Annotated in this window: 53 protein-coding genes, 1 tRNA gene and 4 pseudogenes (2 of these 58 cut by a window edge); 31 read left to right on the top strand and 27 right to left on the bottom strand. The window is 70.9% G+C overall.

Features of this window, described 5'->3' with window-relative positions:
- The 4 genes from ABZZ79_RS02860 to ABZZ79_RS02845 form a co-directional block, all read right to left on the bottom strand.
- Positions 1-737, bottom strand: partial view of a BN159_2729 family protein gene (locus ABZZ79_RS02860; protein WP_356685713.1) — the 5' portion only. 40 nt of this gene lie to the left of the window's left edge; the window shows 737 of its 777 coding nt (coding positions 1-737); it begins with the start codon at positions 735-737; its stop codon lies beyond the left edge, outside the window.
- The gene (locus ABZZ79_RS02855; RefSeq protein ID WP_356685711.1) at positions 734-1,342 is read right to left on the bottom strand and encodes an RNA polymerase sigma factor; all 609 of its coding nucleotides are present in this window, start codon (positions 1,340-1,342) and stop codon (positions 734-736) included. The genes ABZZ79_RS02860 and ABZZ79_RS02855 overlap by 4 nt, the downstream gene beginning before the upstream one ends.
- An 81-nt stretch (positions 1,343-1,423) precedes the next feature.
- The gene (locus ABZZ79_RS02850) at positions 1,424-1,720 is read right to left on the bottom strand and encodes a hypothetical protein (protein WP_356685709.1); all 297 of its coding nucleotides are present in this window, start codon (positions 1,718-1,720) and stop codon (positions 1,424-1,426) included.
- A complete protein-coding gene (locus ABZZ79_RS02845) occupies positions 1,717-1,926 on the bottom strand; it encodes a helix-turn-helix transcriptional regulator (protein WP_356685707.1) in 210 nt (69 codons plus the stop codon). The genes ABZZ79_RS02850 and ABZZ79_RS02845 overlap by 4 nt, the downstream gene beginning before the upstream one ends.
- Before the next feature lie 203 nt (positions 1,927-2,129).
- Here ABZZ79_RS02845 and ABZZ79_RS02840 point away from each other — a divergent pair, with 203 nt between their 5' ends.
- From ABZZ79_RS02840 to ABZZ79_RS02830, 3 genes are all read left to right on the top strand, one after another.
- Positions 2,130-2,639, top strand: a complete 510-nt coding sequence (locus tag ABZZ79_RS02840; protein WP_356685705.1) for a helix-turn-helix transcriptional regulator — start codon at positions 2,130-2,132, stop codon at positions 2,637-2,639.
- A 99-nt stretch (positions 2,640-2,738) separates the two neighbouring features.
- Positions 2,739-3,149, top strand: a complete 411-nt coding sequence (locus tag ABZZ79_RS02835; RefSeq protein WP_356685703.1) for a hypothetical protein — start codon at positions 2,739-2,741, stop codon at positions 3,147-3,149.
- Positions 3,150-3,181: 32 nt separating this feature from the next.
- Positions 3,182-4,537 carry a hypothetical protein gene (locus ABZZ79_RS02830; protein ID WP_356685701.1) on the top strand — a complete coding sequence of 452 codons (1,356 nt, stop codon included), beginning with the start codon at positions 3,182-3,184 and terminating at the stop codon, positions 4,535-4,537.
- An 86-nt stretch (positions 4,538-4,623) separates the two neighbouring features.
- Here the strand turns inward: ABZZ79_RS02830 and ABZZ79_RS02825 are convergent.
- A tRNA-Val gene (locus ABZZ79_RS02825) sits at positions 4,624-4,695 on the bottom strand.
- A 217-nt stretch (positions 4,696-4,912) separates the two neighbouring features.
- Between ABZZ79_RS02825 and ABZZ79_RS02820 the strand changes: the two genes are divergently transcribed.
- From ABZZ79_RS02820 to ABZZ79_RS02805, 4 genes are all read left to right on the top strand, one after another.
- Positions 4,913-5,683 (top strand): DUF4097 family beta strand repeat-containing protein, encoded by a 771-nt coding sequence (locus ABZZ79_RS02820; protein ID WP_356685699.1) that lies wholly within the window; start codon positions 4,913-4,915, stop codon positions 5,681-5,683.
- A 225-nt stretch (positions 5,684-5,908) separates the two neighbouring features.
- Positions 5,909-7,318: a hypothetical protein gene (locus ABZZ79_RS02815; RefSeq protein WP_356685697.1), complete on the top strand. Its 1,410-nt coding sequence runs from the start codon at positions 5,909-5,911 to the stop codon at positions 7,316-7,318.
- A gap of 87 nt (positions 7,319-7,405) precedes the next feature.
- Positions 7,406-7,969 (top strand): DUF4383 domain-containing protein, encoded by a 564-nt coding sequence (locus ABZZ79_RS02810; RefSeq protein WP_356685695.1) that lies wholly within the window; start codon positions 7,406-7,408, stop codon positions 7,967-7,969.
- A gap of 9 nt (positions 7,970-7,978) precedes the next feature.
- Positions 7,979-8,200, top strand: a complete 222-nt coding sequence (locus tag ABZZ79_RS02805; RefSeq protein WP_356685693.1) for a zinc ribbon domain-containing protein — start codon at positions 7,979-7,981, stop codon at positions 8,198-8,200.
- A 139-nt stretch (positions 8,201-8,339) separates the two neighbouring features.
- On the opposite strand, the gene ABZZ79_RS02800 is transcribed toward ABZZ79_RS02805, so the two are convergent.
- The 3 genes from ABZZ79_RS02800 to ABZZ79_RS02790 are packed head-to-tail and all read right to left on the bottom strand — an operon-like array spanning position 8,340 to position 12,810.
- On the bottom strand, positions 8,340-9,152 hold the full coding sequence (locus ABZZ79_RS02800) for an HAD family hydrolase (RefSeq protein ID WP_356685691.1): 813 nt from the start codon (positions 9,150-9,152) through the stop codon (positions 8,340-8,342).
- Complete coding sequence (locus tag ABZZ79_RS02795; RefSeq protein WP_356685689.1) at positions 9,152-11,623, bottom strand: phosphoribosyltransferase; 2,472 nt, start codon at positions 11,621-11,623, stop codon at positions 9,152-9,154. The genes ABZZ79_RS02800 and ABZZ79_RS02795 overlap by 1 nt, the downstream gene beginning before the upstream one ends.
- Before the next feature lie 14 nt (positions 11,624-11,637).
- The gene (locus ABZZ79_RS02790; RefSeq protein ID WP_356685687.1) at positions 11,638-12,810 is read right to left on the bottom strand and encodes an HpcH/HpaI aldolase/citrate lyase family protein; all 1,173 of its coding nucleotides are present in this window, start codon (positions 12,808-12,810) and stop codon (positions 11,638-11,640) included.
- Between the two features lie 186 nt (positions 12,811-12,996).
- On the opposite strand from ABZZ79_RS02790, the gene ABZZ79_RS02785 reads away from it, so the two are divergent.
- Positions 12,997-13,788, top strand: a complete 792-nt coding sequence (locus ABZZ79_RS02785; RefSeq protein WP_356685685.1) for a TerD family protein — start codon at positions 12,997-12,999, stop codon at positions 13,786-13,788.
- Between the two features lie 283 nt (positions 13,789-14,071).
- Here the strand turns inward: ABZZ79_RS02785 and ABZZ79_RS02780 are convergent, their stop codons facing one another.
- From ABZZ79_RS02780 to ABZZ79_RS02750, 7 genes are all read right to left on the bottom strand, one after another.
- Positions 14,072-14,809, bottom strand: a complete 738-nt coding sequence (locus ABZZ79_RS02780) for a Tellurium resistance (RefSeq protein WP_356685683.1) — start codon at positions 14,807-14,809, stop codon at positions 14,072-14,074.
- Positions 14,810-14,912: 103 nt separating this feature from the next.
- Positions 14,913-16,055: a DUF475 domain-containing protein gene (locus tag ABZZ79_RS02775; protein WP_356685681.1), complete on the bottom strand. Its 1,143-nt coding sequence runs from the start codon at positions 16,053-16,055 to the stop codon at positions 14,913-14,915.
- A 162-nt stretch (positions 16,056-16,217) separates the two neighbouring features.
- Positions 16,218-16,463: a hypothetical protein gene (locus ABZZ79_RS02770; protein WP_356685679.1), complete on the bottom strand. Its 246-nt coding sequence runs from the start codon at positions 16,461-16,463 to the stop codon at positions 16,218-16,220.
- A gap of 76 nt (positions 16,464-16,539) precedes the next feature.
- Positions 16,540-17,115 (bottom strand): TerD family protein, encoded by a 576-nt coding sequence (locus ABZZ79_RS02765; RefSeq protein ID WP_356685677.1) that lies wholly within the window; start codon positions 17,113-17,115, stop codon positions 16,540-16,542.
- Between the two features lie 98 nt (positions 17,116-17,213).
- Positions 17,214-17,789, bottom strand: coding sequence for a calcium homeostasis/redox stress adaptation protein (locus tag ABZZ79_RS02760; protein WP_356685675.1), 576 nt, complete (start codon positions 17,787-17,789; stop codon positions 17,214-17,216).
- 114 nt (positions 17,790-17,903) lie between these two features.
- On the bottom strand, positions 17,904-18,362 hold the full coding sequence (locus ABZZ79_RS02755; protein ID WP_356685673.1) for a peroxiredoxin: 459 nt from the start codon (positions 18,360-18,362) through the stop codon (positions 17,904-17,906).
- Between the two features lie 119 nt (positions 18,363-18,481).
- Positions 18,482-18,913, bottom strand: coding sequence for a DUF3052 domain-containing protein (locus tag ABZZ79_RS02750; RefSeq protein ID WP_356685671.1), 432 nt, complete (start codon positions 18,911-18,913; stop codon positions 18,482-18,484).
- A gap of 370 nt (positions 18,914-19,283) precedes the next feature.
- Between ABZZ79_RS02750 and aceE the strand changes: the two genes are divergently transcribed.
- Together aceE and ABZZ79_RS02740 are read left to right on the top strand one after the other, a co-directional pair.
- The gene (aceE, locus tag ABZZ79_RS02745) at positions 19,284-22,031 is read left to right on the top strand and encodes a pyruvate dehydrogenase (acetyl-transferring), homodimeric type (protein WP_356685669.1); all 2,748 of its coding nucleotides are present in this window, start codon (positions 19,284-19,286) and stop codon (positions 22,029-22,031) included.
- A gap of 88 nt (positions 22,032-22,119) precedes the next feature.
- On the top strand, positions 22,120-22,881 hold the full coding sequence (locus tag ABZZ79_RS02740; protein ID WP_356685668.1) for a potassium channel family protein: 762 nt from the start codon (positions 22,120-22,122) through the stop codon (positions 22,879-22,881).
- 251 nt (positions 22,882-23,132) lie between these two features.
- On the opposite strand, the pseudogene ABZZ79_RS02735 reads toward ABZZ79_RS02740, so the two are convergent.
- Positions 23,133-23,288: pseudogene (locus ABZZ79_RS02735) on the bottom strand (MFS transporter); the annotation flags it as partial.
- 60 nt (positions 23,289-23,348) lie between these two features.
- Here ABZZ79_RS02735 and ABZZ79_RS02730 point away from each other — a divergent pair.
- From ABZZ79_RS02730 to ABZZ79_RS02720, 3 genes are all read left to right on the top strand, one after another.
- A complete protein-coding gene (locus tag ABZZ79_RS02730) occupies positions 23,349-24,002 on the top strand; it encodes a TetR family transcriptional regulator (protein ID WP_356685666.1) in 654 nt (217 codons plus the stop codon).
- A 99-nt stretch (positions 24,003-24,101) separates the two neighbouring features.
- Positions 24,102-25,319 carry an alpha/beta hydrolase gene (locus ABZZ79_RS02725; protein ID WP_356685664.1) on the top strand — a complete coding sequence of 406 codons (1,218 nt, stop codon included), beginning with the start codon at positions 24,102-24,104 and terminating at the stop codon, positions 25,317-25,319.
- A 57-nt stretch (positions 25,320-25,376) separates the two neighbouring features.
- A complete protein-coding gene (locus ABZZ79_RS02720; protein WP_356685871.1) occupies positions 25,377-26,231 on the top strand; it encodes a DUF4429 domain-containing protein in 855 nt (284 codons plus the stop codon).
- 18 nt (positions 26,232-26,249) lie between these two features.
- Here ABZZ79_RS02720 and ABZZ79_RS02715 read toward each other — a convergent pair whose 3' ends face one another.
- Positions 26,250-27,263, bottom strand: a complete 1,014-nt coding sequence (locus ABZZ79_RS02715; protein WP_356685662.1) for an aldo/keto reductase — start codon at positions 27,261-27,263, stop codon at positions 26,250-26,252.
- On the bottom strand, positions 27,260-27,748 hold the full coding sequence (locus ABZZ79_RS02710) for a MerR family transcriptional regulator (protein WP_356685660.1): 489 nt from the start codon (positions 27,746-27,748) through the stop codon (positions 27,260-27,262). Before ABZZ79_RS02710 ends, ABZZ79_RS02715 begins: the two co-directional genes overlap by 4 nt.
- A gap of 658 nt (positions 27,749-28,406) precedes the next feature.
- Between ABZZ79_RS02710 and ABZZ79_RS02705 the strand changes: the two genes are divergently transcribed.
- Positions 28,407-29,246: a serine hydrolase domain-containing protein gene (locus tag ABZZ79_RS02705; RefSeq protein WP_356685658.1), complete on the top strand. Its 840-nt coding sequence runs from the start codon at positions 28,407-28,409 to the stop codon at positions 29,244-29,246.
- A gap of 19 nt (positions 29,247-29,265) precedes the next feature.
- Here the strand turns inward: ABZZ79_RS02705 and ABZZ79_RS02700 are convergent, their stop codons facing one another.
- A complete protein-coding gene (locus tag ABZZ79_RS02700; protein ID WP_356685656.1) occupies positions 29,266-31,521 on the bottom strand; it encodes an MMPL family transporter in 2,256 nt (751 codons plus the stop codon).
- Between the two features lie 117 nt (positions 31,522-31,638).
- Positions 31,639-32,292 (bottom strand): pirin family protein, encoded by a 654-nt coding sequence (locus tag ABZZ79_RS02695; RefSeq protein WP_356685869.1) that lies wholly within the window; start codon positions 32,290-32,292, stop codon positions 31,639-31,641.
- 62 nt (positions 32,293-32,354) lie between these two features.
- Between ABZZ79_RS02695 and fasR the strand changes: the two genes are divergently transcribed.
- The 5 genes from fasR to fabF all read left to right on the top strand — a co-directional run bounded on the left by fasR (position 32,355) and on the right by fabF (position 37,245).
- Entirely contained in the window at positions 32,355-33,560 is a 1,206-nt protein-coding gene (gene fasR, locus ABZZ79_RS02690; protein ID WP_356685654.1) for a fatty acid biosynthesis transcriptional regulator FasR, read from the top strand.
- Between the two features lie 89 nt (positions 33,561-33,649).
- Entirely contained in the window at positions 33,650-34,561 is a 912-nt protein-coding gene (locus tag ABZZ79_RS02685; RefSeq protein WP_356685652.1) for an ACP S-malonyltransferase, read from the top strand.
- Between the two features lie 30 nt (positions 34,562-34,591).
- Positions 34,592-35,593, top strand: a complete 1,002-nt coding sequence (locus tag ABZZ79_RS02680) for a ketoacyl-ACP synthase III (RefSeq protein WP_356685650.1) — start codon at positions 34,592-34,594, stop codon at positions 35,591-35,593.
- Positions 35,594-35,641: 48 nt separating this feature from the next.
- On the top strand, positions 35,642-35,890 hold the full coding sequence (locus ABZZ79_RS02675; RefSeq protein WP_004931691.1) for an acyl carrier protein: 249 nt from the start codon (positions 35,642-35,644) through the stop codon (positions 35,888-35,890).
- 83 nt (positions 35,891-35,973) lie between these two features.
- Positions 35,974-37,245 carry a beta-ketoacyl-ACP synthase II gene (fabF, locus tag ABZZ79_RS02670; protein ID WP_356685648.1) on the top strand — a complete coding sequence of 424 codons (1,272 nt, stop codon included), beginning with the start codon at positions 35,974-35,976 and terminating at the stop codon, positions 37,243-37,245.
- Positions 37,246-37,572: 327 nt separating this feature from the next.
- Here fabF and ABZZ79_RS02665 read toward each other — a convergent pair whose 3' ends face one another.
- Positions 37,573-38,067, bottom strand: a complete 495-nt coding sequence (locus tag ABZZ79_RS02665; protein ID WP_356685646.1) for a DUF3145 domain-containing protein — start codon at positions 38,065-38,067, stop codon at positions 37,573-37,575.
- Positions 38,068-38,325: 258 nt separating this feature from the next.
- On the opposite strand from ABZZ79_RS02665, the gene ABZZ79_RS02660 reads away from it, so the two are divergent.
- The 3 genes and pseudogenes from ABZZ79_RS02660 to ABZZ79_RS02650 all read left to right on the top strand — a co-directional run.
- Entirely contained in the window at positions 38,326-39,210 is an 885-nt protein-coding gene (locus ABZZ79_RS02660) for an SGNH/GDSL hydrolase family protein (protein ID WP_356685644.1), read from the top strand.
- Positions 39,211-39,224: 14 nt separating this feature from the next.
- Positions 39,225-40,196 carry an aldose epimerase family protein gene (locus ABZZ79_RS02655; protein ID WP_356685642.1) on the top strand — a complete coding sequence of 324 codons (972 nt, stop codon included), beginning with the start codon at positions 39,225-39,227 and terminating at the stop codon, positions 40,194-40,196.
- Between the two features lie 174 nt (positions 40,197-40,370).
- Positions 40,371-40,532, top strand: a pseudogene (locus ABZZ79_RS02650) (pyroglutamyl peptidase); the annotation flags it as partial.
- On the opposite strand, the gene ABZZ79_RS02645 reads toward ABZZ79_RS02650, so the two are convergent.
- Positions 40,504-41,118 carry a LysE family transporter gene (locus ABZZ79_RS02645; RefSeq protein ID WP_356685640.1) on the bottom strand — a complete coding sequence of 205 codons (615 nt, stop codon included), beginning with the start codon at positions 41,116-41,118 and terminating at the stop codon, positions 40,504-40,506. The pseudogene ABZZ79_RS02650 and the gene ABZZ79_RS02645 sit on opposite strands and share 29 nt — an antisense overlap.
- Positions 41,115-41,915 (bottom strand): EI24 domain-containing protein, encoded by an 801-nt coding sequence (locus tag ABZZ79_RS02640; protein ID WP_356685638.1) that lies wholly within the window; start codon positions 41,913-41,915, stop codon positions 41,115-41,117. Before ABZZ79_RS02640 ends, ABZZ79_RS02645 begins: the two co-directional genes overlap by 4 nt.
- 128 nt (positions 41,916-42,043) lie before the next feature.
- Between ABZZ79_RS02640 and ABZZ79_RS02635 the strand changes: the two genes are divergently transcribed.
- Both ABZZ79_RS02635 and ABZZ79_RS02630 read left to right on the top strand, forming a co-directional pair.
- A complete protein-coding gene (locus ABZZ79_RS02635; protein WP_356685636.1) occupies positions 42,044-42,604 on the top strand; it encodes a hypothetical protein in 561 nt (186 codons plus the stop codon).
- 21 nt (positions 42,605-42,625) lie between these two features.
- Positions 42,626-43,777 carry a serine hydrolase domain-containing protein gene (locus tag ABZZ79_RS02630; RefSeq protein ID WP_356685634.1) on the top strand — a complete coding sequence of 384 codons (1,152 nt, stop codon included), beginning with the start codon at positions 42,626-42,628 and terminating at the stop codon, positions 43,775-43,777.
- A gap of 90 nt (positions 43,778-43,867) precedes the next feature.
- Here ABZZ79_RS02630 and ABZZ79_RS02625 read toward each other — a convergent pair whose 3' ends face one another.
- Complete coding sequence (locus tag ABZZ79_RS02625; protein ID WP_356685632.1) at positions 43,868-44,287, bottom strand: organic hydroperoxide resistance protein; 420 nt, start codon at positions 44,285-44,287, stop codon at positions 43,868-43,870.
- 178 nt (positions 44,288-44,465) lie between these two features.
- The gene (locus ABZZ79_RS02620) at positions 44,466-45,464 is read right to left on the bottom strand and encodes an NADP-dependent oxidoreductase (RefSeq protein ID WP_356685631.1); all 999 of its coding nucleotides are present in this window, start codon (positions 45,462-45,464) and stop codon (positions 44,466-44,468) included.
- A gap of 105 nt (positions 45,465-45,569) precedes the next feature.
- Between ABZZ79_RS02620 and ABZZ79_RS02615 the strand changes: the two genes are divergently transcribed.
- Positions 45,570-46,010: a MarR family transcriptional regulator gene (locus ABZZ79_RS02615; RefSeq protein ID WP_356685629.1), complete on the top strand. Its 441-nt coding sequence runs from the start codon at positions 45,570-45,572 to the stop codon at positions 46,008-46,010.
- A gap of 530 nt (positions 46,011-46,540) precedes the next feature.
- Here ABZZ79_RS02615 and ABZZ79_RS02610 read toward each other — a convergent pair.
- Positions 46,541-47,290: a hypothetical protein gene (locus ABZZ79_RS02610; protein WP_356685627.1), complete on the bottom strand. Its 750-nt coding sequence runs from the start codon at positions 47,288-47,290 to the stop codon at positions 46,541-46,543.
- Positions 47,291-47,551: 261 nt separating this feature from the next.
- Here ABZZ79_RS02610 and ABZZ79_RS02605 point away from each other — a divergent pair.
- From ABZZ79_RS02605 to ABZZ79_RS02595, 3 genes and pseudogenes are all read left to right on the top strand, one after another.
- Positions 47,552-47,677: pseudogene (locus ABZZ79_RS02605) on the top strand (dehydrogenase); the annotation flags it as partial.
- Between the two features lies 1 nt (position 47,678).
- Positions 47,679-47,852, top strand: a pseudogene (locus ABZZ79_RS02600) (sugar ABC transporter permease); the annotation flags it as partial.
- Between the two features lie 329 nt (positions 47,853-48,181).
- Positions 48,182-49,678, top strand: coding sequence for a histidinol-phosphate transaminase (locus ABZZ79_RS02595; RefSeq protein ID WP_356685867.1), 1,497 nt, complete (start codon positions 48,182-48,184; stop codon positions 49,676-49,678).
- 34 nt (positions 49,679-49,712) lie between these two features.
- On the opposite strand, the gene ABZZ79_RS02590 is transcribed toward ABZZ79_RS02595, so the two are convergent.
- Positions 49,713-50,138: an ankyrin repeat domain-containing protein gene (locus ABZZ79_RS02590; RefSeq protein WP_356685625.1), complete on the bottom strand. Its 426-nt coding sequence runs from the start codon at positions 50,136-50,138 to the stop codon at positions 49,713-49,715.
- 177 nt (positions 50,139-50,315) lie between these two features.
- Between ABZZ79_RS02590 and ABZZ79_RS02585 the strand changes: the two genes are divergently transcribed.
- The 3 genes from ABZZ79_RS02585 to ABZZ79_RS02575 form a co-directional block, all read left to right on the top strand.
- A complete protein-coding gene (locus ABZZ79_RS02585) occupies positions 50,316-53,255 on the top strand; it encodes a beta-galactosidase (protein ID WP_356685623.1) in 2,940 nt (979 codons plus the stop codon).
- Between the two features lie 330 nt (positions 53,256-53,585).
- Positions 53,586-54,185: a toxin-antitoxin system, toxin component family protein gene (locus ABZZ79_RS02580; protein WP_356685621.1), complete on the top strand. Its 600-nt coding sequence runs from the start codon at positions 53,586-53,588 to the stop codon at positions 54,183-54,185.
- 41 nt (positions 54,186-54,226) lie between these two features.
- Positions 54,227-55,122 carry the 5' portion of an MAB_1171c family putative transporter gene (locus ABZZ79_RS02575; RefSeq protein ID WP_356685865.1) on the top strand. Its footprint extends 292 nt past the window's final position, so 896 of the gene's 1,188 nt are visible here — the first part of the coding sequence; it begins with the start codon at positions 54,227-54,229; its stop codon lies beyond the right edge, outside the window.

Raw genomic sequence — 55,122 nt, 5'->3', positions numbered from 1 at the left:
AAGGTGCGCGTCAGCCTGTCGCTGCCGACCGGGACTGGAAGGGCACCGAGCTCGCGCACGGCGGCCCGCAGGTCCGTGATCGACGTACCGCCCGTCATGACGGGCGTGGTCTGGGGTGACGGGGTGCCAGTGACGGGCGTCAGCGGACCCGACAGACGCGCGATGTTCGCCAGCGTGCAGCGCTCCGGCCGCCCGTCCAGCGACAGCAGCGGCATCCCGTCCGCCGTCCGCTCACCCTGGTAGAACCAGACATCCCCCTTCGCGTCCTGCTGCGGGCGGGCGAGGTCGTACACGATTCCCTCGAACTCGAACGGCTCGCGCGCCACCTCCTGCGCGAGCGCGCGGGCCTGCGGCAGGTGGTAGGCCAGAACCGACACGCGGACGCCGTCTCGGAAGCCCTGCCCGCCCACCATGTAGGGCAGCGGACGTTCCTGGTCGTGCCGGATCCCGAAGTACCGGCGCCACTCGGCCCAGCGCGACTGATCCGTGATGTGCAGCGACACGAGGATCCGGTCACCGTCGATCTGGATGTTCTGGAGATCAGCGTGCTCACCGATGGCTCGCTCGATGCTGGCTGCGGCCTGGCGCGCGCGCTCGCACGACGCATCCCAGGCGAGCGCCTGCTGCTCCAGCTCGGTCAGCTCGGTCTGCGGGTGCTCGCGGCTCCATCCGCCGTCAGGCGTCCGGCGCAGCAGTGTGGCGGAAAGCCGCTCTGGGGGAGTGCTGTTGTTGTTCACGCTGCGACCCCCTGCGCGACGAGGGACTGGCGCATGCCGGCCAGTGCACGGAACGCCAGGGTCTTGACGGCTCCGGGGTGCCGCCCCATGCGGGATGCGACCTCCGGGTACGTCAGGTGCTCCAGGTAGCGCAGCTGGAGGCACTCCCGCTGGTGGGGCGTGAGGGTGCTGAGCGCAGCGCTGATCTGGGCGGCCGCGTCCGCACTGGCCAACGCTCGCAACGCCTCGGCCTCGGCGCTCTCGATGGACGGTGGGGTGAGCTCGAAGAAGTCTCCGACCGGCATCTCCCTGGTGGTGGAGGAACGTCGGCCGTTGTCGATGCTCAAGTTCCGCGCGATGGTCATCAGCCAGGCCGGGAAGCCTCCGCCGATGCCCTCGCTGAAGGTGCCGATCCGGCGCAGGGCCCGGACGAAGGTGTCCTGGGTGAGGTCCTCAGCGGTCTCGGCGGTGCAGCCTCGGCGGCGCAGGTAGAGGTACACAGCGGGTCGGTGCTCGTTGTACAGAGCGGCGAAGGCGTCGCGGTCGCCCGCGCTCGCCTTGGCCACCAGGGAGGCGGTGGTGGGGCCTCCCAAGGGACTGATCTTGGCGTTAGCCTGGGAAGACACAGCCAGATCTCCTTTGCAGTAGGGGTTTTCGGTTTGTGCTGAGGGCCGCTCCGGGTCGCATCCGGGGTGGCCCTCGTCGCGTCAGGCCGGCTTCGCGAACGGCTCGACGGCCGTGCGCTCGGCCTCACGGCGGAGGTCGTCGAAGGTGAAGGTGATCCGGCCGCCGTCGTTGTGGTGGTGGATCTTGCGCTCATAGCAGCGCTGCTTGAGCACTCGCGCGCTGCGGTAAGGCAGCAGCTGCTTGGCGACAACCTCCTCCGGCGACCACCGGCGGAACTCAGCGCCTTCGCTGGCCGCGGCCTGGCGCTGTGCAGCGCTGGCGGCCAGTAGGCGCTTCAACTTCGTGTGGTGCCTGCGCGTGGCCTTTCTCCCGGTCACGGCGTCTCCTCGAAAATCAGCAGGTCAAGGGGGGTGTCGAGCACCGTGGCGACCTTCTGGACCCGGGCCTCCGCCGTCGTCCGGATCTGGCCACGCTCCAGCCGGGAGAGCCAGCCTCTATTGAGGCCGGTCAGCTCCTCCACCTGGCGAATGCTCAGATTCCGAGCGATGCGGAAGGCGCGAATTGCTTGTCCATGGGGTCTCACGCATTCGATCTAAGCGCACTCTGACTACCGATGCAAGCACTCTCACGCTCTAGATGCTTGGATTCCAAGCATCTAGAGCGTGAGGAAGGCGCACTCAGGGGGCGCGTGATGCAACCGCGATGGGACAACGCGCCTAAAGTGCGCAGGTCAATACGCTGAATCTGCTCTGTCTGCATGCAACCCTGTGGGGCATCATGGGAGGCATGGATCAGGACTTCGCACGGCTAGGTGAGCAACTGAAGGTGGCTCGCCTGCGGAGACGACCCCGTCTCTCGCAGGAGGACGCAGCAGAAACACTGGGCGTGGGGCGCAGTACCGTCCAGAAGATGGAGAGCGCGAAGGTCTCCCAAGTGACGCCCACGACCGTGCGGGCCTACGCGCGCCTGCTCGGCTGGACCGACGACTCCGTGGGCCGGGTGACCGCCGGCGGGGACCCGATCTCGGCGACTGACGAGCCCCAGCCGCACCTGCATGCCGTACCTGAGCTCAACCTTCCGCCCGCCGTCGAGTACGAGCTGAGGTCAGGCAAGGTGCTCGATTCCCAGGTGTTCAACCTCGGGCCGGACGAAGCGGATGGACAGATCATCGTCGTCCTCCAGGGCAAGAAGGACGCCACGCCGGAGGAAGTGGAACGCATCGCCGCGAAGTACCGCCGAGCGCGACGACACCTCCAAGGGATCGCCAGTGAGCCCAACGAGGTTGCAGAGTCATAGGTATGTTTTTGCAGGCCATTGATATTGAGGCACTGCGTGTGGTTGCATGCACAGACCGTCACCGAGAGGGGGGCACCGCTCGGCGGAACGGAGCCTTCCATGCAGGACCTGCGCATCGAAGTGGAGCGCGTACCGGCTGATCAGTGGTTCGCGCCCTACATCGAAGATCACGAGTGGGGGTGCACCTTCTACTTCTACTCGGACGACATCACGGCCGAGGGCGCTGAGGCATTCGCCAGCGTCTTCACACAGCAAGCACTGCGGTGGAAGCCGCGTACACCAGACGCACCGCGAGGGCCCCGCATCCCCATCTGGATGGAGACGGACCCGGACATGGAGCGCGGGTGCGCGATCGTCGTCGACGACCAGCCGACCCACATCAGGTACATCGTCCGCGAGGGCCTGATCAAGCAGCGGTCCGCCGACGCGATCACCCGCCACCAATCCGAGCGTTCACCGGACTGGGAGCGCAGGCCTGCGCGGTACATAGCGCGCCTCCGGGCCGTCTGACCCCAGCCGGAACTCCAGGCAGGGGATCACACGTGGCGTATGCCGAGAAGGTCTACAAAGTCAGGAACGGGAAGAAGACGGCCCAGTTCACCTGGCGATGCAAGTACAAGGCACCCCCAGGACACCAGCCGCCGTGGCTGACCGAGTCCGGGTTCCCCACAAAGAAGACGGCCGAAGAGTGGGGTGCCGAGCAGGAGGCCGCGATCCGGGCGGGGACCTGGATCGACCCGACGAAGCTCCGCATGCCGTTCGGCAAGTGGGTGGACATCTGGAAGACGTCGGTCCGCAAGCGGCCTCGGACGCACAGCAGCCGGGCCTACCTCCTGGACAAGCTGCTGCTGCCCGAGTGGGAGCACAAGCCGCTCATGGAGGTGAACAACGTCTTCAACGTGCAGGCGTGGGCGACGCGGGTGTCGAAGCCTCTCGGGCCTCACGACCCCAACACCGTGGCGCAGGCCCGCAGCCTGCTGAGCACGATCCTCTCTGGGGCCGAGGACGCCGGATGCATCCCGACGAACAAGCTCTTCGGCCGGCGCATCCTCGTCGGCGCAGACCACGTCGACGAGGAGGACCAGGAAGAGGTGTGGGCGCAGCCTGATGAGGCGCATCGCCTGCACCAGCGCTTCGGCGGCGTACAGGGACTCATGGTGCTTACGGACTGCTACCTCGGCCTCCGCTGGGGCGAGCTCACCGGTCTCCACAAGGACAACTGCCTGCTGAAGCGGATCGACAAGATCGACGGGAAGGCGGTCGTGCGGCATGTGATCCGGGTCGATCCCCGGGTGGGTGCCTTGCACGAGGACCCGATCGAGTTGGACGAGGAAGGGCTCGCGGCCTGGCACAAGGCTGAGGACGCCCGGCTTGAGATGTGCCGCGCGAAGGGATGGAAAGCCAACCGGCGGAAGGCCCCCAAGAGCCAGCTCAAGGTGTACCTGGGGCCGCCGAAGAACAAGTACAGCAGCCGAGAGGTCGACGTGCCCGAGTTCCTGGCGCGGATGATCGGCGACCACATCGAGACATGGCCGCATGACCACCCGTTCACGACACCGTCCGGGACCTGGTGGCTGCGGGGCAACTTCTCCCGCGACCTGCGGCCAGTGGCTGATGGGCGGGAGGCGATTCCGCGGAAGCGCGGGTATGCCGGCCGGGAGGGCTGGGAGCCGATCCTGCCCGGGTTCACGATGCGTGGGGCGCGGCACACCGCGGACACGTGGATGAAGGAGGACAGGGTCGACCGGGCCCTTCGGTTCGCCTCGCTGGGGTGGGTTCCGAAGGACATCGAGGGGACGTACGAGCACATCACGCCCGAGATGCGCAGGCACCGGCTGGAGGCTCTGACGGCTCGCTGGCGGCGTGGACGCCGTGTGACGCTGCGAAGCGTGGCGTGACGACTCTCGGGAGTTGATCTCCCGAATATCCCCTAAACGATCTACAGAGGCCCCCCGCGGATCATGCGGGGGGCCTCTGGCCTGTGTGGGCGCGGACGGTTTCGAACCGCCGACATCCTGCTTGTAAGGCAGGCGCTCTACCCCTGAGCTACGCACCCGAGGACGAGTCGACAGCCTACATGGCCGGGGGGAGTGCCCCGCAAACCCTTATCGCGCGCCCCTGAGCGCCCCCGAGAGGGTGCGGGGGAAAACCCCACCACGGATCCGGGAGCAGCCCGGATCCTCCGGCCTCCGCCCGGCCCGTACGGTCGGGGGTGTCGCACGGGCCGCCGGGTCCGGCGCAGTCGTCTTCCGGGAAGACCAGGGGGAATCGTCATGGGCAGCTCCGTCCTCACGCCTCGCACGGCCGTCATGGCCGGTGTCGTCGCACTCGCCGTCGCCGGACTCGCGGGGTGCGCATCCCCCGAGGACGACAAGAAGCCCGAGCACCGCTCCTTCGCGCTTCAGGGACGCACCCTGACCGTCGATGCCGAGGATTCGGCACTGGATGTCGTCGCCGTGGACGGCGGGCCGGACGACCGTGTCGAGGTCACCCAGTGGTTCACGGGCAAGGTGGTGATCGGCGACGGCCCGGACGTCAGCTGGTCCATGACCGGCGACCGGCTGAAGCTCCGCGTGAACTGCTCCGGCTTCATGGCCGATTGCGCGGCCAGGCACCGCATCGAGGTGCCGCGTGGCATCGCGGTGAGGATCCAGAACGAGGACGGCAGCGTCGAGGCCAGCGGCTTCCGCGCGGCTCTCAGCGTCCACACCGGCGACGGCTCCGTGCGCGTCAGCGACAGCACCGGGCCGCTGGACCTGAGCACCGGGGACGGCTCCATCCGCGCCGACGTGGACGCCCGGCGGATCAAGGCAGAGACCGGCGACGGCTCCATCCACCTCGAACTGGGTGCCGTGCCGGACCTGGTGGACACCCGTACCGGCGACGGCTCCGTGCACGTCGAAGTGCCCCGGGCGACGTACCGGGTGACGACGAGGACCGGCGACGGATCGATAGACGTGGATGTCCCCCGGGACGAGTCCAGCAAGCACGTCCTGTCCGCGCGCACGGGCGACGGAAGGATCCGCGTCAGCACCTTGAACTGACGACCCGGTCCGCGTCACGCCCGCCGCCCGGTCCCGGTCCGCGTCACGCCCCCCGCCGCCCGCGTCGCGGTGGCGTCCCGGCCCGCCGCCCGCGTCGCGGTGGCGTCCCGGCCCACTGCCCGTAACCGAATTCATGGTCCGCACCGCGAACTGACGGGCCCGTGTGTTCGTCCTTAACCGGTGGGAGAATGACAACGGCAGGGCGCGACAGCACGGGAGAGGGATGTGACGGCGAAACCACCGCAGCCGTATTCGCCGTCGACGCGGCGCGCCCACCGCCCCGCGCCCCGGCGCACCTCGGGCTCACCGGTCCGGCGGGCGCTGCGCGACACGCTCACTCTGGCCGTACTGCCGCTGGCGGTCGCCCTCGCGCTGCCCGCGGCGTTCGCCGGGGGCGGCACCCGGCGCTGGTTCGGCGGCCGGGCCGACAGCCAGCGCGCGGAGGCGCAGGCCGCCAAGGACGACGCGGCGGCCGCGTTCTACGAACTCGACACCGCCCAGCGGGATCTGCGCATCTCGATCGAGACGATCGCGGCCGTCGACGACTCCCCCGCCGCCCGGCGCGCCGCCGCCGACTTCGCGGACCTGGGCCGCCGGATCGACGAGGCCAGCCACCGCTACATCCAGGCCGTCGACGCGCACGACCTGGACCGTGACGACCTGGAGGCCTCCGCCGCGGCCCGCGCCCGCACCGAGCTGACCACCGCCAAGGACGAGCTGGGCCGGGTCAAGCAGGACCTCGACCGGTTCGGGCAGAGCCTCGGCTCACTGCTCGGCAAGGCCGAGACCCAGCTCGCCCGGCTCGCACCCGCCGTGGAGCGGGCCCGGCAGGCACTCCTGGCCGCGTCCAACGCGCTCGACGCCGTGCGCGGCTCGGGCCTGCGCGCCGACGACCTCGCCGCCGGCCTCGCCGCGCTCGCCCCGGAACTGACCCGGCTCAACCAGGGCGCCGGGCAGCACGGAGTGCCCCAGACCCTGGAGCGGGCCGAGCGGGTGTCCCGGGAGGCCGAGGCGATCCGCGCCGAGGCCGAACGGCTGCCGGAGCGGGCCGCCGAGATCGACCACCGGCTGGTGTCCCTGCGCACCCGCGCCCAGGCCCTCACCACCCGGGCCGGGCAGGTCGAACCCATGCTCAGCGAGCTGCGGCGGCGGTTCACCGCCGCGTGCTGGCAGGACCTCCAGCACGTTCCCGACCAGGCCGAGGAACACGTACGGCAGGCCGAGCGGAAGCTGGCCGAGGCGCGCTCCGCTCGCGAGGAGCAGCGGTGGGCGGACGCGACGGCCCTGCTGACGACCGTGCGGGCCCTGCTGAACGGCACCGACGAGGCCGTCTCGGCGGCCGGCGACCGGCTCACCCGGCTGAACGCCGTGCAGAAGGACCCCCAGCAGGAGATCGAGCGGACCCGGTTCGCGATCCGGGACGCGCAGCGGCTGGCCATGGCCGGCCGCAACACCCCCGACCCCCGGCACGCGCGCCCGCTGGACGAGTCGGTGGCGCGACTGGAGCGGGCCATCGGCACACTGGAGGGGCGCCACCCCGACTACTGGCACTTCCTGACCGAGACCGAGGCGGTCCGGCACGGCGTGGCGCAGGTCGTGTCGCAGATCCGCGAGGAGCGCGGCGGCGGTCACTGAGGGTCCGCCGTTTGCACCACGGGGTGGGGCGGGCGATATTGGGAACACGTACGGCCTCCGCTAGCACCGCACCCAAGGGAGGCGGACATGGCCACACACGCGCTCCGCTCCGGATCGCGCCGCCGGATCAGGTTGGACGAACACCTCCCCGTCGATCACCGGCTGAGCAAGGTCTACCGGTTCGGGGCCGGGCTGATGGGGCTGGCGCTCCTCGCCTTCGGCATCCTCGGACTCACGAACAACATCGGCTTCTTCGACACCGGCGGCGACTCGGTCGTCGGTCTCAACACCAACGGCGCGCTGAGCGTGCTCTCCATCTGCGTCGGCGCGCTGCTGTTCGTCGGCATGGTGATCGGCGGGAACTTCGCGTCCACGCTGAACATGGTGCTGGGCGTGCTGTTCATCTTCAGCGGCTTCCTGAACATGGCCCTGCTGGAGACGGACTACAACTTCCTCGCCTTCGAGATCCAGAACGTGATGTTCAGCTTCGTCGTCGGCGTGGTGCTGATGTTCTTCGGCATGTACGGAAGGGTCGGCTCGGCCCTGCCGCACGACAATCCGTACTGGAAGGCGCGTCATCCGGGTCAGACCGACTCTCCGCAGCCCGCACAACCCACGCAGACCGCCCTGCCGCCGAAGGACGCCGGTTAACCTGTCCGCATGCCTCGCTACGAGTACCGGTGCCGCACCTGCGGCGACACGTTCGAACTGAGTCGTCCCATGGCGGAGTCCTCCGCACCGGCCGCGTGCCCCTCGGGCCACGACGACACGGTCAAGCTCCTGTCGGCGGTCGCGGTCGGCGGCTCCGCGAGCGCGCCCGCCGCGGCACCGCGAGGCGGTGGTGGCGGGGGCGGCTGCTGCGGCGGAGGCTGCTGCGGCTGAGGCGGCTGAGACGGAGTCAACGGACGTGGGCATACGAGCGTGGGCCAACAGCGGTTGGCCCACGCTCACGGCTGCCCGACCGGGTCAACGCGCGTGGGCCAACACCCGTTGACCCACGCCGCTCCCCACCCGGCCCGGCTCAGTCCGCGCCTCGTACCACCTTCAGGAACTCGCGCAGGATCCGCTCCCCCGCCAGCACCCCCCGCTCCGGCAGGGCGGTGATCATCGGGGCCGTCCAGTCCACGTCGGCGAGTTCGCCGTGGCCGGGACGCCAGCCCTGGTCGGCCACGAGGAGCAGGTCCGCGTCGAGGAGGGAGTCGCCGGCCGTCAGCGTGAGGTCGGCACCCGCCCGGCGGGCCACCTCGCGCACCGCCGCGCTCTTGGTCAGCGGCTTCGGGACGGCGTAGATCTTGCGGCCCTGCAGCGACACCGTCCAGCCGCGGTTCTCGGCCCAGACGGCGAGTTCCTTCACCCACTCCTCGGGGAGCAGCTCGCGTTCGACGACGAGGTAGGCGAACAGGTCCTCGGCGATGCGATGCTTGCGGACCCAGGCCGGGTCGGCGGAGACCTCCAGGTGGGCGCGGATCTCCTCAAGGGGCGCGCACTCGTCGGCGAGGCGGGCCGTGACGGACGCCTGCCAGTCGGGGTCGGAGACGCCGTCGACGAGGATGTGCCCGCCGTTCGCGCAGATCGCGTACTTCGGCACGGGGCCGGGCAGGTTGATGCGCTGGTACTGCTTGCGGGTCCGGGTCGTCGTCGGCACGAACACCGCCGCGTCGCCCAGTTCCGTCAGCAGGCCCGCCGCGGTCTCGGTCAGGTACGACAGCGGCCTGCTCTCGTGCACCTCGACGCAGAGCAGGCGTGGTGCCCGCGCGTCCGGCATGGTCAGGGCAAGGGCCGCCGAGGAGTAGATCAGCGTCCGGTCCAGGTCGCTCGCCACGAGCACCGGCATCAGAGTGCCACCGCCTTTCCGTCGGCGCCCGTCGCGCCTCGCGTGTACTTGGGATGAATCAGCCCGACGCAGGTGTAGGGCAGTTCGGCGACCTCCTCGACGGGCACGCCGCGCTGCTCGGCGAGCAGCCGTACGTGGTCGAGGTCGGCGCCGGCCCCCACCCGGGCCAGGATCTTCCAGGGCACCCGGCGCAGCAGCACTCGGGTGGTCTCGCCCACGCCGGGCTTGACGAGGTTGACGTCGTGGATGCCGTACTCCTCGCTGATGCGCTCGACCGCGGCCCAGCCCTCCCAGGTCGGCTCGCGGTCGCCGGACTGCAGTTCCTTCACGGTGGCGTCCACCGCGTCCTCGACCTCGTCGAAGCATGCGGACACCGCTTTCAGGAAGGGCACCGAGACATCCGCGCCGGCGAGTTCGCGGTAGAACTTCGCGCCGTGGTAGTCGTCCGGGCCGACCAGGTCGGACCTGAGTACCGTACGCGATATGAGGCCGGAGACCGTGGAGTTGAGGCAGGCGGAGGGGATGAGGAAGTCCTCGCGGGTGCCGTAGGTGCGCACGCAGGAGCCGGGGTCGGCGAGGACGGCGATCTCCGGGTCGAAGCCGGCCGGGCCGCCGGTGGCCTCGAACTCCTCGATGGCGGCGGCCAGTTCGCGGCTGATGGCGCCCTTGCCGGTCCAGCCGTCGACGAACACGACGTCGGCGGGGTCGTGTTGGGCCGCGAGGTAGCGCAGGGCGTTGGCGTCGATGCCGCGGCCGCGCACGATCGACACGGCGTAGTGCGGCAGGTCGAGGCCGTGCCGGTGGCGGGCCCAGCGGCGCATCAGCACGCCGACCGGGGTGCCCGCGCGGGCCAGGGAGACCAGTACGGGGCGCGGTGAGCGTTCGGCGAGCACGAGCTCGGTGACCGCGCCGACGGCCTGGGCGAGCCGGGCCGCGGACTCCTCCAGCGCGCTCTGGAACAGCTCCTGGTACTGCGCGGTGGGCTGGTACTCCACCGGCAGGGACTCGGCGTAGTGGGCGCCGCCGCTCTGGATGGCCTCCTCGCGCTCCTCGGTCGGCGCCTCCAGGGTGACGTCCGAGAGGTCCTGGAGCAGCCAGCCGACCTCGTCGGGCGCGTAGGAGGAGAAGGCGGGGCCGCGGAGGGGCTCGGGCAGCATGAAGGGCCTTTCGGGTACGACCAGGGGCTCGGGGACGTAGGACGGTACGACCGCGAGCAGGACCTGCGGGGTGTGGGCCGCGAGCTGGGCCAGCAGGCCGTCGGGGGCGTGCAGCAGGGGGGTGTCGCCGGTGGAGTCGACCACGGCGACGACGGTGTCGAAGCCGGCGCCGGCCACGTTGTAGGCGTAGCGGTCGCCGGGGCCGTCGGCGGGGTCGTCGTGGGCGGGGAAGACCAGGCGGGTGCGGATGGCGTAGCCCGGGTCGTCGACGGCGAGGACGGGTGAGCGGGTGCTCGTGGAGAACCGTATCTCCGCCGAGGGAAGGAGCTGTTCCAGCGCGTGGGCGAGGCGGAGGGGGGCGTACATCAGTTCCTCGTTGCCGAGGACGAGGACGCGGTGCGCCTGGCTGGGCAGGGCCTCTGCGAGGCGGGCGGCCATGGCGGGGAGGGCCGATTCCAGCTGCTCCCGGTGCTTCTGGGTGAAGCCGTGGCGACCTCCGTCGGGGAGGCTGGTCGGCCAGTCGAGGTCGACTCTCCGCGCGAGCGGCCGCGACGGCGCCGCAGCCGACGGACTGCCGCCCTCCGCCGCGCCCTCGGCCTCGTACCGGGCCACCAGCGCCTGGCCATTCTCCAGGACACCGTCCGGGAGCCTGACCGTCCCCGAGGCCGCGGCCACGAGATCCACCCGCGCGCCGATCTCGCGGGCGAAGCGCTCCAGGCGGGCCGCGTCCTGCGGGGCGCGCATGTCGACCAGGGCGACGACCACGTAGCGGCCGCGCGGGTAGCGCTCGTGCAGGTCCCTGATCGTGTTCAGGACGGTGTTGCCGGTGGAGAACTCGTCGTCGACCAGGACCAGCGGGCCGTCGCCGACCAGCAGGGCCGGGTCCTCCGGGAGGAGCAGGTGGGAGGTGGCGTGGGAGTGGGACTCCTCGAAGCCGCCCGCGCGGGCCACGCCGGGGACGGGGCGGCGGGTGGAGTGCAGGTAGGGCACGGGGCCGACGCCGTCGGCGACGCTGTGGCCGAGGCCGGTGGCGGTCTCGGCGTAGCCGAGGACGACCGCGCGGGCCGCCTCCTCGGCGCCGAGCAGCTCACGCACCCGGCGGCCGAGGGCGAAGCCGTGGCCGTGCACGACGGACGGGGACTGCGGCACGTGCTTGCCGAGCACATGGGAGACCAGCAGGTGGGCCCGCTTGGGGTTGCGGCGCAGCCCGAGCCCCAGCAGTGCCGTCAGGCTGTCGTCGCCCACGAGTTCGACCCCGAGCCGTTCGGCGACCCAGGTGCCGGACCAGACTCCGTTGTTCTCTGCGTTGTTCATGAGTTCCTGTGTCTTCAGCCGGGAATCCCGGCGGCGAGCAGCTCCACGAAACCGACGTCCTCACGCGCCACGCCGAACACCTCGGCGCGCAGCATGGTCCGCTCGGCCCAGGCGCGGTGCGGCTTCACCTCGTTCATCTTGTTCGTGTACGCCGATCGCAGTACACCCCCACCGAGCCGTTCCGGCCGCAGGATGTCCTGGGCGTCGCTGTACTCCTCGTGGCTGACGACGGACAGCGCGTGCACGGGCAGTACGTGGGAGGGGTGGATGCAGGTCTTGCCGGTGAGGCCGTTGGCCTGGTCGAGGGTGATCTCGCGCAGCAGTCCGTCCATCGAGTGTTCGAGCAGGGCCTCGCGCAGCTCCTCGGCCTGGCCCTCCAGGAAGGGGCTGCGCCGCAGCTGAGGCTTGAACATGCGTTCCTGTACGCGGAAGTACTCCCACACCGGGCCGGTCACGGTGAAGCCGGTACCGTCGGCGCGGCCGAGCATGTTGACCACGTCGGCGATCACGGAGGCCACGATCTGGACGTCGTAGGCGGTCATGTCGGGGGCCCGGCGCAGGCCGTAGGAGGAGCAGAAGTCGGTCACGCCGAGGCGCAGGGCCAGGACCCGGTCGCGGTACTTGTCGACCGCGCGGGAGATGCCCTCCAGGGTCTCCACGCGCGATTCGCGGTAGAGCAGCTCGGGCGACTCCAGGACCGGCATCGCGAACAGGCGCCGGCCGCAGGCGGCCTCGGCGACGCCGATGGCCTCCAGGAAGGGGATGCCGCGTTCCTCGGTGAACTTGGGCATCACGAAGCCGGACAGCAGCCGTACGGCCGGGCCGAGGCGGTCGACCAGGTCGGGGATCTGCTCGGGCGCGCGCACCCGGATGAACAGCAGCGGCGGGTCGGCGGCGTACGGCTCGCGGGCGGCGAGCTCGGTGAACTGGCGGACCAGGTTCTCCTCGGCGTCCGGCACGTCCGCGTCGCTGATCGAGTCCTCCAGGCACAGCACCATCGAGACCACGCCACGGTCCGCCTGCTTGACGATGTCGTCGGCGAGCCGCGGCCTGGTGGCCGGGCTGTACAGCGTGGCACCCAGGGCCGCGGACAGCAGCCGGGCGGTGGAACCGGCGGTGAACTCGCACGGCTCCTGATGGAAGAGGCGCTGCCGCACCTCCGGGGCGATGTGCCCGAAATGACGCATAAAGCTCCCCCGTGGTATCGGATTGACCTAAGTGATGATGTGAGTGGCCGGTAATAGTACGTAGGGCTCTATGTCCCAGGTTCCCTCCGGGCATGAATTTCAGGTAACGCGGGTGCACACAGCCGTCCGTACGGCGGGCCCACCCCCGCATTGTCGTGACCAGGACCGAGAAGGCAGGATGACCGCATGACGCACGCGATGCTGAAGGGGTCGAACGTCCCGCTCAAGACCACCACGGTGCGAGCCGTGCTGCGCTGGACAACCGGGCAGGGTGTGCCCGACGTCGACGCCTCGGCGCTGCTCCTCGGCCCCGACGGTCGCGTGCGCTCCGACGAGGACTTCGTCTTCTACAACCAACCCCGGCACCCTTCCGGGCAGGTGTGGCGGCTCGGCAAGAAGCGGGTCGCCGAGGGCCTGACCGACACGATCCAGACAGATCTCTCCGGTGTCGAGTCCAGTGTCGGCCGGATTCTGCTGGTCGCATCGGCGGACGGGGTGACGTTCGACCGTGTACGTTCCCTGCGGATTTCACTGTACGACCCGTCCGTGGCCGAGGGTGAACCGCTGGCGTATTTCGACGTCAAACCGGAGACCGGGCGGGAGACCGCGCTGATCTGCGGGGAGCTGTACCGGCGGGGTGACGGGTGGAAGTTCCGGGCGCTCGGGGAGGGGTACTCGGACGGGCTTCGGGGACTGGCCACGGACTACGGGATCTCCGTGGACGAGTCCGAGGCGGAGCTGCCGCCCGAGGTGGCGCCCGAGGTGGTCTCGGAGCCGCAGCCCGAGGTCTCGCGGCCGCTGCCTCCCGAGGCGCCCACGACCGCCGTGCCGGCGCAGACGGGGTACGGGTATCCGGAGCCGGCGTACGGGTACCCGCAGACGGCCGGTACGGCTCCGGCCTACGGGTATCCGCAGCCCGTGGGTGCGGCTGGGGAGTTTCAGCTGCCTCCGCAGGGTCCGCAGTTCATCAGGCCGTAGAGGGCTCGGGGCGCCTTGCGGGCAGGGGGTCCTGTCCGTCCGCGGCCTTCCCTTGCCTGTGGCTAGTGCCCCGGCAGGCAGCGTTTGCCCGTCAAGGAGCGGCGTCCGGCGCGTGCTCTCGGTGTGCCGGGTGCAGGCCCTCGTACTGGATGTACTTGGGTCTGTGCCCGGTGCGGCGAGAGGGCGTGCCGGACGCCGCGACGGGGCGAACGTTGCCTGTCGGGGCACTAGTCGCGCGCACGCGGCGGAGCCGCACATCGGCACAGCCCCTCGGGCTCTCGTTCTACCGCTCCGCCTTCGTCTTGTAGCCCCTGCCCCACTGGAGGCCCCAGCCGTAGAGGCGGTCGAGTTCCGCCTGGAAGCCGTAGACGAACTTCACCTCGCGGCGGACCACCATCTCGCCCTTGACGTTCTCTATGAGGACGATGGCGCAGGAGCGGGCCTGGGGGTGGCGTTCGTCGAGGCTGATCTCGATGCGGGGGCCGTTGCTGGGGTAGAGGGTGACGACCGCGTGGGTGCGGTCGAAGGCGGGGGTCTGGTCGTAGATGTAGGCGAAGACCAGCAGCCGCTTGATGTTGTCGCGGTGGTCGAGGTTGACGTAGATCGTCTCGCCCGAGGCGGAGCCGAAGCGGTCGTCGCCGCTGAGCTTGACGTACGGCGGGGCGTTCACGTCGCCGAGGTAGCCGCCGAGCGGCTGGACGACGCCCTTGGTGCCGTCCTGGAGCTCGTAGAGGCAGCCGAGGTCGAGGTCGACGTTGACCATGCTCTGGCTGTGGCCCATGACCTCCGGGGGCTTCAGGGCCCGCAAGGGGTGGCGCAGCAGGCTCTCGCGCTGGGAGCCGCCGATGTCTGAGGTGCGCATGCGCCAGGCCAGGTTGATGCGGAGATGCCCGGTGGCGGCGCCCTGCTTGGTGAGGGAGACCTGGCTGTGCCGTTTGGTCAGCTCGATCGCGTTGGACGATGCGCTGCCCGAGTCGAACTGGATGTCCCGCCCGCGCCAGAGTCCGTCTAGCCAGCCCATACCCGCCCCCAAGTCTTCTTGTCTTCAACGACCGGCAGGGCGGCGCCGGAGGACTCGGTCCTCGACACCGCCCCGCTCGAAGCGTTCCTCACCCGTGAGGGTGTCACACCCCGGAGGAGACCTCGGTCTTCTCGTCCGAGCCCGCTTCCCCTCCGGCGGCCGCCAGCGCGCGGTTGCGGCGGACGGAGGACCAGAAGGACCAGGCGATGAGGACGACACCGATCAGGCCGGTGATGAGCTCGCTGATCTGGTACTGGATGGTCACCAGGAGGATCACGGCGAGGGCGCCGATGGCGTAGTGGGCGCCGTGCTCCAGGTAGACGTAGTCGTCGAGGGTGCCCTGGCGGACCAGGTAGACCGTGAGCGACCGGACGTACATGGCGCCGATGCCGAGGCCGAGGGCCATCAGGACGATGTCGTTGGTGATGGCGAAGGCGCCGATGACACCGTCGAAGGAGAAGGACGCGTCCAGGACCTCCAGGTAGAGGAACATGAAGAACGCGGCCTTGCCGGCCAGGACGATCGCGGGGCGCGGCTTCCCGGCCCGTTCCGCCGCCTCCTCGGCCTCGTGCTCACGCTCCTCCTCCTCTTCGAGTCTGTCCTCGAAGTAGCCGGAGAGACCGCCGACGATCATGTACGTGATGAGGCCGGCGATGCCGGAGAGCAGGACCGTCTCGGCCTTGTCGGCGTGCCCGGCGTGCAGGTGTGCGTGCGTCGCGAAGGTCATCGAGGTGGCGAGCAGGACGATCAGCGCGACGCAGACCGACAGCATGTCGATCTTGCCGAGCTTGGCCAGCGGGCGCTCCAGCCAGCCCAGCCACTTGATGTCCCGGTCCTCGAAGATGAAGTCCAGGAAGATCATCAGCAGGAACATGCCACCGAACGCGGCGATCGACGGGTGGGCGTCGGTGACGAGCTGCTCGTACCGGTCCTTGTCGTTCAGCGCGAGGTCGACGGCCTCGATCGGACCCATGCTCGCGCTGACGGCGACGATGACGACCGGGAAGATCAGACGCATGCCGAAGACGGCGATGAGCACGCCGATCGTGAGGAAGATCTTCTGCCAGAAGGCACTCATCTTCTTCAGGATTCCGGCGTTGACCACCGCGTTGTCGAACGACAGCGAGATCTCGAGTACGGAGAGGATCGCCACGATGCCGAAAGCGGTCCACCCCCCGTAGAAGACCGCCGCGACCAGGCCGAGCGCGGTGACCGCGAACGACCAGCCGAAGGTTTTCAGAACCACTGGCTACCCAATCCTTGTTGGGGGCACCTCCCACACGGAGTGTGGGGGAGGGTCTCCCCCGAGCCGTACTCGGCTTTACGAAACGTTGACGAAGTCTATTCTGCGGCGCCCCGGCCGGGCCAGGGTTGGCCGGCCGGAAACACCCACTTCGGAGATACCGCTCTAGCGGCGCGCCATCACGCTCCCGCAGCCGACCGGAACCGGCATGTGGTGCCCGGGGGCCGCAACGGGGGCGGCCCGGCGGGTCTCGATCGGCACGTCGGTGAGGGCGGCTCTGTGCGCGATCAGGCCGCCGGTCGCCGGGCTGAGGTCCCGACTGACCCGGAGAGCTTCGCTGAGCTGCTGCGACTTGGGCATAATGACCGGACTCCCGTCCATCCGTAGGTCGGTGAGATTCGGGAGAGCCATCTGCCTCGTTTCCTAGGCGCAGCAGGTGGCTCTCCTCGTTTCCGCCGAGGTGTTCCACCCGTGCTCGTCCTCGGCTTTACGAAACATTGACCCCGAAGTCTAGAGCGATGCCCCGCAGTCCCGAGGCGTACCCCTGACCCACGGCGCGGAACTTCCACTCCGCCTGGTAGCGGTAGACCTCGCCGAAGATCATGGCGGTCTCGGTGGAGGCGTCCTCGCTGAGGTCGTAGCGGGCCAGTTCCTGGCCGTCGGCCTGGTTGACGACCCGGATGAAGGCGTTGCTGACCTGGCCGAAGGTCTGGCCGCGCTCGTCGGCCATATGGATCGAGACCGGGAAGACGATCTTGTCGCAGTGAGCCGGGACCTTGGACAGGTCGATGATCAGGGACTCGTCGTCACCGTCGCCCTCACCGGTGAGGTTGTCCCCGGTGTGCTGCACCGAGCCGTCGGGGCTGGTGAGCTGGTTGTAGAAGACGAACCACTCGTCGCCGAGCACTCGTCCGCCGCTGCACACCAGCGCGCTGGCGTCGAGGTCGAAGGGCGCTCCGGTGGTGGAGCGCGCGTCCCAGCCGAGCCCGACCATCACCTGAGTGAGGTTCGGCGCGGCCTTGGACAGGGAGACATTTCCTCCCTTGGCGAGCGTGACGCCCATGTTGCTGGTCCCTCCCCGAGGTGATGCTTACGTGGCTGTCCTGCGCGTCCGGCGCCGCACGTAAACCGTGCGGCGCCGGACGGAGACCTTCGGTCGGCTCAGACGTTGACGCCGAAGTCCTGCGCGATGCCGCGCAGGCCCGAGGCGTAGCCCTGACCGATGGCGCGGAACTTCCACTCCGCCCCGTGCCGGTAGAGCTCACCGAAGACCATCGCGGTCTCGGTCGAGGCGTCCTCGCTCAGGTCGTAGCGGGCGATCTCCGCCTCACCGGCCTGATTCACGACGCGGATGAACGCGTTGCGGACCTGGCCGAAGGACTGCTGGCGGTTCTCGGCGTCGTAGATCGACACCGGGAAGACGATCTTCTCGACGTCGGCCGGCACCGCCGCGAGATTGACCTTGATCTGCTCGTCGTCGCCCTCGCCCTCACCGGTGATGTTGTCACCGGTGTGCTCGACCGAGCCGTCGGGGCTCTTGAGGTTGTTGAAGAAGACGAAGTTGGCGTCGCTGGCCACCTTGCCGGTGTTGTTCAGCAGCAGCGCGCTGGCGTCCAGGTCGAAGTCCGTGCCGGTCGTGGTGCGCACGTCCCACCCCAGACCGACGATGACCGCGGTCAGGCCCGGGGCCTCCTTGGTCAGCGATACGTTGCCGCCCTTGCTGAGGCTGACTCCCACGAGTCCTCCATTGGTGTCCAGGGGCGGGGTTGCCCCGTCGTGCGTTGATAACGGATCAAACGATTCGATCCTAGTGACGGGTTCCCGTGCCACGCAGGCCCCGGGGGTCAAGAATCAGAGGGTGTCGAGCGCCGCGACGTACTCGCCGAGGTCACGGGCGTCCGGCAGGGCGTTGACGACGCTCCAGCGGACCACGCCCTCCTTGTCGATGACGAAGGTGCCGCGCACCGCGCAGCCCTTGTCCTCGTCGAGGACGCCGTAGGCGCGGCTGACCTCGCCGTGCGGCCAGAAGTCGCTGAGCAGCGGGTACTCCAGGCCCTCCTGCTCGGCGAAGACGCGCAGGGTGTGGATGGAGTCGTTGGACACGGCGAGCACCTGCGTGTCGCGGTCGGCGAACCTCAGCAGGTTGTCGCGCACCTCGCACAGTTCCCCGGTGCACACGCCGGTGAAGGCGAACGGGTAGAAGATCACGACAACGTTCTTCTCGCCGCGGAAGTCGGACAGCCTCACGGTGCGGCCGTGGTTGTCCTTGAGCTCGAAGTCGGGGGCCTTCTCGCCGACCTGGATGGCCATCTCGGGCAGTTCCCTTCGCTGGGCTGTTCGGGTGGGAACAGCCTACGAGGCGAACGGCGCAGGCCGACGGACGGGCCGAGACATGCTCGGCCCGTCCGCGGTTCACGACGATGCCGGACTCAGCGCTTCTTGGCCGCCGACTTGGGCGTGACCAGACGGCTGGCGTTCCAGTCCTTGCCCGCGTTGATGCTCTTGCTCTGGGACAGGCCGGCGGTGGTGGCGGCCTCTCCGATGTCGCTGGGCTCGACGTAGCCGTCGCGGCCGGTCTTCGGCGTCAGGAGCAGGATCTGGCCGCCCTCCTCCATGTACGCGATGGCGTCCACCAGCGCATCGGTCAGGTCCCCGTCGTCCTCACGGAACCAGAGCACCACGGCGTCGGCCACGTCGTCGTAATCCTCGTCGACGAGCTCGGTGCCGGTGGCCTCTTCGATGGCCTCACGGAGCTCTTGATCGGCGTCGTCGTCGTAGCCGATCTCCTGGACCACCTGGTCGGGCTGGAAGCCCAGCCTTACGGCCAGGTTCGTCTCCGCGTGGTCCGCGGTCGCGCTCACGGTTTGCCTCCTGATCATGTTTTGGGAATAACTCAGCCACGCGCGTGCGCGAAGCAATGGCCGTAGTCCACACGGGCGGGGCGGATCGCGCAAGTACCCGGCCGTGCAGACCGCCGAAACGGTGACGATCCTGGCTCTGTCACCGCAACTCCAGGCACTCCTTCGTGATCAAAGGTGACACACACCACACCTTTCTGCCCCCTTTGGGCGTTTGAGAACCCTATGCGAGTACGAGACTCGAACGTGATTCCACCGACATGCCGGGTCTGTCGGTTACCTCACGGTAGAGATGACGTTTGCCGCCCCGAGGTACACGATGGGGAGCGGTGCAGGCAGACCGAACACGGCCCTTCGACAGGTAAGGAACAGCGTGGCTCCCGGATCCGATCGCAATCCGATCATCATTGGCGGCCTTCCCAGCCAGGTTCCCGACTTCGACCCCGAAGAGACCAGGGAGTGGCTCGACTCCCTGGACGCCGCCATCGACGAGCGCGGCCGCGAGCGCGCCCGCTATCTCATGCTGCGGCTGATCGAGCGGGCCCGCGAGAAGCGGGTGGCCGTACCGGAGATGCGCAGCACGGACTACGTCAACACCATCGCCACCAAGGACGAGCCGTTCTTCCCGGGCAACGAGGACATCGAGCGCAGGATCCTCAACGCCACCCGGTGGAACGCCGCAGTGATGGTCTCACGCGCCCAGCGCCCCGGCATCGGCGTGGGCGGCCACATCGCCACCTTCGCGTCCTCCGCCTCGCTGTACGACGTGGGCTTCAACCACTTCTTCCGCGGCAAGGACGAGGGCGACGGCGGCGACCAGGTCTTCTTCCAGGGTCACGCCTCCCCGGGCATCTACGCGCGCGCGTACCTGCTCGACCGGCTCGGCGAGCAGAACCTGGACGCGTTCCGCCAGGAGAAGTCGCGGGCGCCGTACGGTCTGTCCTCCTACCCGCACCCCCGGCTGATGCCGGACTTCTGGGAGTTCCCGACCGTGTCGATGGGCCTCGGCCCGATCGGGGCGATCTACCAGGCGCGGATGAACCGCTACCTGCACGCGCGCGGGATCGCCGACACCTCGAAGTCGCAGGTGTGGGCGTTCCTCGGTGACGGCGAGATGGACGAGCCGGAGTCGCTCGGCCAGCTGACCATCGCCGCGCGCGAGGGCCTGGACAACCTCACCTTCGTCGTCAACTGCAACCTCCAGCGGCTCGACGGGCCGGTGCGCGGCAACGGCAAGGTCATCCAGGAGTTGGAGTCGGTGTTCCGGGGCGCCGGCTGGAACGTGATCAAGCTGATCTGGGACCGCTCCTGGGACCCGCTGCTCGCCCAGGACCGCGACGGCATCCTGGTCAACAAGATGAACACCACCCCGGACGGGCAGTTCCAGACCTACGCCACCGAGTCCGGCTCCTACATCCGCGACCACTTCTTCGGCGACGACCACCGGCTGCGCACGATGGTCGAGAACATGACCGACGACCAGATCCTGCACCTGGGCCGCGGCGGTCACGACCACAAGAAGATCTTCGCGGCGTTCTCCGCGGCCAAGGCGCACAAGGGCCAGCCGACGGTGATCCTGGCCAAGACGATCAAGGGCTGGACGCTGGGCCCGAACTTCGAGGGCCGCAACGCCACGCACCAGATGAAGAAGCTGACGGTCGACGATCTGAAGCGCTTCCGCGACCGGCTGCACCTGCCGATCTCCGACCAGGACCTGGAGAGCGGTCCCCCGCCGTACTACCACCCCGGCCGGGACTCCGAGGAGATCCAGTACATGCACGACCGGCGCAAGTCGCTGGGCGGCTACGTCCCGACGCGGGTGATCCGCTCGAAGCCGCTGGCGCTGCCGGACGACAGTACGTACGCGACCGTCAAGAAGGGCTCCGGGCAGCAGTCCATCGCCACCACCATGGCGTTCGTCCGGCTGCTCAAGGACCTCATGCGGGACAAGGAGATCGGCAGGCGGTTCGTGCTGATCGCGCCGGACGAGTACCGCACGTTCGGCATGGACTCGTTCTTCCCGAGCGCGAAGATCTACAACCCGCTCGGGCAGCAGTACGAGTCGGTGGACCGCGAGCTGCTGCTCGCCTACAAGGAGTCGCCGACCGGGCAGATGCTGCACGACGGCATCTCCGAGGCGGGCTGCACGGCCTCGCTGATCGCGGCGGGCTCGGCGTACGCCACGCACGGCGAGCCGCTGATCCCGGTCTACGTCTTCTACTCGATGTTCGGTTTCCAGCGCACCGGCGACCAGTTCTGGCAGATGTCCGACCAGCTGGCGCGCGGATTCGTCCTGGGCGCGACGGCCGGACGCACGACGCTGACCGGTGAGGGCCTCCAGCACGCCGACGGCCACTCGCAGCTGCTGGCCTCGACCAACCCGGGCTGTGTGGCGTACGACCCGGCGTTCTCCTTCGAGATCGCGCACATCGTCCAGGACGGCCTGCGGCGGATGTACGGCGGCTCCGAGGAGCACCCGCACGGCGAGGACGTCTTCTACTACCTCACCGTCTACAACGAGCCCATCCAGCACCCGGCCGAGCCCGAGAACGTGGACGTCGAGGGCATCCTGAAGGGCGTGTACCGCTTCGGCCAGGGCACCTCAGGGACGATCCCGGCGCAGATCATGGCATCCGGTGTGGCGGTGCCGTGGGCGGTCGAGGCGCAGCGGATCCTCGCCGAGGAGTGGGACGTGCGCGCCGACGTCTGGTCGGCGACCTCCTGGAACGAGCTGCGGCGCGAGGCGGTGGAGTGCGAGGAGCACAACCTGCTGCATCCGGAGTCCGAGCAGCGCGTGCCGTACGTGACGCGCAAGCTGTCCGGGGCGCAGGGGCCGTTCGTGGCCGTGTCCGACTGGATGCGCTCGGTCCCGGACCAGATCGCCCGGTGGGTGCCGGGGACCTACCAGTCTCTGGGCGCGGACGGGTTCGGTTTCGCCGACACCCGGGGTGCCGCCCGGCGCTACTTCCACATCGACGCGCAGTCGATCGTGGTGGCCGTGCTGACGGAGCTGGCCCGGGAGGGGAAGGTGGACCGGTCGGTGCTCAAGCAGGCCGTCGACCGCTACCAGCTGCTCGATGTCTCCGCCGCGGATCCCGGGGCGGCCGGGGGCGACGCGTAGGGGTTCGCCCCAGGGGGCGCCCGCCGGGGGTCCCCGGCCACGCATCGTGGCTGGTCGCGCGTACCGCACGCCACCGTACGATGCGGCCATGAAGGAACAAACGGCACAGGGCCGCTGGGAGCGACGCACCCAGCGGCCCTTGCTGGCGCTGGCCGTCCTGTTCGCGTTCGCCTACGCGGTGCCGATCGTGGAGCCCTCCGCGAGCCGCGCGGTCACGCACGCGTGCGTGGTGACCGAGTGGGTGGTGTGGGGGGCGTTCGCACTGGACTACGCGGTGCGGCTGGCGCTGTCGCGCGAGCGGTGGGCGTTCGTGCGCCGGCACTGGCTGGACCTGCTCGCGGTGGTGCTGCCGCTGATCCAACCGCTGCGGTTGTTGCGTGTCGTGTCGACACTGCTGCTGGTGGGGCAGCGGGCCCGGCTGGCCTCGCAGATCCGGCTGACCACGTACGTCGCGGGGGCCGTGGTCGGGTTGCTGATGTTCGGCTCGCTCGCGGTGCTGTCCGTCGAGCGGGACGCGCCCGGCGGGAACATCCGGACGCTGGGTGACGCGGTGTGGTGGTCGTTCACGACCATGACGACCGTGGGGTACGGGGATCATGCGCCGACGACCGGGCCGGGGCGGGTGCTTGCCGTCGGGCTGATGCTGTCCGGGATCGCGTTGCTGGGTGTCGTCACCGCGAACATCGCGGCGTGGTTCATCGCGCGGTTCGAGATGGACGACGAGGAGGAGCGGCGGCAGACGGAGGCGATCGCTCTGCTGACCGAGGAGGTTCGGGCGCTTCGCGCCGAGGTTGCCGCGTTGTCCTCCGCGCGGGTGCCTTCTCCTTCGGAGGAGCCGGGCGCCTACTGAGGTGCCGGGTTGTGTCGCGGTGCGGGTGCGGGTGCGGGTTGTCGGGGGCTTGTCGCGCAGTTCCCCGCGCCCCTTGGGGTGGGGCCGTTGCGTTACAGGTGCGGGGTGGGTTTGGTTGCTCGCGCCGTTCCTCGCGCCCCTTCGCGCCGTTTCTCGCGCCCTCGGAACGTGCAGTTCCCCGCTGCCTTGAAGGGGCGCGGGGAACTGCGCGACCGTTGCGAGGTCGCGCCGGCGCGTGGGGGTGGGTGGCGTCAGATGTGGGCCGCTCCCGCGCCCGCCTCGGCGTTCGCGCCTCGCTTGGTGAGCAGGGCGACCAGTACGGCCACGCCCGCCACGGCGGCCGCGACCAGGGAGGCGAGGCTCATGCCCGAGATGAAGGTGTCGTGGGCCACGTCCGCGATCTTGGCGAGGCTGATGACAGCCACTGACAATTGACAAAGGAAATCAGTAGTCGGTAACTGACACCTATGGAAACACTCCGCGAGCGCAAGAAGCAGCGCACCCGGGAGGCGCTGGTTCGAGCCGCGTTCGAACTCTTCACCACCCAGGGCTACGAGCAGACCACCGTCGACGAGATCGCCGAGGCCGTCGACGTCTCCCAGCGCACCTTCTTCCGCTACTTCGCCGGCAAGGAGGACGCCGCCCTCTCGGTCGCACGCCTGACCGAGGAACACTTCTACCAGGCGGTACGCGCCCGTCCGCCGCAGGAGCCGCCGCTGGAGGCGATGCGCCGGGCCGTCCTGGAGGGCTGGGACACCATCAGCGAGGTCATCGAGTCCGTCGTGCCGCTGGAGCTGTACCTGCGGATGTACCGGGTGATGGAGTCGACGCCGGTGCTGCTCGCCGCGCATCTGCGGCGGTCCGCCGACACCGAGGAGCACTTCGCGCGGCTGATCGCCGAGCGCGAGGGCCTGGACGTGGAGACCGATCTACGGCCCAGGGTCGCGGTGGCCGTCTTCGGCGGGGTGATGCGGATGACCGAACGGCAGTGGAGCACCCGGGACGAACTGAACCTGGAGGCGATCCGCGAACTGACGACCGCATACCTCGACCAGGTGGGACCTGCCCTCTCGGGGAGCTGGCGCACGGACCGGGAGGGCGGCCCAGGTCGCCGAACGTGACCGGTGCCGCACGGTCCGAGAAAGCACACGGATCGTCAAACGTGATCCCTGTCACTCCGTTCACGCGAGACCGTGTCGTTCTCCTAGTGTGTCCTCCCAGTGACTTCCTTCGACACCTCCCCGCAACTCAACGTCTGGCGCATGCTGCTCGCGCTGGCCGTGGTGTTCGTGATGCTGGCGACCACCGGCTGGACCGCGATGCGCGGCCACCGCACGACCACCGAGCTGGCGGCCTCGCTCTCCGCGTGGGAGCACGGCAGCGTCGCCGGACACCGGCTGCCCGACCCGGACGCCGCGCCCGGCCTGCTGGCCGGCTTCTTCGCCACGCTGACCGAGGGCCAGCAGGTCTCGCTCGCCCGCCGCTACCCGCTCGCGGTCGGCAACATGAACGGCGCCCCCGTCCAGCTGCGCTACCAGGCGAACCGGATCGCCCTCGGCAAGGCCCGCAGGGTCGAGCTCGGACGCATGCGCGACAAACGCCTCACGTCCTCGGGGCAGTATCTGGCGGGACGCCGGATGCACCGCCTGGAGTCACTCATGGAGCCCGGGAGGCAGATCCTCGCCTTCGACCCCGACGGCTCCGGGCGGGTCGCCGAGGTGCTCGGTGACCTGGACAAGGCCGAGCGTGTCTCCGTCGTCGTCCCCGGCGTCGACACCGACCTGCTCACCTTCCAGCGCACCAACCGCCGCCACTCGGCCCCGGCCGGCATGGCCGGGGCGCTCTACGAAGCCGAGCGCGAGGCCAGCCCCTCGACGCGGACGGCGGTCATCGCCTGGGCCGACTACACCGCCCCCAGCGGGCTGGGCATGGACGCGGCCACCGCGCTGCGCGCCGAGGCCGGGGCCGTGCGGCTGAACGCGCTGGTGCGGGCGCTGCCCGGCCGGGCCCCGGTGTCGCTGTTCTGCCACAGCTACGGCTCCGTGGTGTGCGGGGTGGCCGCGCGCTCGCTGCCCGCCCGGGTGGCCGACATAGCGGTGGCCGGCAGCCCCGGCATGCGCGCCGAGAGTGCCTCCGGGCTCGGCACCGGCGCACGGGTGTGGGCCATGCGGGACGCCGACGACTGGATCGAGGACGTGCCCCATCTGGAGCTCGGCGGCCTCGGACACGGGGCCGACCCGATGTCCGCCGAGTTCGGCGCGCGGGTGCTGTCGGCCCGCGACGCCCAGGGCCACGCGGGCTACTTCGTGCCGGGCACGGACAGCCTCAGGAACTTCGCCGAGATCGGCACTGGCGCGTACCGCGCGGTGGACTGCGCCGACGACACCGACCTGTGCCGGACGGATTTGTCCGTCGGCGCGTCGGCCGGACGCGCGTAGAGGCGCAGAAACTGCGGTCTGCGCGGGGAGGGGACGAAGGAGCTCGTGCCGCATACGATGAGCCGCATGGGTGACGTACTGGCCGGATTTCATGCTGCCTGGGAGTTCGAGTCCGACTCCGTGCTCATCCGCTACGAACGGGGGATTCGGACACCCAAGCTGTTCCAGGCGCTGAAGGAGCGCCGGGTGCCGCTGGCGGCGCTGCGCGGGGTGTCACTGACGCCGGGGCGGCGGGGGACGGTGGTGCTGCGCGCCGAGCTGCGGCCGGGCGCCGATCCACTGCTGGAGGCTGCCGCCGGGCAGCTGAGGGAGAACAGCGATCCGTATCGGCTGGTGCTGCCGGCCGAGCGGGAGGTCCTGGCCGAGTACTACGCCGACGAGCTGCGGGCGGCGCTGCCCGGCACCGCCGAGGCCGCGGACCGGTTCCTGGTGTCCGCGCCGGAGCCGCCGTTTCAGTTCAAGGCGTACGACGGGAAGGCGTCCTTCGACGGGTCCACCGTCGGTTTCCGCTGGTTCTGGACCGGGGCGTCCTCGGCGAAGTGGAAGGCCGGGGACCAGAGCTTCGGCGTCGACGCGCTCAGCGGTGTCGAGTGGCGGTCGCCGGAGGTGTTCGAGGGGCATCTGCGGTTGCTGACCCGTGAGGGCGGGCAGCCCGCCCAGGTCGACCAGGACCCCGCGGCCGTGGTGTTCGGGCTGGGGTACGGGCCCGTGCACGAGTCCCTGCCGTTCGCCGCGGCCGTTCTGGCCGCGGTGCGGGACAAGGGGCCCGTCGCCGCGGTGCCGGCCGGACCCCGCAGGGATCCGGCCGACATCGCCGAGCGGATTCGGCATCTCGGGGACCTGCACCGGGCCGGGCTGGTCACCGACGAGGAGTTCTCCGTGAAGAAGGCCGAGCTGCTGGCGGAGCTTTAGCGTCCGTCCGGGGCGACCTCACTCACGTCCCGCGGAGGTGAACGCCATGTTCGCGTACCTCTCGCCCGCCACCTGGGCGGCGATCCCGTCCAGGAGCTTGAGGTCCTCCTCGTCCAGGGCGACGCGCACGGCCGCCACGTTCTCCTCCACCCGGGCCGGCCTGCGGGTGCCCGGGATCGGGATCACCGGCAGACCGAAGACCTCCGCCTGCCGCTGCGCCCAGGCCAGGGCGATCTGGCCGAGGGTGGCGCCGTGCTTGGTGGCGATCGTGCGGATCGGCTCCAGCAGGGCGGCGTTGGCGGTGGCGTTGTCGCCCGTGAAGCGGGGCTGCTGGCGGCGGAAGTCGTCCGAGGTGAGGTCCTCGGCGCGGGCGAAGGAGCCGGTGAGGAAGCCCCGGCCCAGCGGGGAGTACGGCACCAGCGTGACGCCCAGCTCGGCGGCGGCCGGGACCACCTGGGCCTCGATGTCACGGCTGAACAGGGACCACTCCGACTGGACGGCCGCGATGGGGTGGACGGCGTGGGCCTCGCGCAGTTCGGCGGCGGTGACCTCGCTGAGGCCGAGCTGCCTGACCTTGCCCTCGCGCACCAGGTCGGCCATGGCGCCGACGGACTCCTCGATGGGGACGTTCACGTCCCGGCGGTGCATGTAGTAGAGGTCGATGACCTCCACGTCGAGGCGCCTGAGGCTGGCCTCGACGGCCTCGCGTATGTAGGGCGGGTCGTTGCGCACGATCCGGCGGGTCGGGTCCTCCGGCACGGTGGCCAGGGCGAACTTGGTCGCGATGAGCAGCTCGTCGCGGTGGGCCCTGAAGAACGGGGACAGGAAGCGCTCGTTCTCCCCGGAGCCGTACATGTCCGCGGTGTCGTACAGGGTGACGCCCAGTTCCAGGGCCCGCTCCAGGGTGGCCCGGGACTCCTTCTCGTCCGAGGGACCGTAGGCGAAACTCATGCCCATGCAGCCCAGGCCCTGGACGCCGGCTTCGGGGCCGTCCGCGCCGAGGCGGGCGGTGGGAATCCGGGGGTCGGTCATCGGTTCGTCTCCGTTTCGCGCGCGTGTGCGGCGCCGCTGTAGATGTTGATCTTCCGGTCCAGCACGGCGAGGGTGTCGTGCAGTTCGGCGATCCGGGCGAGCACGTCCCGGCGGGTGGACTCCAGCAGCTCGCGCCGCTCTCCGTAGGTCTCCTCGCCCTCACGCACCAGTTCGGCGTACCGCACCATGTCGGCGACCGGCATGCCGGTCAGCCGCAGCTTGCCGACGAGGTCGAGCCAGTCCAGGTCGCGGTTGGTGTAGCGGCGCTGGCCGGTGTGGGAGCGGTCGATGTGGGACATCAGCCCGATCCGCTCGTACCAGCGCAGGGTGTGCGCCGTGAGGCCGGTGAAGGCCGCCACCTCGCTGATCGTGTAGCGGTCCTCACCGTCGGGACGAGGGTGCCCGGGGGGCGGCGCGGCACAGATGTCCGCGGGGGATTCCGGTGCTCTTTCGGTGGTCACGGCCGTGGTCTGCATCACCGTCATGTGCCCCACGCTATGACCTTGGAGTGCGCTCGAAGCAAGCGAAAACCATAAGAAACCGGAGGGAGTTGTCCTGGTCTTCACGCCCGCCGCGGCCGGGGGTGTGGTGACTGCCGTGAGCGAGTGCGGGTCCGTCGTGGCCGAGGGGGGTGTGGTGACCGCCTTCGGGTGGGTGCGGGCCCGTCGTGGCCGATCGCGCAGTTCCCCGCGCCCCCGACCGACCCCGGCCGAGGGGGGTGTGGTGACTGTCGTCGGGCGAGTGCGGGCCCGTGGTGACTGATCGCGCAGTTCCCCGCGCCCCCAACCGGCCCCGGCCGAGGGAGGTGACCGGCGCCAGGCGAGTGCCGGTCCGTCGTGGCCGATCGCGCCGTTCCCCGCGCCCCCAACCGGCCACCGGCCGAGGGGAGCGTGGTGACTGCCGTCGGGTGGGTGCCGGTCCGTCGTGGCCGATCGCGCCGTTCCCCGCGCCCCCCAACCGGCCCCGGCCGAGGGGAGCGTTGCCCGACCCGGACGGGAGTGCAGGGGGTGGAACCCCCTGGCGGGGGCGGAGGGGCGGAGTCCCTGGGGATGGGACGGGTAGGGGCGAGGGGAGGTTGGTGGTGCTCGGGGTCCGGCGCGACCCCTTGATGGAGCTGTCGCTCAGGGAGCATAGGCTCGGCGCATGTCGTTGAAGAGCCTCGCGTTGATCGAGAACTGGCCGGTCCCCACGGCGGCGGCGGGCGTCGTGCGTGCCGACGGCACGGTCCTGGGCGTGCACGGACCGGCCGGCCACCGCTTCCCGCTGGCGTCGGTCACCAAGCCGCTCGCGGCCTACGCCGCGCTGGTGGCGTACGAGGAGGGCGCGATCGAGCTGGACGAGCCGGCCGGACCCCCCGGCGCGACGGTCCGGCACCTCCTCGCCCACACCTCGGGCCTGGCCTTCGACGAGCACAGGGTGATGGGCGCGCCCGGCGAGCGGCGCCTGTACTCCAACGCCGGTTTCGAGCAGCTCGGCGACCACATCGCCAAGGCGACGGACATCCCCTTCGCCGAGTATCTGCGCCAGGCCGTACTGACCCCGCTGGGGATGAACGACACCTCCCTGGAGGGCTCCCCCGCCAAGGACGGCGTCTCCACCGTCGAGGACCTGCTGCGGTTCGCGGCCGAGGTGCAGGCCCCGCGGCTGCTGGACCCGCGCACGGTGGCCGAGGCGATGACCGTGCAGTACCAGGGCACCAAGGGCGTACTGCCGGGCTACGGGCACCAGAACCCCAACGACTGGGGCCTGGGCTTCGAGATCCGCGACGGCAAGTCCCCGCACTGGACGGGCGCCACGTCCTCCCCGCGCACCTTCGGCCACTTCGGACAGTCGGGCACGTTCCTGTGGATCGACCCGGACGCCGGGCGGGCGGGCGGGAACAGCGCGGGCGCGGCCTGTGTCGCCCTGACGGACCGGCCGTTCGGACCGTGGGCGGTCGAGGCGTGGCCGCCCTTCACGGACGCCGTGCGCGCGGAGCTGTAGGAGCGGGCGGGCCCGGCGCTCAGTCGATCTTCTCGCCCGGGCGGGGCTCGGGAAGGGCGCCGAGCTTCTCGCCGGCCCCCTCGGTGTCGATGTGCGGCAGGATGCGGTCCAGCCAGCGCGGCATCCACCAGGCATGCTCGTCCAGCAGGGTCATCACCGCGGGCACCATCAGCAGCCGGACCACGGTGGCGTCGATGAGCACACTGACGGCGAGACCGAGCCCGAGCATCTTCACCACGATGTTGTCGCTGACGATGAAGGCCGCGAAGACGCTGACCATGATCAGGGCGGCACAGGTGATCACCCGCGCGGTGATCTCCAGCGCGTGCGCCACCGAGGCCTTCGCGTCGCCGGTGCGGATCCAGGCCTCGTGGACACGGCTCAGCAGGAAGATCTCGTAGTCCATGCTCAGGCCGAAGATGATGGCGAACATCATCATCGGCACATAGCTCTCGATGGGCACCTTGCCGTTGACGCCGAGGGCGGGGCCGCCCCAGCCCCACTGGAAGACGGCGACGACCACACCGTAGGACGCGGTGATCGACAGCACGTTGAGGACCGCCGCCTTCACCGCGACCAGCAGGCCCCGGAAGACCGTGAGGACGATCAGGAAGGCCAGGCCCACCACGACCCCGATGATCAGCGGCAGCCGAGCGGCGACGAGGTCGCGGAAGTCGACCTGCGCGGCCGTGGTGCCGGTGACATAGCCCTTGGCGTCGGTGCCGGAGACCGACTGGGGCAGGGTGTCGTCGACGAGCCGGTTCACGAGGTCGGTGGTGTCCTGGTTCTGCGGGGACACCTTGGAGTAGACCGTGCCGATCAGGACGTCGCCGTCCTGCGTCGGGCTGAGCGTGGAGACGAAGGCGGTCCCCGAGACGCCGTTGAGGGCCTTCTGGACGTTCGAGGACAGGTCCGAGCGCTGCGAGTCCGGGACCGAGGTCTGGTCGACGACGACGGTGAGGGGCCCGTTGGAACCGGGGCCGAAGGCGTCGGACATCAGGTCGTAGGCCCGCCGGTCGGTGAACGAGGTCGGGTCGGCGCCGTCGCCGATGTGGCCGAGCTGGATCGTGAAGGCGGGGATCGCCAGAACCGCGATGACGGCGAGGCCCGCGGCCAGGTAGCGCAGCGGATGGTGCTCCACACGCTGGGCGTAGCGGTGCCAGGTGCCCGTCACCTCGGCGCCGGGCTCGGCGTCGGTCTCGGCGACGGGCTTGCGCACGGTGTAGCGGTCGATGCGTCTGCCGATCAGACCGAACAGGGCGGGGACCAGGGTCAGGGCGCTGATGACCGCGGAGACGACCGTGACGGCCGCGGCGAGGCCGAGTTTGCCGATGAAGCTCACGCCGGAGGCGTACAGGCCCATGAGGGCGACGACGACGGTGGTGCCGGAGACCAGCACGGCACGTCCGCTGGTCGCGGCGGCGTGCCCGGCGGCGCGCACCGGATCGGCGCCGTCCATCAGGTTCTGCCGGTGCCGGGTGATCAGGAACAGGGCGTAGTCGATGCCCACGCCGATGCCGATCATCGTGGCGAGGGTGGGCGAGACGGTGGCGAAGGTGAACGCCGCGGCGAGCAGTCCGAGGCAGGCGAGTCCGCCGACCACGCCGATCAGGGCGGTGACCAGGGGCAGTCCGGCGGCGATCACACTGCCGAAGCCGATCAGCAGGACGACGATCGCGACGCTGAAGCCGATCAGCTCGCTGACCCGGTCGTCGGCGTCGGGGCGGGCCAGCTCGCCCAGCGAACCGCCGTACTCGACCTCGACACCTGCGCTCTTGAGCGGCTGCACGGCGCTGTCGACGCCGTCGAGGTAGCTGTCGCCCAGGGTGCTGGGCTGCACGTTGAAGCGGATGGTGATGTAGGCGGTCTGCCCGTCGGAGGACACCGGCCCGACCTTGGAGGAGGTGGCGTCCAGCGGGTTCTGCGCGGACAGGACGTGCGGCAGCTTCTGCAGGTCGGTGATGGTGGTCGACATCTGCGAGCCGTACGAGGTCAGGGCCTTGTCGTCGTGCAGGACGATCTGGCTGCTGTATCCGCCGGCCTGCGGGTCATGCTTCTCGAGGACGTCCAGGCCCTTCTGCGACTGCGCGTCCGAGAGCGAGAAGTTGTCGGAGTACTCGCCGCCGTTGAAGTGGTTGAGCGTCTGCAGCGCGCCCAGGGCGACCAGCCAGGCGATGATCACGATCACGAAGTGGCGTGCGCACCACTGGCCCAGTCCGCGCAGTCCCCCGGCCGGTGCCTCGCCCCGTCCCCCTGCTCCGTCACGAGCGGCCATGGTCGGGTCTCTCTCCCTGCCGGTCGGTTGCCCGGCCCTTCCTCCAGTACACGCCCGCCCGGACCCGACAGCATCTCGGACCCCGCTAGGCGTCCCCCGGCCCTGGGCACCCACCCGTCACGTCGCCATCTCCCACATCAGCAGCTCCGCCCGCGAGGCGGCGACGGCCGTCATGTCCCGGGCTTCCGTGATCCGCGCCGAGTCCCCCGCCGCCAGCGGCACGTCGTCCACCCGCACCTCGCCGCGTACGACATGGACGTACAGGTACGCCGCGTCCGGGACGGCCGTGCGCTCCCCCTCGGCCAGCCGCCGCACATGCAGCAGGGCGCCGGCCTCGGGCACGGCGTACGGGGTGGAGTCGGCGATCCCGGTCACGGTCCCGTACACCGGGTCGCCGCCCGGGTCCCTCGGCGCCAGCCACATCTGCAGGAACCTCAGCGGGGTGTCCCCGTCGTTGCGTTCCACATGGCGGACCCCGGCCGCCGAACTGAGGTGCTGGACATCGCCCGGCCGCACCCGGGTCTCCCGGCCCGTGGAGTCGCGGTGGGTCAGCTCGCCCTCGACGACCCAGGTGATCAGCTCGGTGTGGCTGTGCGGATGCTCATCGAAGCCCGCGCCGGGCGCGAGGCGCTCCTCGTTGCAGGCGATCAGCGCGCCGAAGCGGAGGTTGCCGGGGTCGTAGTGCGGCCCGAAGGAGAAGGCGTGCCAGGACTCGATCCCGGCCTGTGGTTCCCCGCCGCGGTAGCGCTCTGCGGCGCGCCGTACGTCCATCACGGACCCACCGTAGACCCCCATGACGCATGCTCCCGTCCGGATAAGGCAGTCTTGTCCCCGTGCCCGAACCCGAAGCCCGCACCCCAGCAGCCGCAACGCGTCCCGTCCATCCGCACGTCGCGACGCTGAAGCGGCTGGAGAAGTCCTCCGGATCGCTCGCCGCGCAGGCCATCGCGCGGATGGACGAGACACTGCCGTGGTACCGGGCGATGCCCCCGGAGAACCGCTCCTGGATCGGGCTCGTCGCCCAGGCGGGTATCGCCGCCTTCACCGAGTGGTTCCGGCACCCGGACGCGCCGCAGGCCATCTCGACCGATGTGTTCGGCACCGCGCCGCGCGAGCTGACCCGGGCGATCACGCTGCGCCAGACCGTGGAGATGGTGCGCACCACCATCGAGGTCATGGAGAGCGCGATCGACGAGGTCGCCGCCCCGGGCGACGAGCGCGTACTGCGCGAGGCGCTGCTTGTCTACGCCCGCGAGATCGCCTTCGCCACCGCGCAGGTGTACGCGCAGGCCGCCGAGGCACGGGGTGCCTGGGACGCGCGTCTGGAGTCGCTGGTGGTGAACGCCGTGCTGAGCGGCGAGGCCGACGAGGGCGCCGTCTCCCGGGCCGCGGCGCTCGGCTGGAACGCGCCGGACCATGTGTGCGTGGTGCTGGGCACGGCGCCCGACGGCGACTCCGAGCTGACCGTGGAGGCCATCCGGCGGGCGGCCCGGCACGCCAAGCTCCAGGTGCTCACCGGGGTCCTGGGCGACCGGCTGGTGGTCATCGCGGGCGGCAGCGACAACCCGCTGGGCGTGGCGAAGTCGCTGATCGGCCCGTACGCGGCGGGTCCCGTCGTCGCCGGGCCCGTGGTGCCCGACCTGCTGGCCGCCACCCGGTCCGCGCAGGCCGCGGCGGCCGGGCTGAAGGCCTGTACCGCCTGGCAGGACGCGCCGCGGCCGGTGCTGGCGGACGATCTCCTGCCGGAGCGCGCCATCGCCGCGGACCCGAGCGCGCGCGAGCAACTGGTGGAGGAGATCTACAGACCGCTGGAGGAGGCCGGATCGGCGCTCCTGGAGACACTGAGCGTGTATCTGGAGCAGGCGAGCAGCCTGGAGGGCGCCGCACGGATGCTGTTCGTGCATCCCAACACCGTGCGCTACCGGCTTCGACGTGTGACTGACGTCACGGGCTGGTCGCCGTCGGATGTTCGGTCGGCGTTCACGCTGCGGATCGCGCTGATCCTGGGGCGTCTGGCCGACGGCGACCAGCCTCTCTAGCGCTTTGTCGGAAGCCCACAAAACCCCCTCGTGTTCTTCGTTCCAGTCCCCACGGGCGGCCGTGCCCGTCCACAAGAGAGAGTGTGAGAGTGTTCGTACTCGTCGCTCCCGGCCAGGGCGCTCAGACGCCCGGCTTCCTGACTCCCTGGCTCGAACTGCCCGGCGCCGCCGACCGGCTGGCCGCCTGGTCCGAGGCCATCGATCTGGACCTCGCCCACTACGGCACGCAGGCCGACGCCGACGCGATCCGCGACACGGCGGTCGCCCAGCCCCTGCTGGTCGCCGCCGGGATACTGTCCGCCTCGGCACTGGGTGCCGTCGCGCCGGGCGCCGTCGCGGGCCACAGCGTCGGTGAGATCACCGCCGCCGCCTTCGCCGGAGTCCTGGACGACACCGCGGCCCTCACCCTCGTACGCAAGCGCGGTCTGGCCATGGCCGAGGCCGCGGCGATCACCGAGACCGGTATGTCGGCCCTGCTGGGCGGCGACCCCGAGGTCTCCGTCGCGCACCTGGAGAAGCTGGGTCTGACCCCGGCGAACGTCAACGGCGCCGGCCAGATCGTGGCCGCGGGCACGCTGGAGCAGCTCGCCGCGCTGGCCGAGGACAAGCCCGAGGGCGTCCGCAAGATCGTTCCGCTCAAGGTCGCCGGTGCCTTCCACACGCACCACATGTCCTCCGCGGTCGACGCACTCGCCAAGGCGGCCGAGGAACTGGCCCCGGCCGACCCGAAGGTCGTCTACGTCTCCAACAAGGACGGCCGCACCGTCGACTCCGGCGCGGAGGTCCTCTCCCGTCTGGTCGGCCAGGTCGCCAACCCGGTTCGCTGGGACCTGTGCATGGAGACCTTCAAGGAACTCGGGGTGACGGCGCTGATCGAGGTGTGCCCCGGCGGTACTCTGACCGGTCTGGCCAAGCGGGCGCTGCCCGGCGTCGCGACGCTGGCCCTGAAGACCCCCGACGACCTCGACGCGGCCCGCGCGCTCATGGCCGAGCACGCCTGACGCGACGTCCCCAGAAGGAGCCGAACGGACATGCCGAAGATCAAGCCCTCCAAGGGCGCCCCGTACGCGCGCATCCTGGGTGTGGGCGGCTACCGGCCGACCCGGGTCGTGCCCAACGAGGTGATCCTCGAGAAGATCGACTCGTCCGACGAGTGGATCCGTTCGCGCTCCGGTATCCAGACCCGCCACTGGGCGAGTGACGAGGAGACGGTCGCCGCGATGTCCGTCGAGGCGTCCGGCAAGGCCGTCGCCGACGCCGGGATCGACGCCGAGCAGATCGGCGCGGTGATCGTCTCGACCGTCTCCCACTTCAAGCAGACTCCGGCCGTGGCCACCGAGATCGCCGACAAGCTGGGCACGGCCAAGGCCGCCGCCTTCGACATCTCGGCCGGCTGCGCGGGCTTCGGCTACGGCCTCACCCTCGCCAAGGGCCTGATCGTCGAGGGTTCGGCCGAGTACGTCCTCGTCATCGGCGTCGAGCGGCTCAGCGACCTGACCGACCTGGAGGACCGCGCGACGGCCTTCCTGTTCGGTGACGGCGCGGGCGCGGTCGTGGTCGGCCCCTCGGACGTGCCGGCGATCGGTCCCACGGTCTGGGGCAGCGAGGGCGACAAGTCCGAGACCATCAAGCAGACCGTGCCGTGGACGGACTTCCGCGACGGCACCGTCGAGCGGTTCCCGGCCATCACGCAGGAGGGCCAGGCCGTCTTCCGCTGGGCCGTGTTCGAGATGGCGAAGGTCGCCAAGGAGGCGCTGGACGCCGCCGGGATCTCGCCCGAAGAACTGGACGTCTTCATCCCGCACCAGGCGAACGAGCGGATCATCGACTCGATGGTGAAGACCCTCAAACTGCCGGAGTCCGTCACCGTCGCCCGCGACGTGCGCACCACCGGCAACACCTCGGCCGCCTCGATCCCGCTCGCGATGGAGCGGCTCCTGGCGACCGGGGAGGCGAAGAGCGGTGACACCGCGCTCGTCATCGGCTTCGGGGCGGGTCTCGTCTACGCCGCCACGGTCGTTACCCTCCCCTAGGCACACTTGCTGCCACACCCTCTGAAACATCTACGAAGGAGCGCCGACATGGCCGCCACTCAGGAAGAGATCGTCGCCGGTCTCGCCGAGATCGTGAACGAGATCGCCGGCATCCCGGTCGAGGACGTCCAGCTGGACAAGTCCTTCACCGACGACCTGGACGTCGACTCGCTGTCCATGGTCGAGGTCGTCGTCGCCGCCGAAGAGCGCTTCGACGTCAAGATCCCGGACGACGACGTCAAGAACCTGAAGACGGTCGGTGACGCCACCGACTACATCCTCAAGCACCAGGCCTGATCAGCCGATCAACCCCCTGGGCTGACTGCCCCGCCACCCGGCGGTGGCGCCGCTGATTCCTCGAATCTGGAGAACGAATTCCCGTGAGCTCGACCAATCGCACCGTGGTCGTCACCGGTATCGGCGCAACCACACCGCTGGGTGGCGACGTGGCCTCCACCTGGGAGGGCCTGGTCGCCGGCAAGTCCGGTGTCAAGCCCCTGGAGCAGGAGTGGGCCGCCGAGCAGGCCGTCCGCATCGCCGCTCCGGTCGCCGTGGAGCCGACCGAGATCATCCCCCGGCCGCAGGCCCGCCGTCTCGACCGCTCGGCGCAGTTCGCGCTGATCGCCGCTCAGGAGGCCTGGAAGGACGCCGGGTTCACCGGCAGGGCCGGCGAGGACGGCAGCATCGACCCCGACCGCCTCGGCGCGGTCATCGCCTCCGGCATCGGTGGCGTGACGACGCTGCTCGACCAGTACGACGTGCTCAAGGAGAAGGGCGTCCGCCGCGTCTCCCCGCACACCGTCCCCATGCTCATGCCGAACGGCCCGTCGGCGAACGTCGGTCTGGCCGTGGGCGCCCGCGCGGGTGTGCACACCCCGGTCTCCGCGTGCGCGTCCGGCGCCGAGGCGATCGGCTACGCCATCGAGATGATCCGCTCCGGCCGCGCGGACGTGGTCGTGGCCGGCGGCACCGAGGCGGCGATCCACCCGCTGCCCATCGCCGCGTTCGGCAACATGATGGCGATGTCCAAGAACAACGACGACCCGCAGGGCGCCTCGCGTCCCTACGACGTCGCCCGCGACGGTTTCGTGCTCGGCGAGGGCGCCGGCGTGATCGTCCTGGAGTCCGCCGAGCACGCGGCCAAGCGCGGGGCCCGCGTGTACGCCGAGGCCGTCGGTCAGGGCGTCTCCGCCGACAGCCACGACATCGTGCAGCCGGAGCCGGAGGGCCGGGGCATCTCGCACGCCCTGCAGAGCCTCCTCGACAACACCGATCTCGACCCGGCCGAGATCGTGCACGTCAACGCGCACGCGACGTCGACGCCGGCGGGTGACATCGCCGAGCTGAAGGCGCTGCGCAAGGTGTTCGGCGACGACGCCGACCACATGGCGGTGTCCGCGACCAAGTCGATGACCGGTCATCTGCTCGGTGGTGCCGGTGGTGTCGAGAGCGTCGCGACCGTGCTCGCGCTGTACCACCGGGTGGCTCCGCCCACCATCAACATCGAGAACCTCGACCCCGAGGCGGAGGCGAACGCCGATGTCGTGCGGGGTGAGGCTCGCAAGCTGCCCGTCGAGGGGCGTATCGCCGCGCTGAACGACTCGTTCGGGTTCGGCGGGCACAACGTGGTGCTGGCGTTCCGTTCGGTCTGACCTGCGGTCTGCTTGGCGGTGGCTCGGGCTCCCTGGTGGGGTTCGGGCCACTCGTCGTTGTTGCGTGCGGTTGCGTTGACGGGTGCGGGTTGTCTGTGGTTCTCGCGCAGTTCCCCGCGCCCCTGGCCGTGCATCCCCCGCCTCGTTGACGGGTGCCGGTTGTCCGTCGTTTTCGCGCAGTTCCCCGCGCCCCTGACCGGTTGTCCGTGGTTTTTGCGGCGTTTCCCGTGTCCCTGGCCTTGCTTCGCTTGCCTCGTTGATGTTTTCAGGGGCGCGGGGAACTGCGCGAAACGCGTCCACGAGGCGCGCCTGACACAAGTGCGGTTCTCAGACCACCTGGTGGAGCCAGCGGACCGGGGCGCCTTCTCCCGCGTACCTGAACGGCTCCAGTTCGTCGTCCCAGGGCTTGCCCAGGAGTTTGGTCAACTCCGCTTCCAGGTCGGTCTCGCCGCGCTGGCTGCGCAGCAGGGCCGCGCGCAGGCGGTCCTCGGGGATGAGGATGTCGCCGTGGATGCCGGTGACGGCGTGGAAGATGCCGAGGTCGGGGGTGCAGCTGTAGCGCTCGCCCTCGGTGGTGGTGCTGGGCTCGGCGGTCACCTCGAAGCGCAGCAGGTGCCAGCCGCGCAGCGCGGAGGCGAGTTTGGAGGCGGTGCCGGCCTCTCCCTGCCAGGAGAACTCCGACCGCCAGGTGCCGGGCGCGGCGGGCTGCCGGATCCAGTCGAGGTTGACGCGGGTGCCGAGCACCCCGGCGACGGCCCACTCGACGTGCGGGCACAGCGCGCGCGGAGCGGAGTGCACGTACAGAACTCCACGTGTCGTCACCGGGACCTCCGGGCAGAGCGGGACAGGCGGGCCGAGCGGCTGGCAGGACAGCCACGCTGATGGCGAGGCTACCGTGCGGCAGGGCAAGGAGTGTGACGTACCGTCGGTCCCAGTGCCCGGAAACACACACCATTCACCCGGCAGGACGCCTTTGCGTGTCCGGACCGTCACCGTCGGCGCATCAGGGAACTCCCGGACGTTGTCATGGTGGGGGTCGGGCGGGACGACTCCTGTCCGCCGGCCGAGGGGATCAGCAGGATGCGCAACCGTGTCTGGAGCGTCGCCGCCGCGCTGACGGCTGCCGTCGTCGGGGTCGCCGGGTGCGACGCGGTGGGCGGGAACTCCCCCGCGCCGTCCGGGACCCGGGCGGGCTCGGCGGCGCCGTCGCCGACGCCCGTGTGGGACCGCAGCCCGGGGTCGGTCGCGGCGGTGGGCGACTCGATCACGCGTGCCTTCGACGCGTGCGGGGTGCTGTCGGACTGCCCGGAGGCGTCCTGGGCGACGGGGAGCAGCGAGGACGTGGACAGTCTGGCCGTCCGGCTGCTGGGGCGGGCACGGGCGGCGGAGCGCAGCTGGAACTACGCGGTGACCGGGGCACGGATGGCCGATCTGCCGAGGCAGATGGCGCGGGCGGTGACCCGCTCCCCGGAGCTGGTCACGGTGATGGCGGGGGCCAACGACGCCTGCCGGGAATCCACGGCGTCGATGACACCCGTGGCGGCTTTCCGGGCCTCCTTCGAGGACGCGTTGCACACCCTGCGCCGCTCCCTGCCCAAGGCGCAGGTGTACGTGGCGAGCGTGCCCGATCTGAAACGGCTGTGGTCGCAGGGCCGTACCAGCGCTCTGGGCAAGGAGGTGTGGAAGCTGGGCATCTGCCCGTCGATGCTGGGCGACGCGGACGCGCTGGACGCGGCGGCCGTCGAGCGGCGCGCGACGGTGCAGCGGCGCGTGGAGGACTACAACGAGGTGCTGCGGGAGCTGTGCGCGAAGGACGAGCGCTGCCGCTTCGACGGGGGCGCGGTGTACGCGTACCGCTTCAGGGTCGGGCAGCTCAGCCGGTGGGACTGGTTCCATCCGAGCGTCGACGGACAGGCCCGGCTCGCGGAGATCGCCTACCGGACCGTCACGGCGGAAGAGACCTGACTTAGGCTCCCCTCGTGATCGAACACTTTGGAACACTTTCCGACGGCACCCCTGTCCACCGCTGCACGCTGGAGCGGGCGGGCGTGCGCGTACGGGTGCTGTCGTACGGCGGCGTCGTGCAGTCCGTCGAGACGCCGGACCGCGAGGGGCGCCGGGCGAACGTGGTGCTGGGGTTCGCCGGGCTGGAGGACTACCTGGAGCATTCGGGGCCGTACCTCGGGGCGCTGGTCGGACGGTACGCGAACCGGATCGCGGGCGGCCGCTTCCCGCTGGACGGGCTGACCTACGCCCTGGAGCAGAACAACGCGCCCAACTCCCTGCACGGCGGCGCGTACGGCTTCGACAAGCGGGTGTGGGACATGACGCCGGTCGAGCACGGCGTCCTGCTGTCGCGGGTCGCCCCGCACGGCGAGGAGGGCTTCCCGGGGCGCCTGGAGATCTCGGCGCGGTACACGCTGGACGCGTCGGGCGCGCTGCGCATCGCCTACGAGGCGGTCACCGACGCGCCGACGGTGGTGAACCTGACGAACCACAGCTACTTCAACCTGGCCGGCTCCGGGCCCGCCGGCGGCCATGAACTGCGCCTCGACGCCTCGCGGTACACCCCCGTCGACGCCGGTCTGATCCCGACCGGCGAGCTCGCCGACGTCACCGGCACCCGCTTCGACTTCCGTGAGCCGCGCGGCATCGGGTCGGGCTACGACCACAACTTCGTGCTGGACAAGGGAGTGACGGCGGAGCCGGTCGAGGTGGCCGAGCTGTACGACCCGGCGTCCGGGCGGGTGCTGACGGTGTCGACCACCGAGCCGGGCCTCCAGCTCTACACCGCCGAGTACCTCTCCGACCCGTTCGCGCCCGGCGACGGCGTCGCGCTGGAGACCCAGCACTTCCCGGACTCTCCCAACCGTCCGGAGTTCCCGACCACGGTGCTGCGGCCGGGGCAGGTGTTCCGTTCGGCGTCGGTGTACGCCTTCTCGGCGCGCTGAGGGAGGGCCTGTCTGTCAGACAGGCCCTGGGCCGGTCGGCGGCCCGCCGGGACGGCCGCCACCACCTCGATCAGCGGCATCCCCGGGACCGCCCACCGGGCGATGCCGCCGCGCGACCGGCTCGGGCTGCTCGGGCCGCCCGGGCTCGTCGGGCTGGTCGGGCCGCTCGGGCCGCTGCCGGGCGGCCATCTGCACACACCGGTGCCGCAGTTCGGGGCCGGGAACACCACTGAGGTGACCGACCCCGAGTTCGTGCGCGACCGACTGGACCTGGTCGCCCGGGTACGGGCGGTCCTCGCGGTGACCGTCAGTGCGACGGGGCGAACGCGAGGCTGACGCCGAGGCCCGCCAGAAGGGAGCCGATGACCTTGTTGAGGACCTTCTGGGCGCGCAGCATCGCGGTCCGCATGCGCTCCTGCGAGAAGAACACGGCGACCACGCCGAACCACATCAGGTGGGCGAACGACATGAACAGGCCGTAGCCCGCCTGCTGCCACAGCGGTGTGCCGGGGCCGACCACCTGGGCGAAGGTGGAGACGACGAACAGGGTCGTCTTGGGGTTGAGGACGTTGGTGAGGAAGCCGCTGCGCAGCGCGGCGAGCGGGGTCAGGCCGGTCTTGTGCTCCAGGTCGACCTTCAGCTCGCCGCGGTTGCGGAAGGTGCGCACGCCGATGTACACGAGGTAGGCGGCGCCGGTGAGTTTGATGACGGTGAACAGGAAGGTGGAGGAGGCGATCAGCAGGCCCACGCCGAGCATGGTGTAGGTGACGTGGACCAGCACACCGGCGGCGACCCCGGTCGCTGCGAGCAGGCCGGTGCGGCGGCCGTGCAGATAGCTGTTGCGGACGATCATGGCGAAGTCGGCGCCGGGGGCGACGACGGCCAGGACGGTGATGACGGCGACGGCGAGTATCTCGGTCACGCGGTGACGTTCTCCTCTTCTGTCTCGGCCCCCTCGGCCTCCTCGCCGACGGTCTCCTCGCCGAGCAGGTCACGGACCATGAGGGTGGCGCCCGCGACCGCGCCCGGCATCAGGAAGACGGCCACGAAGGGGACCAGGAAGGCCATGCCGAGGGGCGTTCCGAAGCCCCAGACCAGGGTCTTGCGGGAGCGCAACAGGGTGAGGCGGTCGCGCAGTTCGACACCGCGGCGCTGGAGGGCGACGGCGGCCAGCTCCTCGGTGAGGAAGAAGCCGGTGACGAAGAAGCCGAGCACGGGCACGACGGTCTGGCCGAAGACGGGGATGAACCCCAGCGCGAACAGCAGCACACCCCAGCACAGGGCGCGTACGACGATCCGCAGGCTGTCCCGCGCGGAGATCAACAGCTCCCGCCACAGCGGCAGCCCCGACTCGGGCGCGGTGCCGTCGGGCGAGACGTCCCGGTCGACCTGCTCCGACAGGCTCTCGTAGAAGGGCTGCCCGATCAGCAGTGTCACCGCGGTGAAGGTGAGCACGGCCAGCAGCAGGCCGAGCGCCCACAGCACGGCGGTGAGGAAGGCGCGGAACAGCCCGTCCCAGGGGCTCGACCAGTCGTCGGCGAACGGCGTCGCCCACGTCACGAAGTCGTCGCCCCACACGGCCAGCGCGACCAGTGCCGCGGCGTACAGGACCATCGTGATCAGCCCCGGGATCAGTCCGAACTCGTACTGCTTCCCGTGCCGGGCCACCCACCGCTGGCCCTTGACCAGGTACTTGAAACCCACCCCAAGATCGCGCATGGGCGCACTCTATCGGGCGAGGGTCGGGCCATCCGGGGGATGGCTGGCGCGCAGGTGCCTCTTGTTGCGGTTGAGTCGAACAGGTACATCTCGCCGTACCGATCCCAGGAAGCCCGGAGGAGGTACGTGTGCGCACCACCGCAAGCGCCCTGATCGCCCTCGCTCTCTCAGCCAGCTCCCTCCTGCTCACCGGTCCGGCCGGCGCCCGGCCCGAGCCCGTCACCCGGCCCGGTCCCGCCCTCGACACCGGCGCCGCCGACCTGTCGGCGGACTCCGCCCGGCGGGCCCTCACCGACCCCGCCCCCGACCTCGCGGGCGCGGCCCGCGGTTATCCGCGCCGGCAGGTGCTCGCGCCCGAGCCGGAGAACCCCGCCGACCGCTCGCTCAAGCTGGGCCTCGTCCCGTACCACGGCATCGCGCCGCGGCTCAACGCGCTCCAGGCGCTGGGCGACCGGGTGAGCGTGGAGGTGACGGGGCGCTCGGCGGGCGGGCACCGGCTATATCTGGTCACGGTGACCGCGCCGGAGTCGGCGGCGCGGGCGCGGGCGCAGGAGCGGATGCGCGTGGTCGTCAGCGGCCCGCGCGCGGTCCTGTTCGGCACCGAGCCGCTCTTCCGGGCCCACCCCAAGGGGGAATTCCCCCAGGTGGCCCGGGCATTGTTGACCATGGCGCAGGCCCGCAGAGGCTGAGTCGACGTTGGAGGAGAGCGGATGACGCAGGAGATCCACGGCACCGTCGCCGACGGCTACGAGGCGGTGCGCGAGGAGTTCGCCGCGTTCGTGGCGGACGAACGCCCCGACTACGAGGGGCAGTTGTGTGCCTATGTGCACGGCAGACGGGTCGTGGACCTGTGGGCGGGCGACGGCGCGCACGGCGACTCGCTGTACGGCGTTTTCTCCACCACCAAGGGTGCTGCGCACCTCGTGGTCGCGCTGCTCGTGCAGGACGGCACCCTCGAACTGGACCGGAAGGTCACGTACTACTGGCCGGAGTTCGGCGCCGAGGGCAAGGGTGCGGTGACCCTGCGGGATCTGCTGGCGCACCGGGCGGGTGTGGTGGGGCTGGACGCCGGGTTCAGCCGGGAGGAGCTGGCCGACGACCGGGCGGTCGCCGAGCGGCTCGCCGACCAGCGGCCGTTCTGGCGGCCCGGCGCGGCGTTCGGCTACCACGCGCTGGTGATCGGCGCGCTCACCGGTGAGGTCGTGCGGCGGGCGACCGGCAGGACGACCCAGGAGCTGTTCGAGGAGCGGGTGCGGGCGCCGTACGGGCTGGACTTCTTCCTGGGTCTGCCCGAGGCGCTGGAGCCGCGCTACCGCAGCATGCGGCCGATGGTGCCGACGCCGCGGCAGCAGGCCGCGCTGGACGCGGCGCCGACCGGGCGGCACTCGCTGACCTCGATCGCCTACAACTCCCATGTCCCGGACCCGGGGGAACTGGTGGACCACGCCAACTCCCGTGCCGTCCGGGCGAAGGGTCCCGCCTCGACGGGCGGGGTCGCGGCCGCGCGCGGTATCGCCGGGATGTACGCGGCGGCGATCAGCGAGGTGGACGGGCGTCCGCCGCTGCTGAAGCCGGACACCGTCGCGGAGGTCGGCCAGATCCACTCCGTCGGCCACGACCTGGTGGCCCGCACGCACAAGGCGTTCGGGCTGGGCTTCCAGGCGACCGCCGCAAACTGGTACCCGTTCCTGGGCGCCGGTTCCTTCGGCCACAGCGGCGCCGGCGGCTCCCAGGGCTTCGCCGACCCGCGCGCGGGGCTGGCGTACGGCTACACGCGGCGCCGGTGTTCCTTCCCCGGCGGGGCGGCCCTGGAGAACGAGCGGTTCGTGACGGCCGTGCACGGCGTGGCCCTGGCCGGCTGAGCGCACGGCGTGCCCCGGCCGGCCTGCGCACGGGTGAGGGCCGCACCCCACGTCCAGGGGTGCGGCCCTCGTCGTACGCAACGACCGGTGTCAGACGAGCGTCACGGTGATGTTCCCGCGGGTCGCCTTCGAGTACGGGCAGATCTCGTGGGCCTGCTTGATCAGCGTGGCCGCCGTCTCGGCGTCGGCGTTCGGGATGTCGGCCGAGATCTCGACGACGATGCCGAAACCGTCCTTGTTCTTGCCGATGCCGACCTTCGCGGTGACGGTCGAACCGGAGACGTCGGCGCCCTCCCGGCGGGCGGCGACGGCGAGAGCGCCCTGGAAGCAGGCGCTGTAGCCGGCGGCGAACAACTGCTCCGGGTTGGTTCCGGCGCCGCTGCCGCCCATCGCGACGGGCGGGTTGACGACGACGTCGAGCCTGCCGTCGTCGGTGGCGACCCGGCCGTCGCGGCCGTTCTCGGCGGTGGCGACGGCCGTGTACAGGACATCGGACTGCTGGATGGGCATGCGGTGGTCTTCCTCCTCGTCCGCCGCGGCTCGCGCCCACGATCGACGGCGGGTCCGGAAAGAAGTTACCGCATACCGGAAAGCAAGCACCAGAGCCGCCGCCGGGGCCAGTGCCGGGGCAGCGGGGCAGCGGGGCAGCCGCCGGAGCGACGCCCGGCATCGGCTCCGCGGCGCCCGGCTACAGCTTGACGATCATCTTTCCGGTGTTGTCGCCGCGCAGGACCCCGAGGAACGCCTCCAGGTTGTTCTCGATGCCCTCGACGACCGTCTCGCGGTACTTCAGCGCGCCCGAGGCGACCCAGGGGCCGACCTCGCGCACGAACTCCGGCTGGAGGTCGTTGTGGTCGTTGACCAGGAAGCCCTCGATACGGCCGCGGGTCTGGATCAGCCGGGCGAGGTTCCTGGGGCCGGGCGCCGGCTCCGTGTTGTTGTAGACCGAGATCATGCCGCAGACGGCGATCCGGCCGCCCTGGTTCAGGGAGCCGATCGCGGCCTCCAGGTGGTCGCCGCCGACATTGTCGAAGTACACGTCGACGCCGTCCGGCGCGGCCGCGCGCAGTTGCTCGGCGACGGGGCCGCTCTTGTAGTTGAAGGCGGCGTCGAAGCCGTACTCCTCGACCAGCAGCTTGACCTTGTCGTCGGAGCCGGCCGAGCCGATCACCCGCGAGGCGCCCTTCAGCTTCGCTGTCTGGCCGACCTGGCTGCCGACCGCACCCGCGGCGCCGGAGACGAACACGACGTCGCCCTCCTTGAAGGCGGCCGTGCGCAGCAGGCCCGCGTACGCGGTCAGGCCGGTCATGCCCAGCACGCCGAGGTACGTGGACAGGGGCGCGGCGTTCGCGTCGACCTTGATGGCGTGCTGGGCACCCAGGACGGCGTACTCGCGCCAGCCGAAGAAGTGCAGGAGGTGGTCGCCGACGGCGATGCCCTCCGCGTTCGAGGCGACGACCTCGCCGACCGCGCCGCCCTGCATGACCTTGCCGAGCTCGAAGGGGGCGACGTAGGACTTGGCGGCGCTCATGCGGCCGCGCATGTACGGGTCGACCGACACGTACAGATTCCGCACCAGGACCTGCCCCTCGCCGGGGGTGGGGACCTCGGTCTCCACCAGGGCGAAGTCCTCGGCCTTGGGCCAGCCCACGGGACGGCTGAGCAGGTGCCACTCGCGGTTGATCATGGGGGGGGTGCCTTTCGGGATCGCCTGGGCAGATTACTTCAGCATCTGAAACAACCATGAGGGTGAATATTTCAGGTTGTCAAGTAATAGGGGTAGGGTTGAGTCATGGCCGATCCCGCACGAACCCGCCCCGACGAGCTGACTCTGGAGGTCGTCGACCTCATCGCCTCGGTCGTCGCTCGCTACCACGAGGAGTACGAGGAGGCCGCGGCCGAGCACGCGTTGACCGGGGCGCAGGCGAAGCTGCTGGGGCTGTTGACGCTGGAGGCGCTGCCGATGCGGAAGCTGGCGCAGCGGCTGAAGTGCGAGCCGTCGAATGTGACGGGGATCGTGGATCGGCTGGAGGCGCGGGGGCTGGTGGCCCGGCAGCCGGATCCCGCCGATCGGCGGGTGAAGGTGGCGGTGGTCACGGAGGAGGGGCGGCGGGTGGCTCGGAGTCTGCGGGAGTCTCTGCGGTTTGCTCGGGAGCCGTTGGCGGGGTTGTCGGTGGATGAGCGGGTTTCCCTGCGGGGGCTGTTGCGGCGGATGCTCGAGTCTGCGCCGTAGGGGTTTGTCGCCACGGTTGCTCTCGGTCGCTCACGGCTGCGCGGTGGAGCCTGCCGCTGGGTTTCGGGGTTCCGCCCGTCGCGGCCGGTCGCGCAGTTCCCCGCGCCCCTTGAGGGGTGCCCGGTTGTCGCGTTTCCGGTTCATCGTGGCCGGTCGCGCAGTTCCCCGCGCCCCTTAAGTGGGTGCCCCCGACGTCGACCACCACGAACGCCACGGCTCGAACAGGCGCAGCAAGCCGACAGCAAGCGCCACCGCGTGAAGGAGCGCGGGGAACTGCGCGAGCAACCACATACGGCCGGAAGCCGACGCCAAGCCGCAAGCCCTTGCCCCTCACAACGGCGCACCCAACAGCCGACGCCAGCGACACCCCCAAAGGGGCGCGGGGAACTGCGCGAGCAACCACCCGCGGCAGGAAGCCGAAAACAGGCCCAAACCCTCGCCTCGCACAACGGCGCACGCGACGGCCGACGTCGATATGCGGCTCCGCCGCGGGGGCCCGGGGGCCCTGGGGCCGACAGCCGTGACGTCGGCTACGTGCACCACCACAGGAAGCGGTCGCAAGACTCCGAGGGGGAGGGGTGCGGAACCTGGGTCTCCGTGGGCGAGGGGGTGGGCGCCGGGGCCGACTCCTGGGTGGGGGCGGGGTCGTCGGCGGGGGGCGTGGTGGGGGTCGGCTCGGTGGCTGGTGATTCGGAGGCCGGGGTGGCCTCCGGGGACGCGGACCGGGTCGCCGAGTCCGAGTCCGAGGGCGACGGGGACGGGGACGGGGACGCCGGTGAGGCCGAGGCGCTCGCAGCGGATTCCGCGGGGGTGACCGGGTCGGAGAGCGGGTCGGCCGAGGTGTCGGCGCCCGCTTCTCCCGAGGTGCCCCCGTCCGGCTCCTGGTCGCTCCCGGCCGCGGCCGGCCGCGGCGAGGAGCCCGGCGCCTCCAGACCCAGCTCGGCGAGACCGAGCCCGCCCGCCGCCAGCACGAAGCCCGCCGCGACGAATGCCGTACGACGGCGGCGCCGGCGATGCGCGGCGGCCTTGCGGTCGCGGCGACTCACGCCGGAGCGGCGGGAGGCGCGGGACGGCGGGACGGGGCCACCCGCCGTGCCGCCGTCTGCGCCGCCCTCCGGGTCGTCGACGGGACCGCCCTCCGTGTCACCGTCGGCACCGCCCTCGTACGCGAGCCGGTCGTCGTACGCGGGCTCCGCGGGGAGCTGGTCGGCCGGCAGGCCGCATCCCGGGCAGGTGAGCGCGCCGTTGAGGTGCCGTCGGCACGGGTGGCAGTAATCCATGACGCCGGAAGATTAAGTTCCCGACACAGCAGGTTCCTAGGTGTCCCCGTGAAGGTTCTGTAGGGAAGCGGCCGTTCCGGCGTGGCGCGTTGGGAAGGCGGGGGTCTCAGAAGTACCGAAACCGTTATCTCTGCGACCCATTGACACCTCCGCCACCCCGTCCTTACTGTCACGGCATTTCGAACGCGTGTCGAAATACCGAACAGATGACGTTCGCGAGGGGCAACTGCCTTGCGCATCACCGGAATCAGCACCACGTGGAAGGTCGTCGGCGAGGGCTTCCGCAACTGCCAGGTGTGCGACCGCTGCCACGCCGGCGAGACCACCCTGTGCACGGCCGGGTACGAGGAGACCGGGTTCACCGAGCCCGGCGCGATGGCGGCCACCCGGCGGGGTCGGGACGGCGCTCGGCGCGATCATCGGCGGACTGGTGCTGGGTGTGCTGGACAACGGCATGAACCTGGTCGGTATCGGCACGGACTGGCAGCAGGTCATCTAGGGACTGGTGCTGCCGGCCGCGGTGGGCTTTGACGTGTGGAACAAGCGGAGGGTCGGTTCGTAGGCCTCGGTCGCTTCGGTTCGTCGCCGGCCGCGGGCAGTATGCGGTGGCTCGCGCGGTTCCCCGCGCCCCTGCGGGCGTCGTCCGACCCCGCCCGTGAAGGAACTCTTCGGCACGCTCGCCGCACGGGACGAAGGCCCACCGCTCCACGGTCCGCTCCTTCGGCGCGTGAACCGGCTCACGTTCCCCATGAGTTGAACACCACCACCGCCGTCTCCGTATGGATGGGCGGCCCGTGCTCCCCCGCGTCGGGCCACCCAGAAACGGAGGGTCCCTTGACGACCGGCAACGTCACCTCGCTGTTCCGCAGCACCTCGGCGCACAGTCCGTCGATGGCGGCGCTGGCGCGCGAGGGAGGCGACGGGGCCGGTCCGGTGGACTTCTGCATCCCGTGCAACCCCTACTTCCCCACCCCGGCGATGTTCGACGAGATGGCGGCCCGGCTGCGGGACATCATCACGTACTACCCGAGCAGCGCCGACACCATCACCGCCGAGCTGTGCTCCCTGCTCGGACTTCCGCCGCAGTGCGTGGCGATGGGCAACGGCTCCACGGAGCTCATCACCTGGATCGATCATCTGCTGGTCCGGGAGTCCCTCGCCATCCCCGTCCCCACCTTCGGCCGCTGGACCGACCAGCCCATGGAGACCGGCAAACGCGTCGACATGTTCCCGCTCCAGGAGTCCAGCGGCTTCGCCCTCGACCTCGCCCAGTACGCCGCGTTCATCCGCTCGCGGGGCACCCGGGTCGCGGTCCTGTGCAACCCCAACAACCCCGACGGCGGCTATCTGCACCGGCACCACGTGGTGCAGTTCATGGACGCCATGGCCGATCTGGACCTGGTCGTCATCGACGAGAGCTTCCTGGAGTTCGCCGACGCCGAGGCCGACCCGTCCGTCGTGCAGGAGGCGATGCTGCGGCCCAACGTGGTCGTGCTGCGCAGCCTCGGCAAGAACTTCGGCCTGCATGGCATCCGCTTCGGCTATCTGGTCGCCAACCCGGCGCTGGCGGGCAAGGTCCGTTCCATGCTCCCCAAGTGGAACCTCAACTCCTTCGCCGAGCACGTGGTGTTCATGCTGAAGGAGCACGGGCCGGAGTACGCGCAGAGCCTCCAGCAGGTCCGCCGCGACCGGATGGAGATGTCCAGCGCCCTGTCCTCGCTGCCCGGCCTCACCGTCTACCCCTCCCAGGGCAACTTCCTCTTCGTGCGTCTGCCCGTAGGAGCCGAGGGCACCGTGGTCCGCGACCGGCTGCTCACCGAGCACCGGCTGCTGGTCCGTGAGTGCGGCAACAAGATCGGTTCCTCCAGCCGCTTCCTGAGACTCGTGGTGCGCCCCCAGGTCGACGTGCGTCGCCTGGTGTCCGGCCTGGAACAGGTGCTCTACGGGACCAGGAGGGGAGCGGCCGCCGTGCCCGAGCTGAGCACCGGGACCAGCTACAGCTCGGGCACGGCGGCCGTGGATCGGCTGATGGGCGCGACGAACGGCGTGGGCCTGGCGATGCCGGCCCCTGCCGCGATGGCGGCGGCCCCCATGGCGGTCCCCGCCGCGATGGCGGCCCCGGCCGCCGCCATGGCCGTCCCGCCCGTGATGGAGGCCCCCGCGCCGATGCCGGCGCCCGCACCCATGGCCGTCGCACCCCAGCCGGTCGCCGCGGCCCCGGCCGTCCCGGCCCCCCAGCCGATTCCCGCCGCCATGGGACTCACGCCACCCGGTGTGCCCGCCCAGGGCGGTCTCACCGCCGCCGAGGTCAGAGGCACGAACGGGCTGACGCCGGCGCCCGCGACGGGCTGGCCGAACACCCCCAGCTGGCCGATGGCCGCCGGGTGAGCGCGGGAACGCCTTCAGCGGCCGTCCGACTCCCTCACCCCTGAAGCCGGCCGCCCGCCGCCGCCTCCAGCACCGCCACCGTCTCCGGGCAGGGTCCCCGCCGCGCCCACTCCAGCGGGGTCAGGCCCATGCCGCCGTCCTCACGCAGGGACGGGTCGGCGCCGCCGGTGAGGAGGGCCCGCACCGTGGGCGTGTGGCCCCAGCAGGCCGCCGCGCACAGCGGGGTGCCCTCCGAGCCGTGGCCGCTCTCCGTGTCGGGGTCGGCTCCGGCCGCCAGCAGCAGACGGACGATCTCCGTCCCGCCCTGGACGGACGCCTGGTAGAGCGGTGTCGTGCCGTCCGGGTCCGGGGCGTTGGGGTCCGCGCCCGAGCGCAGCAGGGTCCGGACCTCGTCGGCCCGCCCGAGCAGTGCCGCCGTCACGAGCCGCCGGGCCGACTTCTTCCGTCCGCGTCTGTTCACGGCCGCCGAGCCTAGGGCCTGCCGTTCGCCCGGGCGCCCCGGTTTCCGCGGAGGCTCCGATGCCCGCCGTACCGCGTAATCCTCCCGTGGCGGGCCGGTCGGAGGCCCGTCGTGCGGCTCCCGCCCGGACACAATGACCGCGCACCCGCCCCCCCACGGACCGTCAGGGAGGCTCCCATGGAGCTGAGCAGACGCACCTTCCACACTCTCGCCGGCGCGACGGCCCTGGGTCTCGCCCTGGACGGGACGGCGACCGCGCACGCCCGTCCCGGCACCGCGCCGCCCCCGGCCGCCGACGCCCTGCGGCACACGGTCGGCTTCGACCGCCACTCCCTCCTCGTGGACGGCCGGCGCGTGTTCGTCTGGTCCGGCGAGATGCACCCCTACCGGCTGCCCAGCCCCTCCCTGTGGCGGGACGTGCTGCAGAAGATGCGGGCGTACGGCTACAACGCGGTCAGCGTCTACGTCGCCTGGAACGTCCACTCCCCCGCCCCCGGCCGCTACGACTTCACCGGCGTCCGGGACCTGGACCTGTTCCTGCGCACGGCCGCCGAGACGGGACTGTTCGTCATCCTGCGGCCGGGCCCGTACGTCAACGCCGAGGTCGACGCCGGAGGCTTCCCCGGCTGGCTGACCGCCACCGCGGGCACCGCCCGCACCAGCGACCCGACGTATCTGGGCCATGTCGACGCGTGGCTGACCGCGGTGAACCGGATCGTCGCCCGCCATCTGTACACCCAGGGCACCGGCACGGTCCTGCTCTACCAGATCGAGAACGAGTACGACGCCCATGTCGACCAGCCCGCCGGCCGCGACTACATGGCCCACCTCTACGCCAAGGTCCGCGCCGACGGAATCGACGTGCCCCTCTTCCACAACGACAACGGGCGCAACGGATTCTGGGTGCCCGGGTCGTTCGACACGGGCGGGGAGACGGGCCGCTGGCTCTACGGGTTCGACGGCTACCCGAGCCCGTCCAAGACCCCGCCGGACTGGGGGTACTTCGGCAGCGGCGGCAGCAAGGGCGGCGCCACCGCCAGCCCCGACACACCCGGCTTCGTACCGGAGTTCGGGGGCGGCTGGTTCGACCCGTGGGGCGGGGTGGAGTTCAAGGGCAAGGGGTACGCGGAGTCCCGCCGCACCCGTGACGCGGCGTACGAGCGGCGGTTCTACCTCACCAACCTCGCCAACGGCATCACCCTGCACAACGTCTACATGACCTTCGGCGGCACCAGCTGGGGCTGGCTGCCCTCGCCCCAGGTCTACACGTCGTACGACTACGGCGCCGCCTTCGACGAGGGCCGGAACGCCACCGCCAAGCTCGTCCCGATGCACCAGCTCGGCCATCTGCTGCAACGTGTGACGGACTTCGCCGAACTCGTCAGGGCGGCGGAGGTGAAGGCGGCCGACCAGCGCGTGAAGGTGTACCACCTGACCGCGGCGTCCACCGGTGCCCATGTCTACGTCCTGCGCAACGACAGCGCGGACCCGGTCGCCACCACCGTCCCCGTGGGCGGTGTCCAGCTGCCGGTCTCCGTGCCGGGACAGGACGCCCGGCTGCTGGCCGCCGGACTGCGGCTGGGGCGGCGGACGCTGCGGTACTCCTCCGCACAGCCCATGCTCGGGCTCACGGCCGGACGGCAGGACGTCCTCGTCCTGACCGGGCGGCGCGGCGAGGCCACCCGCACCGCGCTGGAGTGGGCGGGCGAGCCCGAGGTGCGGGTGCTGGAAGGGGAGGCGGAGCACACGTACCAGGACGGCGCCCTGCGCGTCGACGCCCGGCTCGACGGCCTGACCCGGCTGTCGATCAGCGGGGGCGGGGCGGCCGCGCCGGTACTGCTGCTGCTCTGCGACGACGAGACCTCGGTGCGGCTGTGGCCGTACGAGACGCCCTCCGGGTCGGTGCTCGTGCACGGCCCGGCGCTGCTGCGGACGGCCGCGCTTGACGGGGCCGCGCTGCATCTGACCGGGGACACCGTCGACGCTGCCGAGCTGGAGGTATGGGCACCGCGCGGCGTCCGGGAGGTCACCTGGAACGGCGTGGCCGTGCGCACCGGCGACACCCCCTCGGGCGGCCTGCGCGCCGACACCGCGCTCACCGGAGTCGGCCCCGTCGCGCTGCCCTCGCTGAGCGGCGGCTGGCGGCGCCGGGAAGAGAACCCGGAGTCCGCGCCCGGCTTCGACGACTCCGCCTGGCGGCGCGCCGACCTGACGGCCTCGTCCAGCACCACCCCCGTGCCCGCGGGACAGCCCGTGCTCTTCGCCGACGACTACGGCTTCCACTACGGCGACGTCTGGTACCGGGGCCGCTTCACCGACGCCACCGGCGCCGTGTCCCTCTCCCTCGGCTACAGCACCGGCACCCAGGGCCTGCTGATGGCCTGGCTGGACGGGGTCGCGCTGGGCCGGCACCGGATGCCGGTGCCGGACAGCACCACCGTACGCAAGGGCAGTTGGCAGGCCACCGCCGAGCTGGCCGTGCCGGAGCGGCTGCGCACCCGCGGGGAGCACGTGCTGTCGGTGCTGGTCCGGCGGATGCAGCACGACATGGACGGCAAGTCCCTGGACACCCACAAGGCCGCGCGCGGCCTGACCGAGGCCGCCTTCACCGGGGCCGCGCCGCGGATCGCCTGGCGGTTGCAGGGCGAGACGGCGCACGACCCGGTGCGCGGGCCGCAGAACAACGGCGGCCTGTACGGCGAGCGGCAGGGCTGGCACCTGCCGGGACATCCGGACGCGGACTGGACGGCCGTCGAGATGCCGGGCGCGGCGAAGCGGCTCGGGGTGACCTGGTACCGCCGCTCGTTCCGGCTGGACGTCGACGCGGGCACCGACGCCTCGGTCGGGCTGGTCCTGAACGACGACCCGGCACTCGCCTACCGCGCGCAGATCTTCCTCAACGGCTGGAACATGGGCCAGTACATCAACGACGTGGGCCCGCAGCACACGTTCGTGCTGCCGGGCGGCATCCTGCGCACCCGCGGCACCAACACCCTCGCCCTCGCGGTGCTGTCCGACGGCACCACCGCGTCCGGGCCGGGCGAGGTGCGGCTGACGCTGCTGGGCGCGGCGGCCGGCGGAGTACCGGTCGACCTGGTGGACTCCCCCGGCCGCTGACCGGACTCAGGCGAGCCGGATCACAGGCGGAGTTCGGACAGTTCGGTGCCAGCGGGGCGGTTGGCGTACTCCTGGAGTTCGATCGCCTCGGCCACGCCGCGGGTGCCGAGGCCGACCGCCATCACCGGCTCGGCCCGGGGGCCGATCCTCTTGAGGAACGCGATGAACTCGCGTCAATGGGTCGCACAGCGGCCCGGGAGGCGGTTTCCGGCCAAGGGCGGCCACAGGCGGTCGTTCCCGGTCTGACAACGGTCCCTGGATCGAGTGACGCGGGCCGTTCTCCCCGCGTAGGCTCGAACGGCCCGCCCTACGGCGGTGGAAGGGGGCGCGATGGACAGCGCGGGGGCGCGCGGGAAAGCGGCCCGGGTGGCCGCGGCACTCTGGCGGCCGAGGTCGGCCTCCGCCATGCGCGGACTGGCTCGCGACCTCAGAGCCGCGCTCAGCGACCGGCCGCGGCAGCCCGCCGACGTGCGCGAGCTGTGCCGGGCGCTGTGCGAGGAGATGAGTACGCGGCGCGGCGGCAGACCCGTCGAGCTGCGCTTCGAGCGGTTCCCGGACGAGATCGAAGTGACCGGGCTGTGCCTGGAGTTCCAGGACTTCGACCTGGTCATCGTCGAGGAGCGGGCCGAGGCCTCCCAGCAACTGGTGATCCTCGGGCACGAGTTGTGGCATCTGCACGCCGGCCACCGGCATCTGCACGGACCCGGACACGCGGCCGCCGCGCACGCGCTGGCCGGATTCGGCGGCTCCGCCCTCACCGTCGCCGCCCGCAACGGCTCCCGCCAGGCCGACGAGGCGCAGGCCGACGAGTTCGGCCACCGCCTCGCCACCGCCTTCCGGCCGCTGCTGACCGGCCCGGACCCGCACACGCCCCTCGACCCCGTCCAGCGGTCCATGGGCTACCGGGGACGCGGGGGTTCGGCACGGTGACCCCCGCCCTCGGCGGGCCGCTCGCGCTGACCGCGCCCCGCCTGCTCATCGATCTCGACCTGGCCATCTGGCTGCCGACCGCGCTGCTGGCCACCGCCCTGGCGATCAAGCTGCCCAGCATCGTCAAGATGTGGCGGGATCCGCTGCTGCGCGCGGTGGGCGGACTGCTGCTGTTCGGCTGCGCGGTGTTCGTCTTCGCGGCCCCCTCCACCGTCGCCTGGACCAACCGCGTCACCGGCGTGCCCAACATCGCCGCGCCCTGGGTGTACTCCCTGCTCACCGCGCTGTGCGCGTCCTGGCTGCTGCTGATCGTCGCCTGGCGCAACGGCGCCGACCGTTCGGACGCCACCCGCCGGGCGACCCGCCGGGTCGTCGCCGTCTACGCGGGCGTGGTCGTCACCCTCTGGGTGCTGTTCGCGTGCGCGGACGTGTCCGTGGAGCGGACCCGCGATCTGGACACGTACTACGCGAACACGCCGTTCATGCGCGAGCAGATCGTGCTCTACCTGCTCGCCCACACCCTGGCGTGCGCTGTCACGGCCCGGCTGATCTGGAACTGGATCCGCACCGACGGCCTCGACGCCTGGCTGCGCTGGGGGCTGCGCCTCCTGGGCGTCGGTTACACCACGAACCTGCTGTTCGACGCGTCCAAGCTGACCGCCGTCGCGGCCCGCTGGACGGGCCGTGACCTGGACTGGCTGAGCACGTACGTGGCACCGGTCGCCGCCTGTCTGTCGGCCACCCTCGTCGCGGTGGGCTTCATCGTCCCGCACGCCGGCCAGTACCTGCACGAGACCTGGCGGCTGCGGGCCCAGCGCCGCCGGCTGCGGCCCCTGTATCTGCTGACGTGCTCGGTCACCGGCGGCCGCGAGCCCTACGACCCGCGCGCCACCGGTGAGTTGCGGCTGATCCGCCGCGAGACCTTCATCCGCGACGC

Origin of the sequence: Streptomyces sp. NPDC006458, assembly GCF_040612135.1 — a bacterium.
Taxonomy (GTDB): Bacteria; Actinomycetota; Actinomycetes; order Streptomycetales; family Streptomycetaceae; genus Streptomyces.
Note: the sequence above shows the minus strand (reverse complement) of the source record. Positions and strands in the feature narration are given on the sequence as shown.

What these genes read in the sequence shown, in the direction of transcription:
- ABZZ79_RS02840 (WP_356685705.1), top strand. Translation starts at nt 2,130, where the DNA reads ATGGATCAGGACTTCGCACGGCTAGGTGAGCAACTGAAGGTGGCTCGC.
- ABZZ79_RS02835 (WP_356685703.1), top strand. Translation starts at nt 2,739, where the DNA reads ATGCAGGACCTGCGCATCGAAGTGGAGCGCGTACCGGCTGATCAGTGG.
- ABZZ79_RS02820 (WP_356685699.1), top strand. Translation starts at nt 4,913, where the DNA reads ATGGGCAGCTCCGTCCTCACGCCTCGCACGGCCGTCATGGCCGGTGTC.
- ABZZ79_RS02810 (WP_356685695.1), top strand. Translation starts at nt 7,406, where the DNA reads ATGGCCACACACGCGCTCCGCTCCGGATCGCGCCGCCGGATCAGGTTG.
- ABZZ79_RS02805 (WP_356685693.1), top strand. Translation starts at nt 7,979, where the DNA reads ATGCCTCGCTACGAGTACCGGTGCCGCACCTGCGGCGACACGTTCGAA.
- ABZZ79_RS02800 (WP_356685691.1), bottom strand. Translation starts at nt 9,152, where the DNA reads ATGCCGGTGCTCGTGGCGAGCGACCTGGACCGGACGCTGATCTACTCC.
- ABZZ79_RS02795 (WP_356685689.1), bottom strand. Translation starts at nt 11,623, where the DNA reads ATGAACAACGCAGAGAACAACGGAGTCTGGTCCGGCACCTGGGTCGCC.
- ABZZ79_RS02790 (WP_356685687.1), bottom strand. Translation starts at nt 12,810, where the DNA reads ATGCGTCATTTCGGGCACATCGCCCCGGAGGTGCGGCAGCGCCTCTTC.
- ABZZ79_RS02785 (WP_356685685.1), top strand. Translation starts at nt 12,997, where the DNA reads ATGACGCACGCGATGCTGAAGGGGTCGAACGTCCCGCTCAAGACCACC.
- ABZZ79_RS02780 (WP_356685683.1), bottom strand. Translation starts at nt 14,809, where the DNA reads ATGGGCTGGCTAGACGGACTCTGGCGCGGGCGGGACATCCAGTTCGAC.
- ABZZ79_RS02770 (WP_356685679.1), bottom strand. Translation starts at nt 16,463, where the DNA reads ATGGCTCTCCCGAATCTCACCGACCTACGGATGGACGGGAGTCCGGTC.
- ABZZ79_RS02765 (WP_356685677.1), bottom strand. Translation starts at nt 17,115, where the DNA reads ATGGGCGTCACGCTCGCCAAGGGAGGAAATGTCTCCCTGTCCAAGGCC.
- ABZZ79_RS02755 (WP_356685673.1), bottom strand. Translation starts at nt 18,362, where the DNA reads ATGGCCATCCAGGTCGGCGAGAAGGCCCCCGACTTCGAGCTCAAGGAC.
- ABZZ79_RS02740 (WP_356685668.1), top strand. Translation starts at nt 22,120, where the DNA reads ATGAAGGAACAAACGGCACAGGGCCGCTGGGAGCGACGCACCCAGCGG.
- ABZZ79_RS02730 (WP_356685666.1), top strand. Translation starts at nt 23,349, where the DNA reads ATGGAAACACTCCGCGAGCGCAAGAAGCAGCGCACCCGGGAGGCGCTG.
- ABZZ79_RS02720 (WP_356685871.1), top strand. Translation starts at nt 25,377, where the DNA reads ATGAGCCGCATGGGTGACGTACTGGCCGGATTTCATGCTGCCTGGGAG.
- ABZZ79_RS02715 (WP_356685662.1), bottom strand. Translation starts at nt 27,263, where the DNA reads ATGACCGACCCCCGGATTCCCACCGCCCGCCTCGGCGCGGACGGCCCC.
- ABZZ79_RS02710 (WP_356685660.1), bottom strand. Translation starts at nt 27,748, where the DNA reads ATGACGGTGATGCAGACCACGGCCGTGACCACCGAAAGAGCACCGGAA.
- ABZZ79_RS02705 (WP_356685658.1), top strand. Translation starts at nt 28,407, where the DNA reads ATGTCGTTGAAGAGCCTCGCGTTGATCGAGAACTGGCCGGTCCCCACG.
- ABZZ79_RS02700 (WP_356685656.1), bottom strand. Translation starts at nt 31,521, where the DNA reads ATGGCCGCTCGTGACGGAGCAGGGGGACGGGGCGAGGCACCGGCCGGG.
- ABZZ79_RS02695 (WP_356685869.1), bottom strand. Translation starts at nt 32,292, where the DNA reads ATGGACGTACGGCGCGCCGCAGAGCGCTACCGCGGCGGGGAACCACAG.
- ABZZ79_RS02680 (WP_356685650.1), top strand. Translation starts at nt 34,592, where the DNA reads ATGCCGAAGATCAAGCCCTCCAAGGGCGCCCCGTACGCGCGCATCCTG.
- ABZZ79_RS02675 (WP_004931691.1), top strand. Translation starts at nt 35,642, where the DNA reads ATGGCCGCCACTCAGGAAGAGATCGTCGCCGGTCTCGCCGAGATCGTG.
- ABZZ79_RS02660 (WP_356685644.1), top strand. Translation starts at nt 38,326, where the DNA reads ATGCGCAACCGTGTCTGGAGCGTCGCCGCCGCGCTGACGGCTGCCGTC.
- ABZZ79_RS02640 (WP_356685638.1), bottom strand. Translation starts at nt 41,915, where the DNA reads ATGCGCGATCTTGGGGTGGGTTTCAAGTACCTGGTCAAGGGCCAGCGG.
- ABZZ79_RS02630 (WP_356685634.1), top strand. Translation starts at nt 42,626, where the DNA reads ATGACGCAGGAGATCCACGGCACCGTCGCCGACGGCTACGAGGCGGTG.
- ABZZ79_RS02625 (WP_356685632.1), bottom strand. Translation starts at nt 44,287, where the DNA reads ATGCCCATCCAGCAGTCCGATGTCCTGTACACGGCCGTCGCCACCGCC.
- ABZZ79_RS02620 (WP_356685631.1), bottom strand. Translation starts at nt 45,464, where the DNA reads ATGATCAACCGCGAGTGGCACCTGCTCAGCCGTCCCGTGGGCTGGCCC.
- ABZZ79_RS02615 (WP_356685629.1), top strand. Translation starts at nt 45,570, where the DNA reads ATGGCCGATCCCGCACGAACCCGCCCCGACGAGCTGACTCTGGAGGTC.
- ABZZ79_RS02610 (WP_356685627.1), bottom strand. Translation starts at nt 47,290, where the DNA reads ATGGATTACTGCCACCCGTGCCGACGGCACCTCAACGGCGCGCTCACC.
- ABZZ79_RS02595 (WP_356685867.1), top strand. Translation starts at nt 48,182, where the DNA reads ATGGCGGCGCTGGCGCGCGAGGGAGGCGACGGGGCCGGTCCGGTGGAC.
- ABZZ79_RS02585 (WP_356685623.1), top strand. Translation starts at nt 50,316, where the DNA reads ATGGAGCTGAGCAGACGCACCTTCCACACTCTCGCCGGCGCGACGGCC.
- ABZZ79_RS02580 (WP_356685621.1), top strand. Translation starts at nt 53,586, where the DNA reads ATGGACAGCGCGGGGGCGCGCGGGAAAGCGGCCCGGGTGGCCGCGGCA.